62 protein-coding genes and 1 riboswitch are annotated in these 57,062 nt (G+C 51.0%); of the genes, 53 read left to right on the plus strand and 9 right to left on the minus strand.

The window, feature by feature from the left end:
• Positions 1-59: 59 nt before the first annotated feature.
• The 3 genes from NST96_RS03080 to NST96_RS03090 are packed head-to-tail and all read left to right on the plus strand — an operon-like array spanning position 60 to position 804.
• The gene (locus NST96_RS03080) at positions 60-395 is read left to right on the plus strand and encodes a sigma factor-like helix-turn-helix DNA-binding protein (RefSeq protein ID WP_024983800.1); all 336 of its coding nucleotides are present in this window, start codon (positions 60-62) and stop codon (positions 393-395) included.
• Between the two features lie 12 nt (positions 396-407).
• Positions 408-593, plus strand: a complete 186-nt coding sequence (locus NST96_RS03085) for a hypothetical protein (protein WP_024983799.1) — start codon at positions 408-410, stop codon at positions 591-593.
• Between the two features lie 22 nt (positions 594-615).
• Positions 616-804 (plus strand): hypothetical protein, encoded by a 189-nt coding sequence (locus tag NST96_RS03090; protein ID WP_024983798.1) that lies wholly within the window; start codon positions 616-618, stop codon positions 802-804.
• A gap of 661 nt (positions 805-1,465) precedes the next feature.
• On the opposite strand, the gene NST96_RS03095 is transcribed toward NST96_RS03090, so the two are convergent.
• A complete protein-coding gene (locus tag NST96_RS03095) occupies positions 1,466-2,221 on the minus strand; it encodes a class I SAM-dependent methyltransferase (RefSeq protein WP_122958059.1) in 756 nt (251 codons plus the stop codon).
• 375 nt (positions 2,222-2,596) lie between these two features.
• On the opposite strand from NST96_RS03095, the gene NST96_RS03100 reads away from it, so the two are divergent.
• The 4 genes from NST96_RS03100 (at position 2,597) to NST96_RS03115 (ending at position 6,006) form a co-directional block, all read left to right on the plus strand.
• On the plus strand, positions 2,597-3,910 hold the full coding sequence (locus NST96_RS03100) for a cytochrome ubiquinol oxidase subunit I (protein ID WP_342405543.1): 1,314 nt from the start codon (positions 2,597-2,599) through the stop codon (positions 3,908-3,910).
• Positions 3,911-3,931: 21 nt separating this feature from the next.
• Entirely contained in the window at positions 3,932-4,957 is a 1,026-nt protein-coding gene (locus NST96_RS03105; protein ID WP_003389836.1) for a cytochrome d ubiquinol oxidase subunit II, read from the plus strand.
• Between the two features lie 72 nt (positions 4,958-5,029).
• Complete coding sequence (locus NST96_RS03110) at positions 5,030-5,344, plus strand: rhodanese-like domain-containing protein (protein WP_003389835.1); 315 nt, start codon at positions 5,030-5,032, stop codon at positions 5,342-5,344.
• Between the two features lie 38 nt (positions 5,345-5,382).
• On the plus strand, positions 5,383-6,006 hold the full coding sequence (locus NST96_RS03115) for an SCO family protein (protein ID WP_024983795.1): 624 nt from the start codon (positions 5,383-5,385) through the stop codon (positions 6,004-6,006).
• A 274-nt stretch (positions 6,007-6,280) separates the two neighbouring features.
• Here the strand turns inward: NST96_RS03115 and NST96_RS03120 are convergent, their stop codons facing one another.
• Complete coding sequence (locus NST96_RS03120; RefSeq protein ID WP_003389833.1) at positions 6,281-6,724, minus strand: hypothetical protein; 444 nt, start codon at positions 6,722-6,724, stop codon at positions 6,281-6,283.
• Between the two features lie 341 nt (positions 6,725-7,065).
• Here NST96_RS03120 and NST96_RS03125 point away from each other — a divergent pair, with 341 nt between their 5' ends.
• The 4 genes from NST96_RS03125 to NST96_RS03140 all read left to right on the plus strand — a co-directional run bounded on the left by NST96_RS03125 (position 7,066) and on the right by NST96_RS03140 (position 11,447).
• Positions 7,066-8,745, plus strand: a complete 1,680-nt coding sequence (locus NST96_RS03125; RefSeq protein ID WP_031932584.1) for a ribonuclease J — start codon at positions 7,066-7,068, stop codon at positions 8,743-8,745.
• A gap of 239 nt (positions 8,746-8,984) precedes the next feature.
• Positions 8,985-9,938: a bile acid:sodium symporter family protein gene (locus NST96_RS03130; RefSeq protein WP_024984011.1), complete on the plus strand. Its 954-nt coding sequence runs from the start codon at positions 8,985-8,987 to the stop codon at positions 9,936-9,938.
• Positions 9,939-10,041: 103 nt separating this feature from the next.
• Positions 10,042-10,473: a BrxA/BrxB family bacilliredoxin gene (locus tag NST96_RS03135; protein WP_003389830.1), complete on the plus strand. Its 432-nt coding sequence runs from the start codon at positions 10,042-10,044 to the stop codon at positions 10,471-10,473.
• 95 nt (positions 10,474-10,568) lie between these two features.
• Entirely contained in the window at positions 10,569-11,447 is an 879-nt protein-coding gene (locus NST96_RS03140) for an aldo/keto reductase (protein WP_122958055.1), read from the plus strand.
• 125 nt (positions 11,448-11,572) lie between these two features.
• On the opposite strand, the gene NST96_RS03145 is transcribed toward NST96_RS03140, so the two are convergent.
• Positions 11,573-12,814, minus strand: a complete 1,242-nt coding sequence (locus NST96_RS03145) for an MFS transporter (RefSeq protein ID WP_122958054.1) — start codon at positions 12,812-12,814, stop codon at positions 11,573-11,575.
• A gap of 191 nt (positions 12,815-13,005) precedes the next feature.
• On the opposite strand from NST96_RS03145, the gene NST96_RS03150 reads away from it, so the two are divergent.
• The 10 genes from NST96_RS03150 to NST96_RS03195 all read left to right on the plus strand — a co-directional run bounded on the left by NST96_RS03150 (position 13,006) and on the right by NST96_RS03195 (position 23,751).
• A complete protein-coding gene (locus NST96_RS03150) occupies positions 13,006-14,007 on the plus strand; it encodes an LCP family protein (RefSeq protein ID WP_051925506.1) in 1,002 nt (333 codons plus the stop codon).
• Positions 14,008-14,084: 77 nt separating this feature from the next.
• Complete coding sequence (locus tag NST96_RS03155) at positions 14,085-14,477, plus strand: hypothetical protein (RefSeq protein ID WP_340701613.1); 393 nt, start codon at positions 14,085-14,087, stop codon at positions 14,475-14,477.
• On the plus strand, positions 14,359-15,543 hold the full coding sequence (locus tag NST96_RS03160) for a spore germination protein (RefSeq protein ID WP_340701599.1): 1,185 nt from the start codon (positions 14,359-14,361) through the stop codon (positions 15,541-15,543). The genes NST96_RS03155 and NST96_RS03160 overlap by 119 nt, the downstream gene beginning before the upstream one ends.
• Before the next feature lie 9 nt (positions 15,544-15,552).
• A complete protein-coding gene (locus tag NST96_RS03165) occupies positions 15,553-16,689 on the plus strand; it encodes a GerAB/ArcD/ProY family transporter (protein WP_003389824.1) in 1,137 nt (378 codons plus the stop codon).
• Entirely contained in the window at positions 16,659-17,810 is a 1,152-nt protein-coding gene (locus tag NST96_RS03170; RefSeq protein WP_003389823.1) for a Ger(x)C family spore germination protein, read from the plus strand. Before NST96_RS03165 ends, NST96_RS03170 begins: the two co-directional genes overlap by 31 nt.
• A gap of 93 nt (positions 17,811-17,903) precedes the next feature.
• Positions 17,904-18,020: riboswitch (SAM riboswitch) on the plus strand.
• Positions 18,021-18,105: 85 nt separating this feature from the next.
• Entirely contained in the window at positions 18,106-19,119 is a 1,014-nt protein-coding gene (locus NST96_RS03175) for a methionine ABC transporter ATP-binding protein (protein ID WP_003389822.1), read from the plus strand.
• Position 19,120: 1 nt separating this feature from the next.
• A complete protein-coding gene (locus NST96_RS03180) occupies positions 19,121-19,786 on the plus strand; it encodes a methionine ABC transporter permease (protein ID WP_003389821.1) in 666 nt (221 codons plus the stop codon).
• Between the two features lie 46 nt (positions 19,787-19,832).
• Complete coding sequence (locus NST96_RS03185; RefSeq protein WP_003389820.1) at positions 19,833-20,672, plus strand: MetQ/NlpA family ABC transporter substrate-binding protein; 840 nt, start codon at positions 19,833-19,835, stop codon at positions 20,670-20,672.
• A 271-nt stretch (positions 20,673-20,943) separates the two neighbouring features.
• The gene (locus NST96_RS03190) at positions 20,944-21,822 is read left to right on the plus strand and encodes a pentapeptide repeat-containing protein (protein WP_003389819.1); all 879 of its coding nucleotides are present in this window, start codon (positions 20,944-20,946) and stop codon (positions 21,820-21,822) included.
• A 273-nt stretch (positions 21,823-22,095) separates the two neighbouring features.
• Positions 22,096-23,751, plus strand: coding sequence for a peptide ABC transporter substrate-binding protein (locus NST96_RS03195; RefSeq protein WP_342405544.1), 1,656 nt, complete (start codon positions 22,096-22,098; stop codon positions 23,749-23,751).
• A gap of 12 nt (positions 23,752-23,763) precedes the next feature.
• Here the strand turns inward: NST96_RS03195 and NST96_RS03200 are convergent, their stop codons facing one another.
• Together NST96_RS03200 and NST96_RS03205 are read right to left on the minus strand one after the other, a co-directional pair.
• On the minus strand, positions 23,764-23,910 hold the full coding sequence (locus tag NST96_RS03200) for a hypothetical protein (RefSeq protein ID WP_227277992.1): 147 nt from the start codon (positions 23,908-23,910) through the stop codon (positions 23,764-23,766).
• Between the two features lie 40 nt (positions 23,911-23,950).
• On the minus strand, positions 23,951-24,478 hold the full coding sequence (locus NST96_RS03205) for a DinB family protein (RefSeq protein WP_024984015.1): 528 nt from the start codon (positions 24,476-24,478) through the stop codon (positions 23,951-23,953).
• 156 nt (positions 24,479-24,634) lie between these two features.
• Here NST96_RS03205 and NST96_RS03210 point away from each other — a divergent pair, with 156 nt between their 5' ends.
• From NST96_RS03210 to NST96_RS03265, 12 genes are all read left to right on the plus strand, one after another.
• Entirely contained in the window at positions 24,635-26,296 is a 1,662-nt protein-coding gene (locus tag NST96_RS03210) for a peptide ABC transporter substrate-binding protein (protein ID WP_340700951.1), read from the plus strand.
• Between the two features lie 163 nt (positions 26,297-26,459).
• The gene (locus NST96_RS03215; RefSeq protein ID WP_003389813.1) at positions 26,460-28,091 is read left to right on the plus strand and encodes a peptide ABC transporter substrate-binding protein; all 1,632 of its coding nucleotides are present in this window, start codon (positions 26,460-26,462) and stop codon (positions 28,089-28,091) included.
• Between the two features lie 218 nt (positions 28,092-28,309).
• Complete coding sequence (locus tag NST96_RS03220) at positions 28,310-29,044, plus strand: NPCBM/NEW2 domain-containing protein (RefSeq protein ID WP_003389812.1); 735 nt, start codon at positions 28,310-28,312, stop codon at positions 29,042-29,044.
• 325 nt (positions 29,045-29,369) lie between these two features.
• Positions 29,370-31,016, plus strand: a complete 1,647-nt coding sequence (locus NST96_RS03225) for a peptide ABC transporter substrate-binding protein (RefSeq protein ID WP_003389811.1) — start codon at positions 29,370-29,372, stop codon at positions 31,014-31,016.
• 134 nt (positions 31,017-31,150) lie between these two features.
• Complete coding sequence (locus tag NST96_RS03230; RefSeq protein ID WP_003389810.1) at positions 31,151-31,411, plus strand: hypothetical protein; 261 nt, start codon at positions 31,151-31,153, stop codon at positions 31,409-31,411.
• A gap of 24 nt (positions 31,412-31,435) precedes the next feature.
• Positions 31,436-31,921 (plus strand): hypothetical protein, encoded by a 486-nt coding sequence (locus NST96_RS03235; protein ID WP_342405545.1) that lies wholly within the window; start codon positions 31,436-31,438, stop codon positions 31,919-31,921.
• A gap of 164 nt (positions 31,922-32,085) precedes the next feature.
• Positions 32,086-33,456: a M28 family peptidase gene (locus NST96_RS03240; protein WP_342405546.1), complete on the plus strand. Its 1,371-nt coding sequence runs from the start codon at positions 32,086-32,088 to the stop codon at positions 33,454-33,456.
• A gap of 248 nt (positions 33,457-33,704) precedes the next feature.
• Positions 33,705-34,481 (plus strand): arylamine N-acetyltransferase, encoded by a 777-nt coding sequence (locus NST96_RS03245; protein WP_172920681.1) that lies wholly within the window; start codon positions 33,705-33,707, stop codon positions 34,479-34,481.
• Positions 34,482-34,920: 439 nt separating this feature from the next.
• Complete coding sequence (locus NST96_RS03250) at positions 34,921-35,184, plus strand: hypothetical protein (RefSeq protein ID WP_024985097.1); 264 nt, start codon at positions 34,921-34,923, stop codon at positions 35,182-35,184.
• A gap of 28 nt (positions 35,185-35,212) precedes the next feature.
• Complete coding sequence (locus NST96_RS03255; protein WP_238986217.1) at positions 35,213-35,887, plus strand: hypothetical protein; 675 nt, start codon at positions 35,213-35,215, stop codon at positions 35,885-35,887.
• A 347-nt stretch (positions 35,888-36,234) separates the two neighbouring features.
• The gene (locus NST96_RS03260) at positions 36,235-37,974 is read left to right on the plus strand and encodes an N-acetylmuramoyl-L-alanine amidase (RefSeq protein WP_039070421.1); all 1,740 of its coding nucleotides are present in this window, start codon (positions 36,235-36,237) and stop codon (positions 37,972-37,974) included.
• A 39-nt stretch (positions 37,975-38,013) separates the two neighbouring features.
• The gene (locus NST96_RS03265) at positions 38,014-38,556 is read left to right on the plus strand and encodes a GerMN domain-containing protein (protein WP_024985096.1); all 543 of its coding nucleotides are present in this window, start codon (positions 38,014-38,016) and stop codon (positions 38,554-38,556) included.
• Positions 38,557-38,633: 77 nt separating this feature from the next.
• On the opposite strand, the gene NST96_RS03270 is transcribed toward NST96_RS03265, so the two are convergent.
• Complete coding sequence (locus NST96_RS03270) at positions 38,634-38,828, minus strand: DUF378 domain-containing protein (RefSeq protein WP_003389804.1); 195 nt, start codon at positions 38,826-38,828, stop codon at positions 38,634-38,636.
• A 180-nt stretch (positions 38,829-39,008) separates the two neighbouring features.
• On the opposite strand from NST96_RS03270, the gene NST96_RS03275 reads away from it, so the two are divergent.
• From NST96_RS03275 to NST96_RS03300, 6 genes are all read left to right on the plus strand, one after another.
• Complete coding sequence (locus NST96_RS03275; protein WP_172920114.1) at positions 39,009-40,010, plus strand: PstS family phosphate ABC transporter substrate-binding protein; 1,002 nt, start codon at positions 39,009-39,011, stop codon at positions 40,008-40,010.
• Positions 40,011-40,100: 90 nt separating this feature from the next.
• Positions 40,101-41,048, plus strand: coding sequence for a phosphate ABC transporter permease subunit PstC (gene pstC / locus NST96_RS03280; RefSeq protein ID WP_227277995.1), 948 nt, complete (start codon positions 40,101-40,103; stop codon positions 41,046-41,048).
• A complete protein-coding gene (pstA, locus tag NST96_RS03285; protein WP_003389799.1) occupies positions 41,048-41,905 on the plus strand; it encodes a phosphate ABC transporter permease PstA in 858 nt (285 codons plus the stop codon). The genes pstC and pstA overlap by 1 nt, the downstream gene beginning before the upstream one ends.
• A 36-nt stretch (positions 41,906-41,941) precedes the next feature.
• Positions 41,942-42,694, plus strand: coding sequence for a phosphate ABC transporter ATP-binding protein PstB (gene pstB, locus NST96_RS03290; RefSeq protein ID WP_024985095.1), 753 nt, complete (start codon positions 41,942-41,944; stop codon positions 42,692-42,694).
• A 181-nt stretch (positions 42,695-42,875) separates the two neighbouring features.
• Entirely contained in the window at positions 42,876-44,168 is a 1,293-nt protein-coding gene (locus NST96_RS03295; protein ID WP_039070425.1) for an arsenic transporter, read from the plus strand.
• A 252-nt stretch (positions 44,169-44,420) separates the two neighbouring features.
• Positions 44,421-44,756 (plus strand): metalloregulator ArsR/SmtB family transcription factor, encoded by a 336-nt coding sequence (locus tag NST96_RS03300; RefSeq protein ID WP_003389796.1) that lies wholly within the window; start codon positions 44,421-44,423, stop codon positions 44,754-44,756.
• Between the two features lie 22 nt (positions 44,757-44,778).
• Here the strand turns inward: NST96_RS03300 and NST96_RS03305 are convergent, their stop codons facing one another.
• A complete protein-coding gene (locus NST96_RS03305; RefSeq protein WP_024985093.1) occupies positions 44,779-45,030 on the minus strand; it encodes a glutaredoxin family protein in 252 nt (83 codons plus the stop codon).
• A 214-nt stretch (positions 45,031-45,244) separates the two neighbouring features.
• Here NST96_RS03305 and NST96_RS03310 point away from each other — a divergent pair, with 214 nt between their 5' ends.
• The 13 genes from NST96_RS03310 to NST96_RS03370 all read left to right on the plus strand — a co-directional run bounded on the left by NST96_RS03310 (position 45,245) and on the right by NST96_RS03370 (position 55,678).
• On the plus strand, positions 45,245-45,412 hold the full coding sequence (locus NST96_RS03310) for a gamma-type small acid-soluble spore protein (protein WP_003389794.1): 168 nt from the start codon (positions 45,245-45,247) through the stop codon (positions 45,410-45,412).
• Between the two features lie 126 nt (positions 45,413-45,538).
• Positions 45,539-45,928, plus strand: a complete 390-nt coding sequence (gene acpS / locus NST96_RS03315) for a holo-ACP synthase (RefSeq protein ID WP_003389793.1) — start codon at positions 45,539-45,541, stop codon at positions 45,926-45,928.
• A 249-nt stretch (positions 45,929-46,177) separates the two neighbouring features.
• Entirely contained in the window at positions 46,178-47,212 is a 1,035-nt protein-coding gene (locus tag NST96_RS03320; RefSeq protein WP_003389792.1) for a DUF4367 domain-containing protein, read from the plus strand.
• 396 nt (positions 47,213-47,608) lie between these two features.
• Positions 47,609-48,049 (plus strand): hypothetical protein, encoded by a 441-nt coding sequence (locus NST96_RS03325; protein WP_003389791.1) that lies wholly within the window; start codon positions 47,609-47,611, stop codon positions 48,047-48,049.
• A gap of 3 nt (positions 48,050-48,052) precedes the next feature.
• Positions 48,053-49,255 carry an alanine racemase gene (gene alr / locus NST96_RS03330; protein ID WP_024985092.1) on the plus strand — a complete coding sequence of 401 codons (1,203 nt, stop codon included), beginning with the start codon at positions 48,053-48,055 and terminating at the stop codon, positions 49,253-49,255.
• 165 nt (positions 49,256-49,420) lie between these two features.
• Complete coding sequence (locus NST96_RS03335) at positions 49,421-49,720, plus strand: CopG family ribbon-helix-helix protein (RefSeq protein ID WP_024985091.1); 300 nt, start codon at positions 49,421-49,423, stop codon at positions 49,718-49,720.
• 3 nt (positions 49,721-49,723) lie between these two features.
• Entirely contained in the window at positions 49,724-50,074 is a 351-nt protein-coding gene (locus tag NST96_RS03340; protein ID WP_003389786.1) for a type II toxin-antitoxin system PemK/MazF family toxin, read from the plus strand.
• 210 nt (positions 50,075-50,284) lie between these two features.
• Positions 50,285-50,665, plus strand: coding sequence for an anti-sigma regulatory factor (locus NST96_RS03345; RefSeq protein WP_327926871.1), 381 nt, complete (start codon positions 50,285-50,287; stop codon positions 50,663-50,665).
• A gap of 27 nt (positions 50,666-50,692) precedes the next feature.
• Complete coding sequence (locus NST96_RS03350) at positions 50,693-51,691, plus strand: PP2C family protein-serine/threonine phosphatase (protein WP_003389783.1); 999 nt, start codon at positions 50,693-50,695, stop codon at positions 51,689-51,691.
• A 24-nt stretch (positions 51,692-51,715) separates the two neighbouring features.
• Positions 51,716-52,042 (plus strand): STAS domain-containing protein, encoded by a 327-nt coding sequence (locus tag NST96_RS03355; RefSeq protein WP_003389782.1) that lies wholly within the window; start codon positions 51,716-51,718, stop codon positions 52,040-52,042.
• Positions 52,042-52,527: an anti-sigma B factor RsbW gene (gene rsbW, locus NST96_RS03360; RefSeq protein ID WP_024985090.1), complete on the plus strand. Its 486-nt coding sequence runs from the start codon at positions 52,042-52,044 to the stop codon at positions 52,525-52,527. Before NST96_RS03355 ends, rsbW begins: the two co-directional genes overlap by 1 nt.
• Positions 52,502-53,290, plus strand: coding sequence for an RNA polymerase sigma factor SigB (gene sigB, locus NST96_RS03365; protein ID WP_003389779.1), 789 nt, complete (start codon positions 52,502-52,504; stop codon positions 53,288-53,290). The genes rsbW and sigB overlap by 26 nt, the downstream gene beginning before the upstream one ends.
• Positions 53,291-53,515: 225 nt before the next feature.
• On the plus strand, positions 53,516-55,678 hold the full coding sequence (locus NST96_RS03370) for a Tex family protein (RefSeq protein ID WP_342405547.1): 2,163 nt from the start codon (positions 53,516-53,518) through the stop codon (positions 55,676-55,678).
• 35 nt (positions 55,679-55,713) lie between these two features.
• On the opposite strand, the gene cmpA is transcribed toward NST96_RS03370, so the two are convergent.
• Together cmpA and NST96_RS03380 are read right to left on the minus strand one after the other, a co-directional pair.
• Positions 55,714-55,836 (minus strand): cortex morphogenetic protein CmpA, encoded by a 123-nt coding sequence (cmpA, locus tag NST96_RS03375; RefSeq protein ID WP_122958045.1) that lies wholly within the window; start codon positions 55,834-55,836, stop codon positions 55,714-55,716.
• A 201-nt stretch (positions 55,837-56,037) separates the two neighbouring features.
• Positions 56,038-56,373, minus strand: a complete 336-nt coding sequence (locus NST96_RS03380) for a hypothetical protein (protein ID WP_003389776.1) — start codon at positions 56,371-56,373, stop codon at positions 56,038-56,040.
• A gap of 115 nt (positions 56,374-56,488) precedes the next feature.
• Between NST96_RS03380 and NST96_RS03385 the strand changes: the two genes are divergently transcribed.
• Complete coding sequence (locus tag NST96_RS03385; protein WP_024985088.1) at positions 56,489-56,968, plus strand: SprT family protein; 480 nt, start codon at positions 56,489-56,491, stop codon at positions 56,966-56,968.
• Positions 56,969-57,062: the final 94 nt, after the last annotated feature.

Genomic DNA, 57,062 nt, shown 5'->3' on the forward strand with positions numbered 1-57,062 from the left:
TTATAGAGAGAAGGTGAGCAAAAACCCCCCTTTTTGTACCTAGTAGGTGGGGGGATTCTATGCCAAAACAGACATGGACAAAAGTTCAATTTCTTCAGCAGATCAAACGGACGGCTTGGAAGTTACAATACCAAGCCAAAAAGCAGTATCGGCGGGAAATGTTCCTTGACGATCACAAGGAAGTTCCGTACCACGACTCGATTGATTCCCAGTTATTTGTCGAAGAACTGCTCAACAGCTTACCTGAACGTGAGAGGTTCATCATTCAACGAGTGGTGATTGAAGGGAGAACGGAACGTGAAGTAGCGCAAGAACTCCGTATCTCCCGTTCTCGACTCCACGCCTGCAAAGTACAAGGATTACAAAGACTTCATAAAAAAATTGTCTTTGCCTAAAGGAGGAACGTAATGCTGGAAGATGATGTCTTTTGCAAATTGGTGCATGATGCGCAACGAGGAAATCGGGAAGCGCAGGAAGCCTTACTAAAATACTTACAACCCGAACTAGAAAAAATGACGTGGTTTATACGTATGCCACTCGAAGATAGTCTGCAAAGTTTACATTTAGCAGTTTTGGAACTGATCTCATCATGATCAGAGAAAAGGAGGAGGAAGGATGAATGAAACAACGATCACCATAATTGCTGGACTTGTTGCAGTTTTAGCCATCTGCATTATTTACCGACATGTAAGTTTAACCATTCAAATACGGGACATAGTAAACGTGTCCTTACAAGCTAACAAAGAGCAAGAAAGTCAAAAAAAAGAAGAATCCGAAGTATCCGATCCTTCCCTGGAAAAATAAATAGCAGAAAGAAAATGGCGATTTCTTTCTGCTCACAATTATATCAAATGATAAGGAGGAAATGAACATGGCCACAATCATAACAGTTTTACTTCTTCTGTCAGGAGCTACACTGTTTGGAGTATTGATGAGTCAGCAGCGTTTGTGTAAAGAACTGAAAACCATGAAGAAATGACTAATCCCCCCTTTTTGAACTGTGACCCGCAAGAGGGTCACTTTTTTAAAGTGTCCATCTTACGGGTCACAGTTCAATCTCTATTGACAAAGGGGTTTTTTCAAAAGCTTCGCTATGCTGGATCTTCTTACATAAATTTGTGTCAGTTACGCTAGGGTGCTGAATAAATATCGGTATTATGTCACCTTGTGTTCGAATCTCCATTTTCGGCCGTTTTTTGCCGTTTTCGGCAATTAACGCCCTGGCGATCGATAAGAATTGTCCGCCAGGCGTGAACAAAATGGGTTTTTGTCAAAAAAGTGCGATCTCGCTCTAGCTCCGTTTTTCTTCGTTTTTTGTGGCGTAGAAATTGCCAAGCGCTTGGCAATTTGGGCGCTTTTTTTGGAACCGATCGCCACGCTAAACATCGTCATCTGGGACAAGTTGCCTGAGAAAAAAGAGGAGAGCTAGAGGCTTTCCCTTTGTCTGTTACAAACAGCGATCATCTCAGTCGATTGAATCGCTCTTTTGCATCACGTAAAACACGTAGCCGTAATAGCTGGAATACTTTCGGTACAGCTCAACTTCCCGGCTGGCTTCTTTCAGCGTCGCGAGCGCGTCCCGGTCGTTCTTGTACCGATCCTGCAGATGACTGATCCGCTCACGCATCGGTTCATAGTAGTCATCCCACCAGGCCGAATCCGGCAGAACAAAATGCTCCTGCAAGGTGTAGCCTGCCTCAGCGATTATCCGCAGGTTTTGTTCAACCGTTTTCATGCTCGGGTAAGCCTCAGCCCAAAACCGCTCCACTTCGTCAGGACGTTCATCCCGAAGCCAGCAAAGCTCTGTTGCAGCCAGGTATCCTCCTGATTTCAGCAGAGGACGCCATGCCCGCAGCCCTTCGCCAAAGCCCATGATGTAGATCGCTCCCTCCGACCAGATCACGTCAAAGGAAAGAGGCTCAAAGGGCAACGCAAACATCGAGGCATTTACAGGCGTTATCCGATGGGAAACCCCTGCTTCCGCAGCTCGCCGGGCCAGTTCGTCCAGAAACGGCTGATGCGTATCGACTGCCGTTATCGGGCCGTCCGAAAGCTTTGCCAGCTCCATGGTCTGCATGCCCGGACCGCAGCCAACATCGAGAATGCGAGCATCGCCCGGAATGTTTTTGACATACGAAAAAGCTTTTCGGGTCGAATCATTGTTTCCGGGGCCTTCCCGGGGCAGATTGCTGTGAATGTCAAAGAAAATCTCCATGCTCATGATCAAATTCCCCCTGTTTGTCCTGCTTTCTGTTCATTCAGATGAAGAGGGGACAGGGAAACAATTTTCTGAATGAAGACAAGAAGTTATGATCCCCATCCCTCTTGAATACGAGTAAAAGAGCACGTGCAAAATGCGGACATCCCAACCACTCCTTTTCCGTTTCGTTGCTTCAAATCATACCACAGCAGAGGCGCTTTGGCCGATGACCGAGCATCGCCTTATTTTCGTAACCAATTCGCCGTTTTTCCGTAACCAATTCGTCCTTCGTTGTTCACAGCATAATGCATGCACAAGCCATATGATAAAGAGGATTGTGATCACATTCACATATAACCACTGTGAAAATGTTGTTTTCGGGAGGGGAGACAACGTATGGAACTGGACAACACGATGCTGGCTCGTATCTTGACCTCGTTGACGCTTGGGTTTCACATCATTTTTGCCGCTATGGGCGTAGGCATTCCCGTAATCATTTCGATTGCCGAATGGCTGGGCATCCGGCGCAAAGATCCAATGTACACGCTGATGGCCCGCCGCTGGGTAAAGGGCTTTACCGTGACCGTTGCGGTCGGTGTCGTGACAGGCACCTGTATCGGGCTTCAGCTCAGCCTGCTTTGGCCAAGCTTCATGAAGGTGGCCGGCGAGGCGATTGCGCTGCCGCTGTTTTTGGAGACGTTTGCCTTTTTCTTTGAAGCGATTTTCCTGGGGATCTATTTGTATACCTGGGACCGCTTTAAAAATCCGTATATCCACTGGTTGTTCTCGATCCCGGTCGTGATTGGCTCGACGGCCTCTGCCTTCTTCATCATGACGGTGAACGCGTTTATGAATGCGCCGCAGGGCTTTACGCTCGCAAATGGCGCTATCGTCGACGTGCAGCCGCTCACGGCCATGTTCAACCCGGCTACGCCGACAAAGGCGGGGCACATGATTCTGTCCTCGTATGCAACTTCTGCTTTTATCCTTGCCGCCATCGCTGCATGGAAGCTGCTCAAAGGCAACCGTCACGAGTACTACCGCAAAGCGCTTCACTTCACGGTGGCCCTGGCGCTGCTTTTTTCCTTCGGGACGGCCCTGTACGGCGATTTTGCCGGAAAGTACCTGGCCAAATACCAGCCGGCCAAGCTGGCAGCAGCAGAATGGCACTTTGAGACGAAGCCGCAGGCCGAGCTGATCTTTGGCGGCGTTCTGGACCGGGAGACGCTTGAAGTGAAGGGAGCCGTGAAGCTGCCCTATGCGCTCAGCATTCTCGCGACCGGTTCGCCAAACGGCGAAGTGATGGGGCTGGATCTAATTCCTCGCGAGCTTTGGCCGCCTCTGGTTATCCACTACTTCTTTGACGGCATGGTGGCGATCGGGATGTACATGCTGGTTGTGCCGCTTCTCTATTTTGCTGTTCGCCGCTGGAAAAAGGGGAACGTCCCGAGGCCGCTGTTGCATGCGATTTTCTGGGGAGCGCCGCTTTCAATTCTCGCCATCGAGCTGGGCTGGATTTTTTCGGAGATCGGGCGGCAGCCGTGGATTCTCGTCGGCTACATGAAAACGCAGCACGCGGCTACGACGGCGGACAACGTCGGTGAGATGCTGGTGATGTTCAGTCTTCTGTACGCATTTTTGGCCATCGTTTGCTCGCTTGTGTTGAAGCGGATGTTCAAGAACAAGCCGATTGAAGCCGAGCTGAAGTAGCGGGAAGGGAGGGTATGCGACATGGCTCTGGAAACATTGGCCATTACGGTGCTGTGGATCTTTTTGTACGGCTATATCATTATTGCGTCGATTGACTTCGGAGCGGGGTTCTTCTCGTTTTTCTGCAAAGTCACGCGGCGGGATCATATCGTCAACGCGATCATTGAACGGTATTTGTCGCCTGTGTGGGAAGTCACGAACGTCTTTTTGATTTTCTTCATGGTCGGGCTCATCGGGTTTTTCCCGGATACGGCGTATTACTACGGAACAGCCTTGCTTGTACCGGGCAGCATCTTTCTCGTCCTGCAGTCGCTCCGGGGGTCGTTCTACGCCTTTGCCCATTACGGAGCGCGCAACAGCACGGCCTACTTGTTCGTCTACGGCGTGACCGGGCTGTTTATCCCGGCTTCCCTGTCCACGGTCCTGACAATTTCCGAAGGGGGCTATATCGAGCAGATGGCTGGCGGAGAAATCGTCCTGAATATGGGCAAGCTTTTGACCAGCTCGTATTCGTGGTCGGTCGTAGCCCTTGCGCTGGTGAGCGTGCTGTACATCAGCGCGAGCTTCCTGACCTTTTATGCGGACCGGGCAAAAGACACAGCCGCGGTCAAGCTGCTTCGTTCCTTTGCGATTGCCTGGAGCCTGCCGACGATCTTCGCCAGCTTCCTGGTGTTCCTTTCCATTCACCGGCACAACCCGGAGCATTTTGACAAGATGATGGACATCAGCTGGCTGTTCCTTTTGTCCTTTGCCTGCTTTTGCGGTGCGCTTGCCCTGCAGTTGCAAAAGCGCAGCTACGGCTGGGCGTTCATTCTCGTGATGCTGCAGTTTGCCTTCGCGTTCTTTGGCTATGGAATGGCCCATTTGCCGTACCTGCTCTACCCGTACATTACGATCACGGACAGCATCAACAGCCCCGCGATGGGCAAGGCTCTGGTGATCGGACTGATCGCCGGTCTTTTCCTGCTGATTCCGTCGCTTTTGCTGCTGCTCAAGCTGTTCCTTTTTGACGCCAAGTACGTGCAGGGTCGTCCGATTCAAAAATAGCGTCCGCATATGGTATGATGGGAGACAGTGAAAGCAAGGTGAAAACCTGAGCATACAGGAGGCTGTTTGCAGATGAGCGATCAAGGCGTAAAGGAAATGACCCCGCAGGAGCTGATGGAGAAGCTGGCGGCGAAAGAAGAGCTGCAAGTCGTAGATGTGCGTGAAGTAGAAGAATGGAATGCCGGCCATATCAAGGAGGCCAGGCTGATTCCGCTCGGCTTTTTGCCGCACCGCGTAGACGAGCTGGACAAGGACGTGCCCGTTGTGCTCGTCTGCCGGAGCGGAGCACGCAGCCACATGGCGACCGAGTACTTGACCAATCTCGGGTTTGACGCGGCCAATATGGTAGGCGGAATGCTGGCTTGGCCGGGAGAGACAGAGCAATAGAGAACAGGTAAGCAACAATTGATAGGGAGAGGATTGTCGTGAGTGAAGGAAAACGGGAGCAGGCGACCTTTTTGCAGCGGCACTGGTTTACGCTGGTAGCTGCAGTGCTGATCCTGCTGATCGCCGCCGTGTTTGGCTACCAATACTGGCAAAAGAACCAGCTGCCTGTATTGAAGCAAGTGAATGACTTTTCGCTGGACAACATCGACGGCACGAAGTACACGCTGTCGGAGCACAACGGCAAGGTACGGCTGGTGGAATTCATGTTTACCCACTGCCCGGATATTTGCCCTGCGACCACGTTCAATATGTCCAAGCTGCAGGAGCAGCTGAAGGAAAAGAGAAGCTTCGGGAACAAGGTGGAATTCGTCACCATTACGTTTGACCCCGAGCGCGATACGGCGGACGTGCTGAAAAAATACGCCGAGCAATTCAACGTCGATTTCAGCGGCTGGCAATTCCTCAGAGGAGAGCAGGCCGACATCGACAAGGTGACAAAAGACTTCGGGATGGCGACCCTGAAACAGCCGGACGGCTCCTACGTCCACACCGCCCGCATCTTCCTCCTCGATCAGGACGGAAAAATGCGCCGCGCTTACGGAATGGCGTCCGATATGGACATGGACCAAATCCTGAACGAAATGATTCAACTGGCTGACTGATAAAAATCTAAGGGCGAGCATCAATATCGTCCCGACATGAACAATCCCTCCCGTGCAGTGCGTGGCTTGCAGCCGTGCCCTTGCAGGGGAGGGATTGTTATTTATGAAAAGACGATTTTGTTCAGGAGCGGAGCAGCTCTAGTATTCTTTTCTTCTCCTGCCCCCCAAAGCCCGACCCAGCAGGCCTTTCAAATTCATGTCTCCAATAGTCAGTCACCTTCCCCCCAAAATAAAAGAGCCCATCCGCATACGCAAACAGGCTCACCGACTATCGCTATTCTCCGCGCTTCTTTTTCTTCCACTCCAGCTTTTCCACCCTGGCGACCGCCCAGTCTCCGCCGTTCTTTTCCAGAACATGCACATAGGAAATGCCGTCCTCCGTCGTCTCCAGCACATACCCCTCATCTTCATCGTCGCTTACGTAGAGCGAGGTAATTACGCTGTTCTTTTGTTTGCTTGCAACGACTGAACGAACAGCGTCTTCATACGCTTCCGTTTTGTCATTGCCCATGATGATCCGCACGGGAATGGCATTGTAGTTCAGGAAATTGGGGCTGATCGGCCGGGAGTCAGAATCCTTGCTTTTGTCATATGCAAATCGTTCCAACGGCAGTTCTCCGGTAAATTCTTCTTCTGCAGCACTGGTTGTCGAGTGATTCCAGCCGAGTGTCCCGGCTACCAACAGGGTACATGCTCCTGCCACAGCAATCCTTTTCATCACGCTACCACCCGCTTTTTTTGACCGGATATGTGGGACTTGCATCTTTCGCTGATCCATGGAAAAAGTAAGCAAGCACCCTAAATAGGATATCATGAAAACGGACATTTGTAAATTTATTCCAGCGCCCCGTTGTTGGATCAAAGCTTATGTCTTGCTTGGGTTACTTATAATACTTATGTAGGATGTGCAGGTGGTATGCTTAAAGCGTGTATGCAAACGTAGAATCCAGACGGACCGACTTTCCTTTCGGATGCATTTTGGCTAGACTGAATGAAAAGAACGTGCTGGGTTGTGATACAATAAATATGGCATGCATTGGTTCGGGTTTCCAACAAAACATGCACGTTGAGGTAGGAGGAAAGAAGTTGAGCGAAGTTAAGATTTTCGCGATGGGCGGTCTCGGCGAAATCGGAAAAAATATGTACTGTGTCGAGTATGAAGACGAGATCGTGATCATCGACTGTGGGGTGAAATTCCCCGAAAATGAGATGTTTGGGATCGACCTGGTCATTCCGGACGTTTCTTACCTGATCAGCAATCAGCACAAAATCAAGGCGCTCTTGTTGACACACGGCCATGAGGATCACATCGGCGCCATTCCGTACATTCTGAAGCAGATCAAGATGCCGATCTACGGCGGACGCCTTACCCTGGGCTTGGTCAAGGCAAAGCTGGAAGAGCACCGCATGCAAAACGAGGTCCAATTGATCCCGATCTCGGAGGAAACGGAGATTCCGTTCCAAAACATGAAGGCCACATTCTTCAGAACCAATCACAGCATTCCGGATTCGCTCGGAATCGTGCTGGAGACGCCGGAGGGCTTGGTCGTTCACACGGGTGACTTCAAGTTCGACATGACCCCTGTCGGAAAAACAACCGAGTACGGGAAGATTGCCAAGATCGGCAGCTCGGGAAATGTGCTGGCGCTGCTCTCCGACAGCACGAACAGTGAGCGCTACGGCTTTACAATGTCCGAGCGCACTGTAGGCGAAGGCATTCTGGACGTGGTGAGAAAGGCGCGGGGCCGTATTATTTTGGCTACGTTCGCGTCTAATGTGCATCGTCTGCAGCAAGTGGTCGATGCCGCCGCCGAGTGCAACCGCAAAGTGGCGGTAATCGGGCGCAGCATGGAAAAGGTGTTTTTGATCGGACAAGAGCTGGGCTACATCACTATGCCGGAGGGCATGCTGATCGACATCAAGCACATCGACAACTACGCGGACAACCAGGTGCTGATTATTTGTACAGGCAGCCAGGGTGAGCCGATGGCAGCCCTAACCCGGATCGCGTCCGGCTCTCATCGCAGTGTTTCGATTTACCCGGAGGACACGGTGATCATTTCCGCGTCGCCGATTCCCGGCAATACGGTCAACGTGAGCCGCACGATAGACAAGCTGTACCGGGCAGGAGCCAATGTCGTTCTCAACTCGGCCTTTGACATTCACGCGTCGGGCCACGGAAGCAGCGAAGAGCTGAAGCTGATGCTCAACTTTATCCGGCCGAAGTACTTCATCCCGATTCACGGGGAGTACAGGATGCTGAAGACTCATTCCAAGCTTGCCCAGCAGGTCGGCATCGAGGAAAGCAACATCTTTATCATGGACAACGGCGATGTGCTGAACTGCACCCGCGAGAAGGCGTGGTTGAGCAAGGTTCCGGCCGGCATCGTCCTGATCGATGGCAGCGGAGTGGGCGACGTGGGCAACATCGTGCTCAGGGACCGCAAGCATTTGGCCGAGGATGGCTTGATGGTCGTCGTAGTCAGCCTGGATATGAAAAACTTCAAGATTCTCACCGGCCCCGACATCGTCAGCCGCGGCTTCGTCTACGTGCGCGGATCCGAGTCGTTGATCCAGGAGGCGACCGTTCTCGTCCGCCAGCGCCTGCAGGAAGCGCTGGACAAGAAAATCAAGGAATGGTCCGAGCTGAAATCCCAGATCAACGAAGTGATCAAGCCGTTCATTTACGAAAAAACGGGCCGCAACCCGATGATCCTGACGATCCTCATGGAAGTGTAGGAAAGAACATTCTAGCGCCAAAAGGTTGTTCAATAGGAAAGGCCATTGTCATTACACTAACTTGACGATGGCCTTTTCAACATGCGGTCCGACGATGGCAGTCTTTCATACGTTGTTTTCATCAACACGTACTCTCGAAAAAAAGCCCGTAAACTGCATTTCATGATGGCAATTTCAAATTCAGTCAATTATAATAACTATAAATTTTTTTATTATACATAAACTAAGGAGTGCTACAAGTGGAATCGTTAGAAAAGTTAAGCAATTTCGTCGGCAAAACATTTGCCATCTGGGTGCTGTTGTTTGCGGCCCTTGCCTTCTTTTCCCCCGACGCATTCAAATGGATCGGAAAGTACATTACGCCGTTGCTCGGCATTATCATGTTCGGTATGGGGTTAACCGTATCGCCGTCCGACTTCCGGGAAGTGTTCCGCCGTCCCAAGGACGTAGCGGTCGGCGTACTCGGACAGTTCCTGATCATGCCGCTGCTCGCTTTCGGCTTGGCGAAGGGATTGCAGCTTCCTCCTGAGATCGCTGTCGGCGTCATCCTCGTCGGCTGCTGCCCGGGCGGTACTGCCTCCAACGTCATGACGTATCTGGCAAAAGGGGATGTCCCGTTGTCTGTAGCGGTTACTTCTGTCACCACGCTGCTGGCGCCAATCGTAACGCCTGCGCTCATCCTGCTGTTTGCAAGCCAATGGGTACCGGTGGATGCGCTGGCCCTGCTCTGGTCCATTCTGCAAATTGTCATCATTCCGATCGTTCTTGGATTTATCGTCAAAACGTTGTTCAAAAAACCGGCGGAAGCGGGAGCAAAGGCACTGCCGCTGGTCTCCACCATCGCCATCGTTGCGATCGTAGCAGCTGTCGTAGCCGGAAGCCAGCAAAAAATCGCGACGACCGGTCTTGCTATTTTCGGCGTCGTCATGCTGCACAATGGTCTCGGACTTTTGCTCGGCTACTTGTTTGGAAAACTGTTCGGCATGAACAGAGCGAAACAAAAAGCGATCTCCATCGAGGTCGGCATGCAAAACTCCGGCTTGGGCGTAGCAATCGCCACGGCCCATTTCTCCCCATTGGCTGCAGTTCCGAGCGCGATCTTCAGCGTTTGGCACAACATCTCCGGCCCAATCGTGGCGACGATCTTCAGCCGGATGAAAAACGAACAGCAAAGCCTGGACAAAAACACCTGATCAAGGTGTTTTTGTGTTTTTGCACTTCCGACATTCTCCTTGGGCACAAGAGAGGGTATAATAGGGATAAGTGAATCGTGATCCACAAAGGAGAGAATGCCAAATGATGTCCTATGAGGCATATATGAGCCAAGTCATTCAACCGATGCGTGACGAGCTGACACGTGTAGGTTTTACCGAATTGAAAACGGCGGAAGAAGTTGAAAAAGCCTTTTCAGAAATGAAGGGGACGGCTCTTGTCGTCGTCAACTCCGTATGCGGCTGCGCGGCTGGTCTTGCCCGTCCGGCTGTCGCTTATTCGATCAACCACGAGAAAAAGCCGGACCATCTGTACACGGTCTTCGCGGGCCAAGATAAAGAAGCGACGGCAAAAGCGCGCGAGTACTTCGAAGGCTACCCGCCATCCTCTCCGTCCTTTGCTTTGATGAAAGACGGCAAAATCATGACCATGATTGAGCGCCATCAGATCGAAAACAACGATTTGCCGACCATCGCCAAGCTGCTGACCGACGCATACGACAAATACTGCGGATAACGTGCAGCACATCATAACAGACTGTCAACAAGACGCTCCGAAGGGGGCGTCTTGTTAAATCGTAGCCCCTTTTTCACTTGGAAAGGATGAGAACAATGCTTACCCGTTCGTTTGGACGAGACTCCCACCAGGTTTCCTTGCTTGGCTTTGGCGCCCAGCGGATTGTAGACGAGCATGATTGCACGGAGGAACAGGCGATTGCGATCATCAGGCGCGCTGTAGAGCTCGGAGTCAATTACTTTGATACAGCACCCAGCTACAGCGACGGACAGTCCGAATCGCGGGTCGGGCTGGGCTTGCGCGGATTGCGGGACAAGGTGTGGATCGCCACAAAAACCGGAGGCCGTACGAGGGATCTGGCTTTGCGAGACTTGGAGGGCAGTCTGAAGCGGCTCGGGACAGACTACGTGGATGAATGGCGGGTGCATAACGTCATGCAGCCGCATGATCTGGAAGCCGTTTTTGCCAAAGGCGGGGCGCTGGAAGCGCTGATCGAGGCGCGGGAACAGGGAATGGTCAGAAAGCTCAGCATCAGCGGACATACCGACCCCCGGCTGCTCGCCGAAGCGATCCGCCGTTTTCCGTTTGACAGCGCTTTGGTCGCTCTATCCGCACTTGATCATTTCATCTACAGCTTTGCCCATGAGTTCGTGCCGCTGGCGGTGGAAAAAGGGGTCGCTGTGATCGGCATGAAAGTAATGGCGCTGGGACAGTTGGCCCCCTGGACCGAGCAGGCGCTGCGCTATACGTGGAGCTTGCCTGTATCGACTGCCGTCTTGGGCGTCAGCAAAATGAACGAGCTGGAAGCCGATGTAGCCGCAGCGAATCGTTTTGTTCCGATGACGGACATCGAACGGGTCAGCTTCTTTCAACAGATCATGCCGCTGGTCCGTGCGGATGTGCTGCGCTGGAAAGCAGGCGAATGGATGTCCGGAGAGTGGTACCGGCAGCCGAAGCTGGCGTGGGAAGAGTAGAAGAGAAGCAAGCTTGACTATAAATACACAAAAAAGAACGCGGGATTGTCATTGAACTACTCCTCATTTGTTAGACATATCGAAACAAATGGAGAGGCAGTTTATGATGCCGCGTTCTTTTGCTTTCATGAATCAGTTTTGCCGGAAGCCTCCACACGTCCCTTTCGCTCCCGATGGAACGATGCATGGATCAGACACAGCACGACTGCAGCCGACGAGACTACTGTCGCCAGCGTAAGCGCAGGAACAATCCCGCCCGCGTCGTACATCTGCCCGAAAAAAAGCGGTCCAAGCAAGCGGCCTCCTGATGTAATGGCCCCTACGGCTCCGAGATAAAACGGGGCCGATTCCCCGGTTTTCTCGCTGATAAAAGTCGGGACAGTAGGAGCGATCAGCATTTCTCCAAAGGTCGTAATAATCATACCGATGATAAAAGCCGCATAATTGTCATGAAAGAACAGCATAAACCCGAATCCCCCGCCGTAAGCGATGGCACTGGCGACAAGCTGGGAGGACAGATTTTGCTTTACCAGCCTTTTCAACCAGGAGGTGACGGGCTGTCCGGCAAATATGACGATGCCGTTGATCGTCCACAGCCAGCTGTAGGCAGCCAGCGGCATGCCTGACGAGGTGAGGTGGGGAGCGACGCCCGTGTTCCAAACGGTCGTGGAGAAGAAAATGAAGGTAGAACCAAGCGCCATAAACAGGTATATTTGATAACGCAGAAGCAGCCGCATCGAGCCTTGGCTCCGTTTTTCCGTTTTTTCGCTCATCGAGCCGACCAGTTCATCGTGAGACATGTTCCGCATGAAGAAAAAGAAAAAGCCGGCAAAAAGAAACGTGCTCACACTGTTGAACAAAAACGTAAAGTGAAAGGAAATGGCCGCAATCACGCCAGCCAGCGCGGTACCTACGGCCATGCCGAGGTTGTTGCCCACATACACGATGTTGAACAGTTCACGCCGCTGCTCCTTCCAGCGAAAGCCGATAAACGCCTGGATAGCGGGATTCGACACGTTAAACAAAAAGCCAAGACCGATCATAAATCCGATGTATAGATACCAGTTGCCCAAAAGCAGGATTCCGAGCATACAGCAAGCCTGCAGCAGGAGTGAGCCTACGATCAGCCGCTTGGCTCCGACCCGATGAAACAAGGATCCTCCGGTAAATTGACCGACGATGCCTGCCAGCGATTGCAGCATGAGCACAAAACCGGCCTCGGTCATGGAGCGGTGCAGCTGGGTATGGACATATAAGGTCGTCAAGGGCCACATAAAGGCACTGCCGGAAGAGTTGAGAAAGCTGGCGGCAAGAAACAGCCAGGCTTCCCGGGGATAGCGGTGGAGCCATGCCCTTGGTGAAATCATGCTGGGCCTCCCCCTTTGCGGTACGTTTTGGAAGTAGTATAGCTGAATTATTAAATATTGTAAATCAAAAAGTTTATAAAGTAGCTGCCATCAGGCAAATAAAGGCTGCCCCATCTCGACGTGATTCGAGTATACTAGACAAAGTGGGAGTTGACCGCATTCAGACAGAAACAAAGGTGGAGTTATGCTTGATTCGTACATTAAAACGACTGTTGTTTATGCTTCTCCTCGTCGTCATTGTGGCAGGAGGTTATTACGGATACGCATTTTATCAGTTTGCTGAAGACATACAAGCGCCCAACGTCATCGAACATCGGCAGGAGCCGGGGGAGACGACCAAGGCAGCGGAGATGCCTGTATGGGATGGAAAGGACCGGGTCAATATTCTCCTCATGGGGGTAGACCGGCGCGGCATGAAGAACAATGGGCTTCCCCGTTCAGACTCCATGATGCTTGTGAGCGTTGACCCGGTGACCAAAAGATACGATTTGTTTTCCATTTTGCGCGATACGTATGTAGAGATACCCGGTCACGGCAGTTCACGCATCAATGCTGCTATCGTAGAGGGCGGACCGGAATTGGCGATGGAAACGGTCAGCCAACTGACGGGTCTTTCCGTTGACAGATATGTCATTACTGATTTTGAAGGCTTCAGGCACCTGATCGATGCTGTCGGCGGTGTGGAGATCGATGTGGAAAAAAACATGCGCTACCGCGACCCGACAGACAAAGGCATGTATGACATCGATCTGAAAAAAGGACTGCAACGGCTTGATGGAACCAAAGCGCTGCAATACGTTCGTTTCCGCCATGACGCTACTTCCGACTACACCCGGACAGAGCGGCAGCGCAAGCTGATGGCTGCTCTTGCCAGCCAGATGAAAAACGGAACGACCCTGATTCAGCTTCCTTCCATTTTAAAACAGATCACTCCATACGTGCAGACGAACATCAGCTCTATGGATATGTTGAAGCTGGCCGGATTGGGGCTTTCGCTGGACACGCAGCAGCCGGGGCAGTATCAGCTGCCGCCGATGGGAACTTTCCGTGAATCTCATCGGGCCGGCTCGGTATTGATTCCCGACGTGGACAAGGTGCAAGCGTTTATTCAGGAAGCGCTGCAGCCTCCGCTCAAAGAAGAAAAAGAGACGTCTTCCATTCCGCAGCAAACAAGCAGCGACACGCAAAGATAAGCGTGTCGTTTTTTTTTGCCATCAATCGGAGAGATTGGGGAAAACTAGCCGTATCCCATGTGTTAGGAGGGGAAGTGGTGGCTTCCGATGTCATCCGTGACTGGTTTTCCCATACAGCAGACCTGATTGTCGAGCATGTTGACGAACAAGAAGGCCGTGTACGGATTTATTTTCTGTCCAGCATGGCTGACAACAAGGTTGTCTACACAAAGGTTTTGCCGGAGCTGAGGCAGCTCGATCTCCAGAACGCAACGATCAGCGAGGTGGAAAATCGGCTCGGTGTCCCGGCCTCTCAGCGGATAATCCCGGCAGGAGCAGGTCATCAACCAGTTGCTCAAGGGTGCCATTTACATTCATGTAAGCGGAGCTCCCTATGGATTGGCGATACCTGCCAGCGGGGTGGCAACACGCAATTTGCAAAGGCCGGAAATCGAGACCAACGTACTTGGCCCGCAAGTAGCGTTCGTTGAAGATCTTGATATGAATCTGTCGATCATTCGCAAATACCTTGCCTCCCCTCAGCTATTTCACGAGCAGCTATGGGTTGGGAAAAGCGTGCCGCAGGAAGTCGCCATCCTGTACATGGAGGGAACGGCGAATCCGGAGCATGTTCAAACCATCCGTCAACGGATACAAGATTTGGAGGTGGATGGACTTGTTGAAGTCAACATTTTGGCTCAGTACATAGCGGACAATGAAATTACCGTTTTTCCCACATTGCTGCAAACGGAGCGGCCGGATCGCGTCTCAAGCGCTTTGCGGAAGGGTCAGGTGGCCATATTGATGCAGGGAAGTCCGTTTGTGCTGCTTGGGCCAACTGCGTTAATCCACTTTTTTGAGTCGCCGGATGACTATTACTTCCGTTGGAGCATTGCCACGTTTAACCGGGTTCTCCGTGTCTCCGCGATGATCGCTTCCCTGCTATTTACACCGCTTTACGTGGCGGCACTCACTTTTCACTACGAAATGATTCCGGCTGATCTCCTTTTGTCACTCGCACAGTCCCGGGCCAGAGTCCCATTTCCGCCTCTGTTTGAAGCTTTGATGATGGAGATTATTATTGAACTCTTGAGAGAAGCAGGGGCAAGGCTTCCTACCAAAGTAGGACAGACGATTGGCATCGTTGGCGGTATCGTGATTGGGCAAGCATCCGTGCAGGCGGGCTTTACCAGCAACATCTTGATTATCATTGTTGCGCTCGGAGCCTTGTCATCCTTTATCGCTCCCAGCTACGTGATCGGCTCTACGATCCGCGTGATTCGCTTTCCCATCATTTTGATGGCGGGGCTGCTTGGTCTGATCGGAATCATGATGGCGGTCAGCTTCCTCATCAGCCATCTCTTGCGGCTGACGAGCTTGGGAAGACCGTACCTCTCCCCGCTTTATCCGGTTCGCCTCATCGACTGGAAAAACAGCTTCATCCGGGCTCCCTTTGCGTTCCTTGCCAAACGTCTCGAGTTTTTTCAAAACGGCAAGCCTTATCGCTACAACAAGCAACGAGCACGCCAAATCCATAATTTTGATGAAGATGAGTAGGGAGGAGCCATGAAGATCAATGTTCAGCCCAAACCAACGACGACCATAGCTCCTTACATGACCGGCTTCGTTGTCATGTCGACGCAAATAGGGGTAGGAATATTAGGCTATCAGCGGGTGGTCGCAGCCGAATCCGGCCATGACGCATGGATTTCCGTAGCCATCGCGGGACTGCTGTCGCATCTTACGATTTGGATCATATGCCGGACACTGAGGCACTACCCGTCCGCAGATTTATTCGGGATACATCGGGATGTGTACGGGAAAATCATCGGCAACCTATTCAGCCTTCTGTACATCCTCTACTTCATCGCAATGGCGATGGTCATCCTGCGGGGGTACATAGAAGTCGTACAATCATGGATTTTTCCAGGGATTCCGATCTGGATACTTGGCTCGATATTGTTATTTCTTGCGATGTACACTGTCCTCGGTGGTATTCGGGTGATTACCGGCTACGCGATCATTTCGGTGTTTATCACGATCTGGCTTTTTTTTGATCTCTACTTCACGTTGGAATACGCCCGCTGGCACTATCTTTTGCCGGTTATGGAGGCAGATTTCAAGCAGCTTCTAAAGGGGGCACTGATCATGGCCTTTACCTCCGTCGGGTATGAAGTGTTGTATTCGATTTACCCCTACGTCGGAGATAAAACGCGTTTGCATCGGCATGCCCAGTGGGGAGCGTTCATTACCAATTTCATCTACGTCGTCCTGATGATCATCTCGCTCATATTCTTCAGCGAAGGCCAGCTCATACGAACGATATGGCCAACGCTGCAGATCAAGACCGTCGTGTATTTCCCGTTTCTGGAGCGGTTCGAGTACCTTGCCATCTCCCTGTGGATGCTGATCATCCTGCCCAACGTCATGCTGTATATGTGGTCCGCCTCCAGGGGGTGCAAAAGAATGTTTGGCTGGAACCAGAAGCGGGTTTTGTACATCATCGGCGCGGTCATCTTTATTGCGATGCAATTTTTTGTCTCGAGACATGCAGCCAATTACATCATCGATCGCATGTCGTACGTTAGCTTGTACATGGCTGTGATTTACCCTTATGTCCTATTGTTGGGAGTTCTGATCAAACGGCGGTGGAACAGGAGGGAGGATTCATCGTGCCGAGATCCGGAAATAAGCGGCTCCTGAGAGCGGGAGCCGTGCTCCTTCTATGTTCTGTTCTGCTCAGCGGCTGTATCAGGACGCAAATTTTTGATGAGCTTGGAATGATTACGGTGGCGGGATATGACCTGTTAAAGGACGGGAACATACGCGGAACGGTGGTGATGCCCTCCATCAATCCCGAGGCTGAAGAAAAAGTGCAGGTGATGTCCGGCATCAGTCTGACGAGCAAGGGCATTCGCGACAAGGCCAACCTGCAGTCAGACAAAGAAGTGCTGGGCGGGCAGCTTCGGGTCGCGATGTACAGCGAGGAGCTGGCCAGAAAAGGGATAGGCAGCATTGTGGACACTCTGTACCGCGACCCCTCGATTGGAAGCCGGGTTTATTTAAGTGTCATTGAGGGCCAAACCTACGATTTGCTGACGTACAAATTCAAAGAGGAAGGCAATATTGGCATTTACCTCTACCAATTGATCCGGCACAACGTAGAGGATGACAAAATTCCGTCTCCTACTCTCCATGAGTTTTACCGCTCCTACTTCAGCGAGGGAATCGACCCTTACGTCCCTTTTCTTGAGAGGAAAGGGGATGAGGTGAGGATCAAAGGCGTGGCTCTGTTTCACAAGGACAAATATGTCGGCTGGATTCCTCCAAAGGAAGCCTTTCACATCAAGCTAGTTCATGATGCTTATCGAGCGGGAACGTACGAAACGTCGGTAGATCCGGAGAGGATGGGGGTAAAGCCGAAAAAGAAGAACACAACCGGCCCTGACATCCAAATGGTATTTGATACGCTGAGCAGCAAGGCCCACGTCGATATTGTCAGTACGAATCCACTGACCTACAAGGTCGATGTGAAAGTACGGACACGCATTCTGGAAATGTCAATACCGTTAAAAATAGAACAACCGGAGGTACTCAGAAAAATGGAGCAGGCCTTGTCTGAAAACATGAAGCAGGATTTGGCCAAGGTCGTCGCCAAAATGCAAAAATGGGAGGTAGACCCCTTTGGGTTCGGGGAATTATACCGGGCAAAATTCCGCGGGGCGCGGAAGCTGTCTCACGATCAGTGGCATGAGATGTACAGGAAGTCCCGCTTCGATTACAACATCGATGTAGAAATTGTCCGCAACGGCGTGTTGGATTAATTGCCCATTGACTTTCTATTTTGGTATAGCATATAATCCGTTTTGTATCATAAAAAGAAATAAAGTTCTTCAAACTAAATATACGTAGAATTCTTCTTATCCAGAGCGGCGGAGGGACAGGCCCTATGAAGCCCGGCAACCGGCTCATCGATTCTGATGGGTGGCGCGGTGCCAATTCCTACAAGATTGTAGAATCTTGACAGATGAGAAGGGTGAATGCGATCGTATAATGCGGTGCAGCCCCTTTTTCGCCTGATGAAAAAGGGGCTGTTGATTGTAATGGGAGGTGAACCGGATGATTCGGTTGCAGAATCTGAAAAAAGACTACATTGTAAAAGGCCATAAAACACCTGCGCTGCGCGGAATTGACCTCTCGATCGAGAAGGGGGAAATTTTCGGCATCATCGGACATTCCGGTGCCGGCAAAAGTACGCTGATTCGCTGCATCAACCTGTTGGAACGTCCGACAGCAGGCAGCGTCATTGTAGACGGGGTTGATCTGACCAAGCTGGATGAAGGCAAGCTCCAGGAACAGCGGCGGCATATCGGAATGATTTTTCAACACTTCAACCTGCTCTCGTCGGCTACAGTCGGGGAGAACGTCGCGTTTCCGCTCAAGCTGGCCAAGCGGCCCAAGGCGGAGATCGACAAAAAGGTGAAGGAAATGCTGGCGTTGGTAGGGCTGGAACAGCACCGCGACAAGTATCCAGCACAATTGTCAGGCGGACAAAAGCAGCGTGTCGGCATTGCCCGGGCGCTGGCGAGCGACCCCAAGGTGCTGCTGTGCGACGAAGCGACATCCGCTTTGGACCCGCAGACGACCAACTCCATTCTGGCGCTTCTTTTGGACATCAACCGGAAGCTGGGCTTGACGATCGTCCTCATTACGCACGAAATGCACGTCATCCGCTCCATTTGCGACCGGGTCGGTGTCATTGACGGAGGGCACATCGTAGAAATGGGCAATGTTCTGGATGTGTTCTTGAAGCCGCAGCATCCGACGACACAGGAGTTCGTGGAGCAAGTAGCAGACTCCAGCGAGCTGCGGGCTGCCGTTGCTCATGAAAAGGCGTCAGGCGAACGGACGATCCTGCGGGTCACGTTCCTCGGAGAACAAACCTACCAGCCGATTCTGTTCCAAACGATGCAGGAAACAGGTACGGTGTTCAGTATCCTGCAAGGAACCATTTCGCGTATGAAAGACACCCCATATGGCCAGCTCGTGATCGAGTTGGGCGGGGATGCGCAGCAGAACAGGAAAGCTGTCGATACGCTTCGTCAGCGCGGCCTGGAAGTGGAGGTGATTTAAAATGGGATTCACGCTTAAAAATATAGACTGGGCGGAAATTTGGAAGGGAACGCAGGATACGTTGACGATGCTTGGCTTTTCCACCTTGTTTACCGTCGTTATCGGGCTGCCGCTGGGCATTTTGCTGTTTCTCACATCCAGAGGCCAGCTTTTGGAGAATCGCGCGTTTTATTCGATCTCATCCTTTGTCGTAAACGTTTTGCGTTCGGTGCCATTCATCATCCTGATGATCCTGCTGATTCCTGTTACCAAAATGCTCGTCGGCACCTCACTCGGGGTAAAGGGCTCGATTCCTCCGTTGGTGATCGGGGCGGCTCCCTTTTTCGCCAGACTGGTGGAGACCTCCCTGCGCGAGGTTGATCGCGGCGTGATTGAAGCGGCGCAATCGATGGGTGCTTCCAACTGGCAAATTATCCGCAGCGTGCTCTTGCCGGAATCCCGTTCGGGGCTGATCGCCGGGATTACGATTACCACGGTGTCGCTCGTGTCCTACACGGCGATGTCCGGGGTCATCGGCGGCGGAGGCTTGGGAGACCTGGCGATCCGCTACGGGTATCAGCGCTTCCAGACAGACGTCATGGTCGTGACGGTATGTATTTTGCTTGTGTTGGTTCAGATCCTGCAGATGGTGGGCGACAGGCTCGTCATCAAGTTCAGCCGGAAGTAGGATCTTGTCCATAGAGAATGTTCAAAATAGAAAGGGGAAATCATCTGTGAAGAAATTGGTCGTATCTGTACTGTCCACTGTACTGGCACTGTCTCTGGCTGCTTGCGGCAGCCAAAATGAATCGGCTCCCGCGCCGTCTGCCGGCGGTTCCCAAGGCGAGCAGAAAGAAGTAACGCTGAAAGTGGGCGCAACGCCGGTCCCGCAGGCTGAGATTTTGAAGTTCGTCGCGCCGAAGCTGAAAGAGCAGGGCGTAATTCTGGAAGTCAAAGAATTTACCGACTACGTTCAACCTAACGTGCAAGTAAATGAAAAGCAGCTGGACGCCAATTTCTTCCAGCACAAGCCGTACCTCGATGATTTCAACAAAGGACAAAACATGAACCTGGTAGAAGTAGTACCTGTTCATATCGAGCCGTTTGGCGCATATTCCAAAAAAGTAAAAAGCGTGGATGAACTCGCTGACGGTGCAACCGTTGCTCTGCCAAACGATGCAACGAACAACGGCCGCGCACTTGCTCTGCTCGAAAAGCAAGGCCTGATCAAGCTGAAAGACGGCGCAGGCATCAGCGGTACTGTAAAAGACATCGTAGAAAACAAGAAAAACCTGCAGTTCAAAGAGGTAGAAGCTGCGATGCTGCCACGCGTCCTGGATGAAGTAGACCTGGCTCTGATCAACACCAACTATGCGCTGGAAGCGAAGCTGGTACCGACCAAAGACGCCCTGTTCATCGAAGACAAGGATTCTCCATATGCAAACTACCTGGTAGCTCGTCCGGACAACAAGGATTCCGAAGCGATCCAGAAGCTGGCGAAAGAGCTGAATACGCCAGAAGTGAAAAAGTTCATCGAAGATACGTATAAAGGAGCAATTGTGCCTGCATTCTAATGCCAGGCTTCAAGCTCTACGATAGGCTTCTTGCTCAAGATATCGAGAGGGTGCCCCACAGTCATTTAGACGTGGGGCACCTTCCTTTTTTAGGAGAAAACAAGCGGAAAATACGGAACGTGAACACCGTACCTGCTCATCCCCCTGGCTCTCCTCCTGTCCGAACCAGGATTGACGGAGAGGATCGTTCAGTACTATCATAACCACAGCCTTGTCTTCAGGCAGGACGATGCAAGCATGGACATACAAAGAAGCGGAAGGAGACAACGCAATGTCCGAGGATCTCGAATATGCAAAAGCGCCCCACGGCAGTAGTCGCCTCAGTCTGCAAGCTGACTGCGAGAACTGCTTCGGCTTGTGCTGTGTCGCGCTGCCCTTCGCTGCTTCGGCAGATTTTGCGATTGACAAACATGCCGGACAGCCCTGTCAAAACCTGCAGGCGGACTTCCGCTGCGGCGTTCACAACAGCCTCAGACAGATGGGCTTTCGAGGCTGCACGGTTTATGACTGCTTTGGCGCGGGACAAAAGGTCTCCCAGGTCACTTACGGAGGACTCGACTGGCGCAAGTCCCCTAAGTCCGCGAAGGAAATGTTTGAAGTGTTTCCGATCATGTGGCAGCTCCATGAGCTGCTCTGGTATTTGTCCGAGGCGCTGACGCTTCGGCCAGCCCGTCCCATCCGGGATGAGCTGAGCCAGGCTCTCGACAAGACAGAGCGCCTCACGAACCTCGATCCAGACTCGATCTTGAAGCTGGACGTGGCAGCACACCGTGCCGATGTCAACAAGCTGCTCTTGCGGACCAGCGAACTTGTGCGAGCCGATTTTTTGCGCTCGCAGAGGGGATCCGCAGGCAAGCGCAAGACGTACAGCCGGGGAGCCGATCTGATCGGAGCCAAACTGAGAGGAGCCGATCTGAGAGCCGCCAATTTGAGAGGAGCCTACCTGATTGCCGCCGATCTCAGAGGAGCTGACCTGAGAGGAGCCGATCTGATCGGGGCTGACTTTCGGGACGCTGACATCAGGGGAGCCGATCTGACGGAAAGCATCTTTCTGACGCAGCCTCAGATCAATGCGGCAAAGGGTGATGCCAGTACAAAGCTGCCGCCGTCCCTTTCCCATCCGATGCACTGGTCCTCACCTGAGGCGTGAAGCGGGAGGGCGACGTTCATTTAAGTGCTGTGGCAAAGGTTCGCAATGCGAAGTATATGAACCCGTTTTATTCCGTGCAAACAAGAATACCGGGAATCTGGCATACAGAATTACCGGTATTTTTTCTTTTTCATATCTATCTTTATATTTTTTTACTAATAGATAAAATATTCGTAAAATTTAATTAAATCTAAACAAAACCCATTCCCAACACGGTATTTTGCAGGTATATTTTGGTTGCATTGCCATTGATAGACAAGGGGGAATTTTCAGATGAAGAAGCAAATCTCAGTACTGGCACTGGGGTTGTCGCTTGTAGTCGGCGCGGCTCTCGCCGGGTGTTCGGCAGGCGGCGGCCAGTCAGCATCCGGGAACAAGTCGGCCCCGAATGCTTCCCAGGAACCGGCACCGGCGGCCAAATCAGGACCGCAAGTGTTTCGGGCCAATTTGACCAGCGAGCCGTCCACAGCGGACCCGGGCCTGGCCAAGGATGCAACCTCCGGGGCGATCGTTCGCGCCACCTTTGACGGCTTGACCCGCCTGGACAAAGACTCCAAGCCGATGAATTCGATCGCAGAGGATGTAAAAATATCCGATGACAGGCTGACGTATACGTTTACCCTGCGAGATGCGAAATGGAGCAATGGCGACCCTGTCACCGCACACGACTTCGAATTCGCCTGGAAGCGCGTGCTCGACCCTAAGCTGGCAGCGGAGTATGCCTACCAGCTCTACTACATCAAAAATGCGGAAAAGGTGCACGCCAACAAACTTGGTCCTGAGGAATTGGGCGTAAAAGCCTTGGACGACAAAACGCTGCAGGTCACATTGGAGAATCCGACTCCGTACTTCCTGGAGCTGACCGCTTTTTATACCTACTATCCGGTCAATAAAAAGGTCGTGGAAGCCAATCCGAAGTGGGCCATGGAAGCGGCGACGCATGTGGGGAACGGACCGTTCAAAATGACCGCTTGGGAGCACAAGGACAAAATTGTGCTGGAGAAAAACGAAAACTACTGGGAGAAGGACGTCGTCAAGCTGGATAAAATCGAGTTCTTCATGATCGAAGACGACAATACGGCGCTCTCCATGTTCGAAAATGATGAACTGGATTGGGCGGGTCAGCCGTTCAACGGACTGCCGACGGACGCCATTCCGGCACTGAAGGAATCGGGCCAACTGGTCGTCCATCCGAAAGCGACCATGTACTGGTACAAGATCAACACCACGAAACCTCCGCTTAACAACGTGAAGATCCGCAAAGCCTTGGCGCTCGCAGTGAATCGGCAGGCCATCGTGGACAACGTGACACAGGTTGGCCAGGTCCCGACGATGGGTCTGTTGCCGCAATCGATGATTCTGAAGCCGGATGGCTATTTCAAAGACAATGATGTTGAAACCGCGAAGAAACTGCTGGAAGAAGGCATGAAGGAGCTGGGCGTGACAAAGCTCCCGCCGATCACCCTTTCCTACAACACGTCTGACCGCCATAAAAAAATCGCCGAGGCCGTTCAGGATCAGTGGAAACAGGCGCTGGGCATCGATGTGAAGCTGTTGAACAAGGAATTCAAGGTCTATCTGCAAGACCTGCACGAGCTCAATTACGACATTGGCCGCCTCGGCTGGAATGCCGACTTCAACGATCCGATCAACTACCTGGAGATGTTCCGCGAAAAGGATACCGGAAACAACGATACAGGCTGGGAAAATAGCCGCTACAAGGAGCTGTTGATCCAATCTTCTTCAGCGAAGGACGCCGAGACCCGCAAGCAAATGTTTGCGGAAGCGGAGCAAATCTTTATGGATGAAATGCCGATCATTCCGCTGTTCACTGACGTAGACGTCTGGGTGCAAAAAGAAAAGGTGAAGGGCGTGCAGGTGGACGGTCTCGGATTTGTCGACCTGAAATGGGCGGAGATTAGCGAATAAAGAAAAAGGGCCTTACTGCCAGATCAGCGTCCCGGTCAGAAAACTAAGAATGGCAGTCCAGAACAGGGAAAGCGGGTTCCAGACTGCCATTCTGCCCACCTTCTGCCCACCTTCTGCCCAGCATTCCGCCCACCATTCTGTCTGCCATTCTGCTGCCATTTTGTCCGCCCATCACAGACTTTCCAGATATGATCTCACCCTATTGATGCCTGGCATCCTCCTCGGCTTCCCCGTACCGGCGGCTTTCGTCCTTCGGGATTTGCTCAATCTTCAAGCCGAAAATTTGCGGAGGGTCAATGTGGTTGGCTTGCATATAGGCAGAGAGTTGACCCCGGTGATGAATCTCGTGTTCTGTCATGGCCATGATCATTCTCCATGCACTGACTTCGTAGCCGAGGACATTTTTCACTTTTCCCTTCAGCATCTCTGGCTCCAACTGGCGAAGACCGGCAAGTACAGTAGCATGACACTGCTCCAAATAGTGAATTGCTTCCGCTAACGTTTTGCCTTTCTCAGGCCCATGCCCATCGTACTTCCATTCATTTTGCGTGATTGCATGGAAAAACATGAGCTCGGCTGAGCCCAGATGCCGAATGATATCGCCGATCGAAAACTTGCCCTCGTCGGGACGCCAGTCGATTACCCCTTCAGGCAACTGTCCCAGATACTTCAAAGTTCGCTTCCGAACGCCTTCAAAATGGGAGATCAGTTCTTCTTTCTCCAGCATGTAATTCATCCTCCAAACGGCAGAGTAACATCCTTTGCACTTCCATTTTATATAAAATATTCTAAAAATTCATTAAATAAACGCGATACCGGTCTCGAATTTACTATCGCTTGCGTATCGTTTAAGCAAAAGATAACGATTAGGGGGAAGTCCATCATGAAAAAAAGGATAGGCGCTCTTGTGGCCGGCATGGCCCTCGTTTTGACGACAGTGCTCGCAGGCTGTACTGGCGGAGGGGGACAATCCGCTGACACCGGGCAGCCGCAGCCATCTGCAGGTCAGACCAACCAGAATACACCTGCTCCATCAACTGAACCTAGCGTTTTTCGTGCGAACCTGCACAGCGAACCGTCGACAGCCGATCCGGGGCTGGCAAAGGATACGACATCGGGTACCGTGGTACGGGCGACATTTGACGGGTTGACTCGTCTGGATCAAAATGCCAAGCCGATGAACTCCATGGCCGAAGAGGTGAAAATCTCGGAGGATGGCCTGACGTACACCTTTACGCTGCGCGATGCCCTCTGGAGCAACGGCGATCCAGTCAAGGCAAGCGACTTTGCTTTCGCCTGGAAGCGGGCGCTCGATCCGAAGCTGGCTTCCGAGTACGCCTATCAGCTCTACTACATCAAAAATGCGCAAAAGATAAATGCAGGGCAGGCTTCGCCGGATGAGCTGGGCGCAAAAGCTTTGGACGACAAGACACTGCAGGTCACGCTGGAAAATCCGACTCCTTTTTTTCTGGAGCTGACAGCCTTTTACACCTATTATCCAGTCAATCAAAAGGTGGTGGAGGCAAATCCGGATTGGGCGCTGGAAGCAGCCACGCACGTTGGAAACGGCCCTTTTAAAATGACAGCCTGGGAGCACAAGAGCAAAATGGTGCTCGAAAAGAACGAAAACTACTGGGACAAAGAAGCGGTGAAGCTGGACCGCATCGAATTTGCCATGATCGAGGATGACAACACGGAGCTGGCAATGTTTGAAAAGGGCGAGCTTGACTGGGCAGGGCAGCCACTCGGCGGACTCCCGACCGATGCGATTCCCTCGTTGAAAGAATCGGGCAAACTGGTCATCCATCCGCAGGCATCGATGTACTGGTACAAACTGAATACGACCAAGCCGCCGCTCAATAACGCCAAAATCCGCAAAGCGCTCGCCTATGCGATCAATCGGCAGGATATCGTGGATAACGTCACCCAGGTAGGACAGGTGCCGACGATGGGAATACTGCCACAGACCATGATCTTGAAGCCGGATGGGTACTTCAAGGACAATGATGTAGAAACGGCCAAAAAGCTGTTGGCAGAAGGACTGCAAGAACTGGGGCTAAGCAAGCTTCCTGTTCTGACACTTTCCTACAATACGACCGATCGTCACAAGAAAATCGCCGAGGCCCTTCAGGATCAATGGAAGAAAGGGCTGGGGATCGAGGTCAGGCTGCAAAACAAGGAGTTTAAGGTCCACCAGCAGGACTTGCACGAGCTCAATTTTGAAATCGGGCGAATTGGCTGGAGCGCCGACTTCAATGACCCGATCAACTACATGGAAATGTATCGCGACAAAGACGGCGGGAACAACGACACCGGGTGGGAGAATGCCAGATACAAACAGCTGATCAAGCAGGCTGCAGCGGAGCTGGACCCGGAGAAGCGGAAGCAAATGTTTGCTGAGGCTGAACAAATTATTATGGATGAGATGCCGGTCATACCGATGTTCACGGATGTGGATGTCTGGGTGCAAAACGACAAGGTAAAAGGCGTCCAGGTTGATCCGCTTGGTTTTATCGACCTGAAATGGGCTGAAATCGTGAAGTGAAATGTCAGAACCGTTCCAAAAATGGGACGGTTTTTATTTTCTTTTACGTAAATAAATGTTTAAATAAAGTAAAATTAAACTTAGTTAAAATCGCTTCAATATTACTAAAAGTACGGTATATTAAATGAGGTGAGTTATAGGTTATAAGGGGGTAACAAATCGTATGAAGAAAAGTGTATTTGCAGCAATGAGTTCTATTCTCGTACTGAGTGCGGCGCTGGCCGGTTGCGGCGGCGGCGACAAGGCAGCTGACAATGCCCAAGGAAATACAACAACGAAAGAAGAGAGCACAGGTCCAAAGGTTCTGCGCTTGAACCTCCACTCTGAGCCGCCTACAGCAGATCCTGCATTGGCTGAAGATTCTACCTCTGGTGCACTGCTGCGCGCTACCTTCGACGGTCTGACCCGTATCGGCGAAGACGGAAAGCCGCATGAATCCGTAGCAGAAAAAATCGACATTTCCGAAGATGGACTTACCTATACATTCCACCTGCGCGACTCCAAGTGGAGCAATGGCGACCCGGTTACCGCGCACGACTTCGAATACGCTTGGAAGCACGCGCTGGAGCCTTCCGTAGCAGCCAACTACGCCTACCAACTGTACTACATCAAAAATGCTCAAGCATTTAACACCAATAAAGCAAAAGCGGAAGATGTCGGCGTAAAAGCGCTCGATGACAAAACGCTGGAAGTGAAGCTGGAGAACCCGACTCCGTTCTTCCTGGAGCTGACCGCTTTCTACACATACTACCCGGTTAACAAGAAAGTAGCCGAGGCAGATCCGAAATGGGCGACCGAAGCGAAGACTCACGTGGGCAACGGTCCGTTCAAAATGGAAACGTGGGAGCACAAGAGCAAGCTGGTTCTCGTGAAAAACGAAAACTACTGGGATAAAGATGCAGTAAAGCTGGACAAGATCGACTTCTCCATGGTTGAGGACGAAAATACCGAGCTGTCCATGTTTGACAACGGCGATCTCGACTGGGCCGGCGCACCGCTGAGCGCGCTTCCGACAGACGCGATCCCTGCGCTGAAAGAATCCGGCAAGATGCAAGTGCATGCCATCGCCGGTACCTATTTGTACAAATTCAATACGGAGCAAGCGCCATTTAACAATGCAAAAATCCGTAAAGCGTTTGCCTATGCGATCGATCGTCAATCCATCGTTGACAACGTGACTCAGGCAAACCAACAACCGGCTATGGGTCTCGTGCCGCCGACAATGGCTGTAGCGTCTGAGCCTTACTTCAAGGACAACGACATCGAAACTGCGAAAAAGCTGCTGGAAGAAGGCATGAAAGAAGAAGGCCTGACCAAGCTGCCGACTATCACGCTCTCTTACAACACCTCCGAAGGTCACAAAAAGATCGCGGAAGCTGTTCAAGACCAGTGGAAAAAAGCGTTTGGCATCGATGTCAAACTGGAAAACAAAGAGTGGAAAGTATACCTGGACGACCTGCACCAAGGAAAGTTCATGATCGGACGTTCCAGCTGGAGCGGAGACTTCAACGACCCGATCAACTTCCTGGAGCTGTTCAAGTTCAAAAACGGCGGAAACAACGATACGAAATGGGAAAATCCGAAGTTCCAAGAGCTGCTGAACCAATCCGCACTGGAGAAGGACGAAGCGAAACGCAAGCAAATCCTTGCAGATGCCGAGAAAATCTTCATGGACGAAATGCCGGCAGCACCGATTTACTACTACACACACTCCTACGTGAAAAACGACAAGGTAAAAGGTGTCGTACTCGACGGTCTCGGCTTTGTCGACTACAAGTGGGCAACAATCGAATAATCGCTCCGACTGGATCTGTCTGGTCTGAGATCAAAAAAGAAGGGCCGAGCGTCCTTCTTTTTTATTGTCCAAAGCGGCAATTTGTCGTTTTAGGAGGATAGTCTCGGGAAAGCATTGAAAAAATGTCGAAAAAATCCACCCTTTGACTCACCGCCAAATACAGCAAGTAGTGTTATGATCTGGGTAGATTTGGCAAGATATAGGGGGAGAAAGTAATCGTGAAGAAAAAGTCGAAATTGGGATTTTTGTCAGGATTTCTGTTGGGGTCCATCTTCTTTTCCAGCCTGACCTATGCAGCTACGCAATCTATTCCGGTCGATTTCAAGCCGATCAAGTTCATGGTAGACGGCAAGCTGCGTGAGACCAACGACGCGTTTTTATATAAGGGAGTACCTTATGCGCCGGTCGCATTTGTAGGTACAGCCGCAGGCAAAAATGTCTCATGGGATGCAAATGCAAGTACGGTGACGATCGGCGGCCCCGCGGCATCAGTCGGAAGCGAGACGAGATTGTCCTCACTGAAGTATTCCATGCCGTATGGACTGATTAACACAAAATCCTATGTCGACAACTGGGATAAGGGCTCTTTTTCAGCAGGGGGAACGGTTTACGATCACGGATTGGGTTATACGAATGTCGATAAGATCGCAAATGACAAGCTGCCCAACACGACCAGACAAGTGTTTAAAATCGAGCTGAATGGAAAATACAAAGCGCTGTCCGGTGTTGTAGCAGCAGATGACAATTCGCCGAATAAAACGGATTTGATCATCTGGAGGATCAAGGGAGACGGAAAAGTTCTTTTCGACAGCGAAAGAATGAAGGCTGGACAGAGCCAGTTAATCAATGTAAATGTAGCGGGCGTCAAAACCTTGGAGTTGGAAATTCGCAAGGTAGCCGGCAATGATAAAAAAGAAATTCACGCCTTTATCGGCAACGCGCTGTTAAAGTAGAGGGGTTACGACAACACAGCAATTGCTGCTAAAAAGCAGACTCTTTTGTTGCGTGCAAATCGCAGCGAAAGCGGTCTGCTTTTTTCTGTATCTTAAGCTTTTTCTCAATAGATTTGCCAATTCATTGGCTGTTTTCACGGAAATATTCCCAGCCGATACCGTTGCTGCTTCGGATCGTTCATTTTTGATCAATAAATATTTTTTTATTAATTTATAAATTTCTTTATAAACAAATAAAATTTTATTAAATCAATCTAAAACTTATTTAAAAAGAATATAAAAGGATGTATATTGATTAAAGATTTAGACAAGGGGGACAAGTGGCATGAAAAAGAATATTTTTGTAGCAATGAGTTCCATTCTCGTGCTTGGCGCTGCACTTGCAGGCTGCGGCGGCGGAAATACCGCTCAACCGGCTGACGGACAAAAGCCAGCAGAAAACCCGCAAGCGGCTGCTCCGGAAAAAACCGGTCCGAAAGTTCTGAAATTGAACCTTCATTCCGAACCGCCTACGGCTGACCCTGGCCTCTCTGAGGATACGACTTCCGCAGCGATCATCCGTGCGACCTTTGACGGTCTGACTCGTGTTGGTGCAGACGGACAACCTCATGAATCAGTGGCAGAAAAGATTGAAATATCTGAGGATGGCTTGACCTATACATTTAAACTTCGCGATTCCAAGTGGAGCAATGGCGATCCATTGACCGCAAAGGATTTTGAATACGCGTGGAAACGAGCGCTCGATCCGAAGACTGCTTCCAACTACGCATACCAGCTCTACTATGTGAAAAACGGGGAAGCGTTCAACAAAGGAAAAGTTGGCGCCGATGAAGTAGGCGTAAAAGCGCTCGACGAAAAAACACTGGAAGTAAAGCTGGAGAACCCGACTCCGTTCTTCCTGGAGCTGACGGCATTCCCGACCTACTTCCCGGTTAACCAGAAAGTAGTCGAAGCGGATGCAAAATGGGCTGGAGAAGCAAAAACCCACGTGGGTAACGGTCCGTACAAAATGGAATCCTGGGAGCACAAGAACAAGCTGGTTCTCGTGAAAAACGAAAACTACTGGGATAAAGACAGCGTAAAACTGGACAAAATCGAGTTTGCGATGGTAGAGGACGAGAATACCGAGTTGTCCATGTTTGACAACGGTGAAATTGACTGGGCAGGTTCTCCGACCAGCGCTCTGCCTACCGATGCGATTCCTGCATTGAAAGAGTCTGGCAAAATGAAAACCCAGCCGATCGCGGGTACGTACTGGTACAAGTTCAACACGGAAAAGCCGCCGTTTAACAACGTAAAAATCCGTAAAGCGTTTGCTTACGCGATCGACCGTCAATCACTGATCGATAACATCCTGCAAACCGGTCAGCTTCCGGCGATGGGCGCTCTGCCAATGTCGATGGCTGTCAACAAAGACGGCTACTTCAAAGACAACGATGTAGAGACAGCGAAAAAGCTGCTCGAAGAAGGTCTGAAAGAGCTCGGCATGAGCAAGCTGCCACCGATCACCCTGTCCTACAATACGTCCGAAGGTCACAAGAAGATTGCAGAGGCAATCCAGGACCAATGGAAAAAGAATCTCGGCGTAGATGTCAAACTGGAAAACAAAGAGTGGAAAGTATATATCGAAGACTTGCATCAAGGAAACTACCAGGTAGGCCGCATGGGCTGGCTGGGTGACTTCAACGATCCGATCAACTTCCTGGAGCTGTACAAGGAAAAAGACGGCGGCAACAACGATACTCGTTGGGAAAATGCGCAGTACAAGGAACTGCTGAACAAATCCGCAACCATCCAAAATCACGAGGAACGTTTGAAGGTTCTCGGCGAAGCTGAAAAAATCCTGATGGACGAAATGCCGATCATGCCGATCTACTTCTATACCCAATCCTGGGTACAAAAGGACAACGTCAAAGGCGTAGTTATTTCCGGTCTCGGCGACGTCGACTGGAAATGGGCAGATGTCGAATAAAAGATTTCCAAATAAAAAGAGGGCACAGGCGTGCTCTCTTCTTTTTTTTGCAACCATGGACAAATGACCAAACCCCCAGCCCTCCGCAAACATAGAGTAAAAAGGAGTACCACCACTTTGGGAGGGAAAAGCGCGTGGATATTGGAAAACTGCTCGGCATTGTCAAATCGATTCCAAAAGATAAGCTCAAGACAGACGCAGGTCTGAAGGAGGTCATCCGTGAACTCGGCAAAAAGTCGGGCAAGAAATTTTCCGACCAGGAGCTGAACAGCTACGTGTCCCAGTTCCGGAAAATGGCCAAAACGGAGAACGTCGGCAGCCTGATGAACAAGCTGGCGCAAAAAGGCGTCAATCCCAACGATCTCGGTGCCTTAAAGAAGAAATTCAAGAAATAACGACGGTGCAAAAGGAAGGGGGAGGTGGGTACGATCGCTGCAAAAACAAAGGCAAAGCAAAAACCAAAGAACAGCTTTTCACAAGCGAAAATGGCAGAAGCGATCCATCGAATCGCTGAAGCTCATACGACAAGCAACGAGCAAGTGATGCGCGAGATGCATCAGGTACGCCAGGAAATCCAGGAAATGAAAGCTACGCTGGACCGTTTGAAAGTGAGGCAGCCCTCACAGAGGCGAAGAGGGGGACTGTTTGGCAGGAGGCGTTCCATTCCCATTGAACTGGAACCGCCAAAGTCAAAGCCCGCACTGCCTTTGGAGGACCTGCTGCCGCTCTTGCCCCAATTGGGAAATGTTATTCCCCAGTTGAAGAATCCCAAGGTGGCCGAATCGGTGAAGGTGTTGTCCAACCCGGCTGTAATCGCCATGATTCAACAATTTCTGGCAAACGGCGGTTTAAAAGGCAGGACTGTCACACCCGTAAGTCGCAGGGAAAGAAGAATTTGGGGATAGCGAAAGAGACGTTCGAACTAAGAACGTCTCTTTTTTTTGCAAAAAGCGGCTATTTTTATGTCGGATGTTGCGTGAAATTGTCTGACGATTCAGTCTACACATTTTGCGCAATAGCCAAGATAATGGACATAGTTCGTGAATTCATTACCACAAGGAGGAGAATTATGCTGAAACACAAGGTCATTCCGATTGCTTTACTGGCAAGTTTGGCATGCAGTCTCCCTGTTTATGCGGCACCGCATCCGTCTGATGGCGCTTTTGACAACAAAATTGTAAAGCGAATCAAGGTTGACAACATTTATGAGACAATCGACTACCTTTCCAAGCAGCCCCGGGTAGCCGGGACAAAAGCGGAGCATGATGCTGCCAAATACATCGAGAAACAGTTCAAATCTTATGGGTATGATACCGAACTGCAGCCATTTGAGTTTTCCAGCTACAAGGAGCCGGACCGGGTATCCTTGTCTGTCAGCGGCTATGAAGATACCGAATGGGAATTGGGCAACTTTACATACGGAGTGAGCGGACAAGCCTCCGGGGAATTGGTGTATGCAGGCTTGGGCCGCGAGAGCGATCTGGAAGGCGTGGACTTGACCGGGAAAATCGCTCTCATCCAGCGCGGCGAAATCAGCTTCGGTGACAAGGTGTTGAATGCCGCTCGGGCAGGAGCTGAGGCCGTACTCCTGTTTAACAACAGCTCAGGGGTGATCAACGGCACGCTTGGAGGTCCAAACGACGACTTCGTTCCTGTGTTGGCCCTGACCAAGGCACAGGGGGAGGAGCTGCTTGCAAAATTGGAAGCGGGCGAGTCCTTGACCGCTGCTGTCGAGGTAGAGGGAGCAAGGATCGAGGACAGCACCTCCTACAATGTAATCGCCACGAAAAAGCCGGACAAGAAGAAAAGCACGGGTCAGATCATTGTGGTGGGAGCCCATCACGATTCTGTTGAGGGTGCCCCTGGAGCCAATGACGATGCCTCCGGTACGGCGACTACACTGGAGCTCGCCAGAGTGATGGCCAACATGCCGATCGATACGGAACTCCGTTTTGTTACGTTTGGAGCGGAGGAGAATGGGCTGCTCGGGTCTTACGCCTACGTGGAGTCTCTGTCAGAAGAAGAGATCGAAAGCACGGTCAGCATGTTCCAGATGGACATGGTCGGCAGCCGCGATGCAGGCAAGCTGATCATGTACACAGTGGATGGCGAGAAAAACATCGTCACCGACCTGGGTGCAGCGGCCGGATCACGCCTGTCGGAAACCGTTAACTATGGACGGGAAGGCCGCAGCGACCACGTTCCGTTTGCTGAGGTAGGCATCCCGGCAGCGCTCTTCATCCACGCTCCGGTTGAGCCATGGTATCATACGCCAGAGGACAGCATTGACAAGATCAGCAAGGACAAGCTCCAGGAGGTAGCGGAAATCGTGGGAGCAGCCGTTTACCAGATTGCCCGCCCAGATACGCCTGCCCTGGAAAACGCCCGGGTCGCTCCGAAAAAGGTTGAGTATGATTTCGAGGAAAGAGAGCTCGAATAGGTAGATGACTCGTCGCATCAGGCTGCCGGAATCTTTCGGCAGCCTTGTTTCGTCTAATCGATGACTGCTTTTGCCGTTCAGCAGTCGAATTGACGATGGAGAGGATTTGTTCGTCTCTTTCCGAAAAGGGATCTGTTCCCGTTTCGGGAATATGAATAGAAGAAAAACACGTTTTTGGCTTCAAATATTTGCGGGACAACCAGGTCGAAAAATAATCAAGGAACAACTACTATTTGGAGGAATACACAATGAGTGGGCTAAATGCTTTGTTTCGCAAAAGAATCGGTATTCCGGAGGACGAACAGATTATATTTGAACACTTGGACACCGTTCTCGAAAAAACGGCAAAAAACATCCCCTTTGAAAACTTTTGCATCATTGGAAATAAAACGAGCGAGATTACGAGAGAAAGCCTGGTAAACAAAATGCTCGTAAAAAAAGAAGGCGGCCTTTGTTACGAGCTCAATTCGATTCTGTACTTCTTTTTGCTTGAAAATGGCTTTGATGCAGTCCTGGCCCGCGGAGTTGTTTACAAAAACGAGACGCGAGAGTACCAGACGATTGGAAGAACGCATGTAACCATCCTGGTCGTTCACGAGGAACAGACGTATCTGGTGGATACGGGCTTTGGAGCGAATTTGCCGTTAACACCGGTTCCTTTGACCGGAGAGACTGTAGCCTCCGACAATGGAGAGTTTCGGATCAGACAAGTAGATAGCGAACACGGAGACTACGTTCTTGAGATGAAATTGAAGCATAAGGATGCCGACTGGAGGATCGGATACGCTTTCGATTCCAAGCATCCTGTCACCGACGTATCGGAATGGAATGAGATTCAAAGGATCATCGCCGAGCACGAGGATTCCCCGTTTAACAAATCTCCGTTGATCACAAAGATTACAGATCAAGGAAATATAACCTTAACCAATACCTCATTTACACAATGGCGGGATGGAGTCGTGACGAAGGAGAAGATTGACGATGCGAGATTCAAAGAGCTGTTGAAACAGTATTTTGGACTATAACGAACGAATCACGTATTCGTCCAAAACATCACTCGGGACCACGAAAATACTTAGTTTGCACTCTTTTAAAAGTAGCCATCGGAAAACGCTCTGCTGTTAAAAAACGATGAATACTTTAAAGAGTGTTTTTTTGTGAAAAAAGGACAAAAGTTTGAAGCGCGTAGTTTTTTAGATGAAAAGAGGCGATTGAGATGCATCGTCAAGAATAAACAAGCTGACCGCTAAAAAAGATTTCAAGGGTAAACGAAAAAAGCCCAGCCCTGCACAATGGTGGCGGGGAAAGGCTTTCTTTTTGAGTGACACCAGCCCTGCGTAATGGTGGCGGAGAAAGTGAACACTCATCCGTATTTTAAGCTTAAATCAATTATAATATCCTTGAGGAATAACGTCAAGTTGACATTTCCAAATAGATGAAATGTATCAGTAGGGGGGAGAAGAAATGGGATACTATATTTTTTTTGACGAATCTAACAAGCTCGATCAACCTAATGGTGCTTACTCTTATTACGGGGCATTTGGGACTAATGAAGCGACAATGAATGAGGTTGTTGAGCAGATCGAACGAATAAAAACACAACTTGGAACTACCAGAGAAATGCATTTTGCAGAGTATACAAACGATAAGGACTTTGGAAAATACTTTGAATCGATGAACTGTGTCATAAACTATGATATCCATATAAACATTTTTATTGTAAATTAATGAAGATGCAAAACGTATTGGTAGCCAAATGGCTCTGACCATTACAGAACTGCGAAAGTTATTTTACGTAAAGATACCTGAGCGCCTCTTTTATGGTATGACACGTTATTTGAATAATGGCGAGACAGTAAAGATTTTCGTGGACAATAACCAAGAATATAGTGATTTGGAGGTATACAATAGGTTAGAGGAACAAATGAATGCTCACTCTGCTTACAGAAACAAAGGCTATCGAGTGGATACTGTTATTCCTCAAACATCAGATGACTCAATACCATTACAAATCATCGATGTGTTTATGGGGATAATTGTTTTTTTAATGGAGAAACGTTATAAAAACGTGAATGAAAAAGAAGATGATGTTACTCTTAAAGTAAAGAGTGATTTAATTTATCGTTTTCTTATTCAAGACGATAACATAAACAAAATTCAACGCAAGGTCAATCTTTACAAATGGGAAGGAAACGAAGAACACGTTTCAGAAGTGAACTTAGGTGACTACATATCAGAATTTATGGCTTATAAAACACAGTTTGATATTAAAGAAATGATTCGTCTTGAAAAATTCAGAAACGAATATCCAAGGCAGACCACTAAGTTATATCGAGAAGCCATGGGGTATAAGAATAGCCAGTTAAAAATGATACAAGGCTATATAGATGAACTAGACGGTAAAGGTAGGAACAGCTATTTCTTAAGTTGAAACGAGTATGAAACGAAAGTCTGTAAAAGGCAAGATGGTAGGGTTTCAAGTACTGAGGAGCTGGTAGTTGACAATATTCGGATAGGAAATGTGGAAACAAATCGAATCGTTTTATTGACAAGGTCAAATCCCCCTGTTAAAAAAGCTGACATTTATTACTTGGAAACATCATGCGAAGACTATTTGTGTATTTAAGTGCCGAATTTCGGCACTTTTTTTCAGTATTCGACCGAATTTAGTACCAAAAGACTACAAACTTTGCAGGTGGTGCTGCGTCTAACTATACGGGGCAATTCATTCGCTCGGCTTCTTTTGCCAGAGGAAAACACAACATGAAGGAGGTCAGGATGAAAACACGTTTGTTACCGCTGTTTGTATTGTTGTTCCTGCTCATCATCCCCGGGTGGGCGTCAGCTGCAGGAAGCTCTGCGGCCCCATCGGTTCATCTGATGATTGGGGGACAAGCCGTACAGCCGGATGTACCGCCGATCATTGAAAAAGGCCGTACTCTGGTGCCAGTCAGAGTCATAGCGGAAGGTCTCGGAGCCAAGGTGGACTGGAATCAGGCCACGCGAACGGCCGTGATAACAAGAGGCCCGCAAACATTGCAGCTTACGGTCGGATCCAAAAATGCACTGGTGAACGGAAAAAAAGTGCAGCTGGATACTCCTCCTGTCATGCGGAATCAGCGAATGCTGCTGCCGCTGCGATTCGTCGGGGAATCGCTTGGAGTGACGGTAGGGTGGGACAACGCTTCGCGTACGGTCATTGCCAATGAAACGCCGGAAATGCGCTACAATGGCAATAAGCCAACACTGTCTCTCAAAGGCTTCCAGTACGGGGACAAGCTGTACATATCTGCCCAAGCCGCAGCCGAACAGGTAGGGAAAAAGGGACAGGTATGGAAGCATCCGGACCGCGGACTCACCATCGACGGCGAATTGGCTCTGCCATTGGAAGAGCTGGAGGCTGAGCTGGGTGGACGTTTCACCTGGGATCAGGGGAAAAACCGGGTGGAGATTGAACGGCTCGCTTACTTCACGGGAGTTACCCATGATGATGAGGTTGTGCGCATTGAAACAAGCCTTCCTGTGACGGCCAATGCGTTCGTCCTGCAAGGACCGCATCGGATTGTCCTGGACCTGCCCCAGACAGAGTTGGATCAGGATTTGTTGGACAAGCTGAAGAAAAGCAGCAACTCTGACGACTACGAGGGCGGGGAAACAAGTGTGGACGATGAAGATCAGGATGCTGACGCTGACGAGAAAAAGAAAGGCAGCGATCAGGATGACGACGACAAAGAAAATCGCCACACGGACGCTTCACGGGAGTCGGACGAAGCAGATGACCAATCCGCAGCTGCTGAGCACGAAGACGAAGAAAAAAGCAAAAAGGACACTCTGGTGCAAGACGTGCGCTACAGTCAGTACAGCGCATCGCCGCAAACTGTGCGTGTCGTCATTGAGCTCAACCAGAAGAGCAAGTATAATCTGGAGTATACGGAAGACGGCATTGAAGTAAAGCTTTCGCCTGTTCCGAAAAAGACGGGATTCCTCATCGTAGTGGATGCCGGTCACGGAGGCAAGGATCAAGGCGCCAAGGGCGTGAACGGAAATATCGAAAAAGACTTCACGCTGGCTGTCGCCAACAAGCTGGTACAGCTTTTGAAGCAGTATCCGGAGTTTCAGGTAGAAGCAACACGCTCTACAGATGTGTATTTGACACTTGACGAGCGCGTTGTTTTTGCCAATGAGCGGCACGCCGATCTGTTCCTGTCGGTCCACGCCAATTCATTTACGAAGCCGACCACCGGCGGGACGGAAACCTTTTACTATAACGCCAACAGCAAGAATCTGGCCGAGGTCGTTCACCGTCACCTGCAAGGGGCGACACAGTTCCCGAATCGCGGGGTGAAACAGACAGGCTTCTATGTCATCAAGCATACGACGATGCCTGCCGTTTTGACGGAGACAGGGTTCCTCTCAAATCCGGGGGAGAATGCCAAATTGACGTCCCCGGCGTTCCAGCAAAAGGTGGCGGAAGCACTCGCGGCAGCCATCCGTGAATACTATCAGTCCTACCACTAAGAAATTGCGAAGGGCATGGATGAGAAAGGGAGGTTTCCGATGAAAAGACGCATGACGTTTTGGGTGACAGCAGCTGCAGCGATCCTTCTGGTCACAGGATGTGGTCAGGGAAAGGCGCCGCAAGCGCAGCCGCCCGCGGAACAAACGGAGACGCCCGGCTCCGCTGCTCAGCCGGAAACAGAGCAGCAGAAAACGAAGCAAACGATCGCTCTTTATTACACCGATGACAATCTGATGGAATTGAAGAAAGAAGAGCAGGAGATTGCTTACACAGATGATCTGGACAAGTACAAGCAGGCGATAGCCCTTTTGGAAAAGCCAAAGGATGAAGCTCATGCGCCGTTGTGGAAGGACTTTCACTACCACTCTGTCACATTCGACAAAGGCACGCTGACGATTGATGCAGACGGCAAAAACGTCTACAACCTTGGCTCCAGCGGGGAAGGAATGGCGATTGATGCGTTGAAGGATACGCTCTTCCAGTTTGACGAGGTACAGAAAATCGTTATCCTGGTCGATGGAAAACCGACTGAATCGCTGATGGGTCATGTAAGCATCGATGAGCCGTTAACCAGACAATAAACCGATAAATCGTAAAAAAGGCACGTCCTGGATGGTCAGGATGTGCCTTTTTTATTGTTCCGGAAAGCTTCACTCTGTCAAGCCCGTTCCCGGTCGCCTACCAAAAACTTGATCGAGTAGATGCCAGCAAGCCCAACCAGAGTATATACGATTCGGCTGACAAGCGAATTCTCTCCGCCAAACAGGGTAGCGACGAGGTCAAACTGGAACAAGCCGATCAATCCCCAGTTGAGAGCACCGATAATAACGAGAATCAATGCCAGTTTATCCATCGTATGTTTCACTCCTTGAAAAAAGTAGTAATAGTCTGCCCACTTTATCAAGCGATTACTCAACGAAATGGCCAATCTTTAAGAAAGCTTTACAAAGCCAAAACAATAGAACAACATTCCGCCTGTATCATCTGTAAGTGGAAAGAGGAAAACAAACCGATTTTAAGGAGGATTTTCATCGTGAAAAAACTCGGTAGTTTGATGCTGGCACTATCTCTCGCAGGTTCCATTCTCGCCGGATGCGGCAGCAACAGCGCAACATCTGCTCCAAGCTCCAATGGCGCTACAGGTTCTACCGGCGGCACGGAGGCAACGACTCCTGCAGCTGATAACAAAACAGCCAGCAATCTGTCGGGAACTGTTAAAGTAGATGGTTCTTCCACCGTATTCCCGATCACGGAAGCGGCTGCGGAGGAGTTCCAAATAGCAAACCCTGGCGTACAGGTAACGGTCGGGGTATCGGGTACAGGCGGCGGCTTCAAGAAGTTTGCAGCCGGCGAAACGGACATCAGCAATGCCTCCCGTCCCATTAAAGAAAAAGAAGCGGCAGCAGCGAAGGAAAAAGGAATTGATTTCGTTGAAATCCCGGTTGCCTATGACGGTATCTCCGTCGTCGTCAGCAAGGAAAACGGCTTTGTTGACAAGCTGACAGTCGATGAACTGAAAAAGATTTGGGAGCCGGACAGCAAGGTGAAAACATGGAAAGACGTTCGTCCGGAATGGCCAGCTGAAGAAATCAAGCTGTACGGGCCGGGAACGGATTCCGGAACATTCGAATACTTCACAGAAGCGATTGTAGGCGAGGCTAAAAAGAGCCGTCCTGACTACACCGCCAGTGAAGATGACAACGTGCTGGTACAAGGTATTGCCGGCGACAAAAACAGCTTGGGCTACTTCGGTTATGCGTACTTCGAAGAAAATGCAGACAAGCTGAAGCTGGTTCCGATCGACAACGGCGATGGCAATGCGGTAACGCCTACTTTTGACACGATCAAAGACGGTACCTACAAGCCTTTGGCTCGCCCGATCTTTATCTATGCAAACAAAAAGTCCCTGGAAAAACCGGAAGTAAAAGAGTTTGTGAAGTTCTATCTGGAAAACGCTCCTGAACTGGTCAAATCGGTATTCTACGTACCGCTGACCGATGACAAATACAAAGAATCGCTTGCCAAGATCCAGTAATCCTGACAGCGGGTGCACGAGGAATGTGGCGTTATGATCGAGATAACGCCACTTTTCCCTCTGTCCGCGAGAGGAAAGGGGATGTTCACGTTGGGTAGACAAGAAATACTAACATTAAATCAGGAAGTACGCTCGAAAAAAAGCCAGATTGTCGTCAAAAACGAGAAGAAAAATAGAGAATTCGGCATCCGCACGTTTTTGATCGCGTGTGCCTTCGTATCCGTTTTGACTACAGTCGGCATCGTCATGGTGCTTTTGTTTGAAACGATCAGCTTTTTCAAAGAAGTGTCGCTCTTTTCCTTTTTAACGGACACCAAGTGGACGCCGTTGTTTATACCGCAGCACTTTGGCATTTTGCCCCTCTTGTCCGGGTCTTTGCTGATTACGCTGGGGGCTTGTCTCGTTGCCCTGCCGTTTGGGCTGATGACAGCGATTTATTTAAGCGAATATGCGCATGAAAAAGTTCGTCGAACGATTAAACCGATTTTGGAGGTTCTCGCGGGTGTTCCGACAATCGTTTACGGCTACTTTGCCTTGACGTTTGTCACGCCGCTCATCCGCAGCATTTTTCCCGATACCGGGGTGTTCAACGCCCTTTCCGCCAGTATCGTGGTCGGTATCATGATTCTCCCCATGGTTGCTTCCTTGAGTGAGGACGCGATGGTGGCCGTTCCCCGTTCGCTTCGGGATGCCGCCTACGCGCTGGGAGCGACCAAGCTGGAGGTAGCGACCAAAGTCGTCGTGCCTGCAGGCCTGTCGGGGATTATTTCATCATTTGTACTTGCTTGCTCCCGCGCGATCGGAGAGACGATGATCGTGACGATTGCGGCCGGAGCTACGCCCAAGCTGACGCTCAATCCGCTGGAAAGCATCCAGACGATGACATCCTTTATCGTTCAGGTCAGCGGCGGAGACATCGAGCATGGCTCGATTGAGTACAGCACCATTTTTGCTGTTGGCATGACTCTGTTCCTTCTTACTCTTGGCATTAACATCATTGCGCAGTGGATTACGCGCCGCTACAAGGAGGAGTATTGATGTCGGCAGGAAATCTGACTCGTCGAAAAATCTATGACAGGGCCTCCCGCGTAGTGTTTTTGCTCGCTACGCTGCTAGGTGTAGCTGCCCTGGGCATATTGCTATATCGCATCCTTTCAGATGGTCTTGGCTGGCTGGACTGGCAGTTTATCTCCAGCTTTGCCTCCCGTTTTCCGGAAAAGGCGGGTATCTTGTCCGCGCTGTTCGGCAGCTTGTGGATTATTGGCATAACCGCGCCAGTCGCCTTTATTTTGGGGATTGGAACGGCGCTGTATTTGGAAGAGTACGCGAAAAAGGGCTGGTTCACCAACCTGATTCAGGTCAATATCAACAATTTGGCCGGCGTACCGTCGATTGTCTTCGGGATTTTGGGTCTCGGTTTGTTCGTGGAAGGCTTTCTGTTTGGCCGCACGATTCTGTCCGGTGCGCTGACGATGGCTCTCCTGGTCTTGCCGATCATCGTCGTCGCTTCCCAGGAAGCGATCAGGAGCGTGCCGCAGCATTTGCGAAATGCTTCTTATGCGCTGGGGGCGTCCAAATGGCAGACCATTCGGGGCGTCGTGATTCCCGCTGCATTTCCGAGCATTTTGACCGGCTTTATTCTGGCCCTGTCCCGTGCGATCGGAGAGACGGCGCCTTTGATCGTAGTCGGAGCGGTTACGTTTATCGCTTTTGTACCGAGCTCTCCGCTCGACCAGTTTACGGTCCTGCCGATCCAGATCTACAGCTGGACATCCAAGCCGCAGGATGAGTTTAGGGCGATTGCCGCCGCCGGTATTATCGTGCTGTTGATCGTGCTGTTTACACTGAATGCGACCGCGGTTTACCTTCGCAATAAATATCAGAAGCGCTATTAATAGAGGAACTTTTACAAAGAGAGGGGTCTGGCAACCGTGAGTATCATCGAGGTACGCGATCTGAACCTGTATTATGGACAACACCAAGCCCTGCACAATATCAATATGGAGATTGAAGCGAACAGCATCACTGCTTTTATCGGACCTTCCGGCTGCGGTAAATCGACGTTCCTGCGGACGTTGAACCGGATGAATGACATGATTCAGGGCGTGCGAATCGACGGCAGTGTGAAGGTCGTCGGCGAGGACATCTACGAGTCCAGGGTGGACGTAGAGATTTTGCGCAAAAATATCGGCATGGTTTTTCAGCAGCCCAATCCGTTCCCAAAAAGCATTTACGAAAATATTACCTTCGGCCCCAGATTGCACGGCATTACAGACCGCAACAAGCTTGACGAGATCGTGGAGAGCAGCTTGAAAGCAGCAGCCCTGTGGGGGGAAGTAAAGGATGTTTTGAAGAAACCGGCCTATGGCTTGTCCGGGGGCCAGCAGCAACGCCTCTGCATTGCTCGCGCTCTGGCCGTGAATCCGCAAATTTTGCTCATGGATGAACCGACATCGGCCCTGGACCCGATTTCTACGGCAAAGATCGAGGAACTGCTCGATGAGCTGAAAACGACCTACACCATCGTCATCGTTACGCACAACATGCAGCAGGCAGCCCGCATCTCCGACAAGACTGCCTTTTTCCTGAATGGAGAGCTGGTTGAATTCGATTCCACACCGGTCATTTTTCAAAATCCGTGTGACAAGAGAACCGAGGATTACATTACAGGACGTTTCGGTTAAAAAGAATTTGTAGTATCGTAGGAGAGCGGACACAAAAGTCCGCTCTTTTTGGTGTGTCCTGACAGGGAAGGTCTTTGGCGGCTGCTTCTGCCAGCTGTCTTCGCCAAAAAGAGGAGAGCTTTTCGTCATGTAATGAATACACGACTTTAGCATGTGCAGAACAGAGAGGAGAAACACAACCGTGGTCTGGCTTTCATTACTCATTTTTGCAGGGACACTCATCCTCGTGGTCTGGCAGCCCCGGGGATTGTCGATCGGTTACCCGGCAGTGGGAGGGGCGCTGCTCGCATTGGCGACAGGTATCGTCACGATGGCGGATGTCGGCGAGGTGACGGGAATTGTCTGGAACGCCACGATTTCCCTTGTTGGCATCATCGTTATTTCCCTGATTTTGGACGAAATCGGCTTTTTCGAGTGGTCAGCCCTGCACATGGCGAGGCTGGCCAAAGGAAATGGCCGTCTGATGTTTATGTATGTGATTTTGCTCGGCACGCTTGTCTCGGCGCTGTTTACCAATGACGGGACTGCGCTGATTTTGACCCCGATTGTGCTGGCGCAGGTGAGAGCGTTGAAGCTGCAGCCGCAAATGGTGCTTGCTTTTGTCATGGCGAGCGGCTTTATCGCCGATACGAGCTCTCTTCCTTTTGTGGTAAGCAATCTGGTCAATATCGTCTCCGCCGACTACTTCGGGATCGGCTTTGCCGAATACGCCGCCAGGATGCTGCTGCCCAATCTGTTTTCTGTTGCCGGCAGCTTGCTTGTTCTGTTTCTTTATTTCCGTAAAAGCATCCCGCGTCGCTATGAAACCAGTGTGCTAAGGGAGCCGCGAGAAGCGATCAGGGACGTGAGGATGTTTCGGCTGTCCTGGCTGATTTTGGCTGTGCTTCTGACCGGTTTCTTCGCGAGCGAGTGGCTGGATATTCCCGTATCGCTGATCATAACCGGTGCCGCCCTTGTCTTTTACCTGACGGCGAGGAGAAGTCCCGCCATCGAGACAGGACGTATCTTGAAAGGGGCTCCGTGGGTAGTGGTCATCTTCTCCATTGGCATGTATGTGGTCGTATGGGGGCTGCACAATGCGCAGCTGACTGAAGTCGTCAGAGGATGGCTGGAACTGTTTGCGGCCCACGGACTGTACGCCGCCACATTGGGCATGGGATTTGTCGCCGCGGCACTTTCTTCGCTCATGAACAATCTGCCGACAGTCATGTTCGACGCTCTGGCGATTCAAGGGTCAGGGGCCGAAGGAATCGTCCGGGAAGCGCTGATTTACGCCAATGTCATCGGCTGCGATCTGGGGCCAAAAATTACGCCGATCGGCTCGCTCGCGACGCTCTTGTGGCTGCACGTATTGAACAACAAAGGTGTCAGGATTACGTGGGGGCAATATTTTCGGACGGGCATCGTCCTGACTGTCCCTACGCTGTTCATCACATTGACCGGTCTGTATTTGACGTTGCGGATATTTGGATGAAAAAATGGACGTCGGGCAATGGAAAAAACTGCAAAAACCGCTTCCAAGAGAGCGCTTTTCTTTTTCACTGCGGTAAACAGTCGGATACATCCACGAATGGCGCTGATTTCAAGTGCTTGCTCCGATCACGGCCGGAGCGAATTGACCGGGAAAAAGACAAGCGTTCACCGATCTGTCGACATCATATCTTCCCTGCCTTATGTCCGTGTAGTATACTTGTAATCAGAAACGCAAGGCAAAGGGTGGGTTTTTATGGACACAGATTTGATGCAGGTGTTGTATTTGTCTGAGATTTACAAACTGCTCGGCGACAAAACACGCTTGACGATCATGGCTCTCTTGCAGGTACAATCCTTTTGTGTACGAGATCTCGTGGAGATTCTGCAAACGTCCCAACCATCTGTCTCTCAACACTTGGCCAAACTGAAGACACACGGTTTGGTTAAAGAAAAACGCAAGGGACCTTGGGTGTTTTATTCCCTTAACACGGAGTGTTCACCCGCCATTCGGCAGATTTTGCAGCATTTGCCGGATATGTCGCCAATCGTAAAGGACAAAAAGGCTACAGCAGCGCATTCGCTAGGTTGACGTATAGGAAAAAAGCGTTGGATCAGGAAAGATCCAACGCTTTTTTTAGTTGTTCCTTGTCAAATCCGTGGATGACAATACGGTCGCCGCTATCTTTTTCGATCAGAGTAACCGGTGTCATGCTGGCCCCAAGTCCAATCGCTTCCTGAAAATAAGCGTCATTTTCACGTATGTCGCGATCCTCAAAGGCAACGTTTTGTTGCGACAGCCACATTTTTTCTTCCTGGCAAGGGCCGCAGGTTTTTTGTGTATAAATAATAACGGTTTGAGCCATAGTCCATTTGCTCCTCTCATGCTTTTACATTGAACGTACATATTCGCGGCAGGCGGCAGCTCTTCCTGCTTCTCGTTATAGCATAACCAAACGCGGCTTGATTAGCGGCTGGGATTTAACCCCCTGTTGTCGAGGTGAGGAAAAAACAGGCGGGGATACGGGGGCATTGCTCAGCACACATTATATTCAGTGACGTCGAGGAGGTGAAAAGACCATGCCGAAACAAAACAAGCAAGCAGGTATGAACCAAGCGATGCGCAACCAAACCGCTACGAACGCAACTGAGTTTGCGAGCGAAACCAACGTGTCGGAAGTACGCCGCCAAAACCAGCAATCCGCTGCGAATGCGGCTCAACAAGCGCAGCAACAACCGACTGAATAACAAACCCTTTAAGAGCGCTTTCTCCCCCCCGCAGCGATTGCGGGGGGTGTTTTATTTGTGTGCTTGCCAATAATGGATCGTAAGTGTTATGTTGGCAGCAAAATAAGTCGGGGAGAAATGATTGGTATGATAGTTGGCATCGGCATTGACATCGTTGAAATTCATCGCATTCAAGCGATTTTAAAGCGCCAGCCGCAGCTGCTTCACCGGATTTTTTCGGAAGCGGAAAGGAAGCTGCTAGAGGGGAAACCAGAGGGAAGGCTGGCTGAGTACGTAGCAGGGCGCTTTGCAGCCAAAGAAGCAGGAGCCAAGGCGCTCGGGACCGGCATCGGTGGGGCTGTAGGTCTGCATGACCTTCAGATCGCCCCAGGGACGACAGGAAAACCGGAACTGACGATTACCGAGGCGGCATGCAACCGGATCGGACATGACCCCTCCAAGCTGCGAATCCATGTAAGCATTTCCCACAGCAAAGAGTACGCAGTAGCGCAGGTGGTCATCGAATCGAAAGAATAGAGGACAACTGCAACTTGTCTGCATATTGGGACGAGATGGGACATAGATTTATATCGCGTAGATTAGGAGGGACTACCTGCTCTAGCCAGAATGGGAAGTTTGCTGAAAATCAGCGATAGACTAACACCTGCGGCCCATCAGAGGATGACAAGATATGCGCTGATCGGATGAAAGAATGACAGATTTCCCAGGAAATAGACAGGGGAGCCCTTCTTCGTCGAAAAATGCAGACAAGGAGGAGTTCTTTGAATGAAACGGGCAGCACTTCCATTGGCGCTCTTGTTGGTCTTTTCTCTGCTGCTCGGCGGCTGCTTCGGTCAAAAGACACCGGAGGACATTGTCGATGATCTAGGCAGTACGCTGGACAAAATGGGGGGCTACAAATCACAAGCAGTTTTGACCATGCAAACCAGCTCGACTCCCATGGAGTACGATGTGGAGGTCTGGTACGAGAAGCCGACCAACTACCGGGTAGCCCTCACCTCCAAGCAGCGGGGAATCACACAGATCATCCTGCGAAATAACGAAGGTGTGTTTGTGCTTACGCCCCATTTGAAAAAAAGCTTCCGTTTCCAAAGCGGATGGCCGGAAAACAATGGGCCGCTGTATCTCTACGAAACGCTCGCCCGCAGCATTATCGACGATACCGAGCGTAAAATGAACATGGACAACAAAGACTACGTGTTTGAAGTAAAAGCGAATTACAGTGGAAACCGCTCGCTCACGAAACAAAAAATTTGGCTGACAGAAGACTTGAAACCAAAACGCGCAGAGATCATGGATTCCAATCTGGATACGCTGGTCAAGATCAACTTCACGGAATTTGTGTTTAATCCGACATTTGATCAAGATGCCTTTGACAAAGATCGCAACATGACAACCAGCTCGATGTCTGTCATCCCGACGATGGCACAGGCATCTCAGCCAAGCCAGCAGCCGAACAGCCAGTTCGGGGTCATCGTTCCAACGTACATGCCTGAAGGTGTGAAACAGGGAGACATTGAGCCGGTTACCCGGAATGGTCAAAAGACGATCGTCCTGCAGTACAACGGAGCGTATAACTACAAGCTGATCGAGTCCCGTCCGACCGAGGCCACCGTTTCATATGAACAGGGAATGCCTGTCGACCTCGGATTTACGATCGGGGTGCTGACCCAAACGGCAGATAATCAGCGTTATCTGACCTGGGAGCTGGACGGCGTCGAGTTTACGCTGACGGGAGACCTGCCGGAGGTTGAAATGGTTCAGGTAGCTCAATCCACATACGGTTTGGGCGGAAAATAAGGACGAATCCAAGCCGCCGCAGTTTCAGCTTTGAGCGCAAGAGAAATGTCCGCATCACACTGAGATTCCGTTTTCCTTTCTCGCAAATCAAAGATGTTGCAACAAACACGCCCGGTCCTATGCAGGATCAGGCGTGTTTTTGTTTAAATTCTTACGGTAGTGTTTTCCTAGGAAAGTCCCTGTATCCGATTGTGATCACAGCCTAGTTCTATGGATTTTCAGCGGGGCAGGGGAAGGGACAGGGGCCTCTTCGCCTGACGTTATTGGGCCCCTTTCCAAATCGCAAAGTGTCCGTATTATATGAAAAAAACCATACATTTGTGCTTAACGAATTGACACCTTCTGTCCAAAAGAGATAAAGTCAGAGTAACTATGCTATGAGGTGAAGCGGTATTCATGAAGAAACAGTCGAACGACATTTTGTATCAAGAGGAATCGGGGTATAAAGACCTTCTTTTGCGGAAAAGCATGAAGATGCGGATTATGGAAACGCTAGCCTTTGTCATCGGAATGCTTTTGTTGTCGCAGTTCTTTGACTCCAGAACGGACGCATTCAAGATCTTTGCTTTTGCCATCGCGATTGCGGTGGTTGGCTTGGCCCCGTTCCTGTACAAATTCACGCTGCGTCCCTCGTATACACTGACAAAGACTCACCTGATCATTCGGATGAGCGGACAGGAAACCAGTTATCCGCTTTCCGAGGTGGAACCGATTTTTGAAGGGCGCCATCTGTACAGAGTGGGCGGAAAGCGCCAGTCGCTGATGGTTTCCAGGCAGTTTCTCAATCACTTGAATGAACGCTTGTATCTATACCAAAAGGGCAAAAAGAGGAGATAGCAAATGAAACCGTTTTGTCGCGACACGTGGGTAGAGGTAGATCTGGACGCCATTTCGGCCAATGTAGCAAGCTTTCGTCGGCATATTCCTGAAACAACGGGGATTATGGCCGTAGTCAAAGCGGATGGATACGGGCACGGGGCCGTGCATGTAGGCCAGCAGGCATTGCGGAGCGGCGCCGATTCACTGGCGGTAGCCATGCTGGACGAGGCAGTCGTGTTGCGCGAGGCGGGAATTACTGCCCCTGTCCTTGTTCTCGGCTATACCCCGGTCGACTCTGTCGAAACTGCCAGCCGGCTCGGAATTGAACTGACCGCTTACCATGCCGACTGGATCATACAGGCGAACGAGCGGATCGAGCAAGCCGGTGCAAAGCCGATCGGGATCCATATCAAAACGGATACCGGCATGGGAAGACTCGGAGTGCGTACAGCCGAGGAGCTTCTTCACGTCGTGAGAGCCTTGGAGCAAAGTCCGTTCCTTGATTGGACAGGAATATTTACCCACTTCGCCTGTGCGGATGAAGAAGATACAACACATGTCAGACGTCAGCACCAGCAATTTCAGGAGCTGCTGGCCGCCCTTCGCGAGGCGGGAAAAACGCTTCCGCGCGTGCACTGCTGCAATACGGCCGCCGCGATTGTCTTTCCTGAATGGGGGTATGATACGATCCGTTTGGGCATAGGTTTATACGGGTTATATCCTTCTCCGTTTTTGAAGCAGCGGGCACAGGTGAAGCTGGTGCCGGCGTTGTCCCTGAAAACTCGCATTTCCCATGTGAAAACGGCAGCGGAAGCAATGACGGTAAGCTATGGAGCTACGTACACCGCCAAGCCAGGTGAAACAATCGCCACGCTCCCGATCGGCTATGCAGACGGCTTCTCCAGGTCGTTGTCCAATCGCGGCTTTGTTCTGCACGAGGGCAGACGTTCTCCCATTGTCGGCAGGGTGTGCATGGACCAGATCATGGTCAGGCTGAATGGCGCTTCCGCGAAGGTAGGCGACGAAGTAGTGCTCTACGGTCGCCTGGGAACGGAAGAAATTTCATTGGACGAAGTAGCTGAGCTCGTGGGGACCATCAATTATGAGATTCCGTGCATGCTGAATTACCGGCTTCCGCGTGTTTATCGCAAAGACGGGAAAGTGTCGGAGGTGTTTCATCCGTTGACGATGACACATGCGCCAGCACAAAGTGTCAATAACTAGCAGCAAAAAGCAGGCAGGAATTTTGGAGCAAAGCACGAATACTAGTAAAGCGCAAAATCGGGTTATTCCCGAAGCGACCGGACAGGTATATTTTTGCAAATGGTTCGACATAATGGTAGTGACCCATACTGGTAAGTGGTAACAAGCACTGCGGATGTTACGGTCATGGTTGGAGGTGGATTTGTCTTGTCCAAGTCAAACACGAAACGCATCATGATCAGCCTGCCACAACACTTGCTTCAGGAAGTGGACGGCGTAATTCAAAAAGAAAAATCCAATCGCAGCGAGTTTATTCGCCAAGCGATGCACCTGTATCTGAAGGAGCGCAAAAAGCGCGTCATTCGCGAAACCATGCAAAAAGGGTACATGGAAATGGCGAAAATCAACTTGAAAATGGCATCGGAGGCATTCGGCGCTGAAGAAGAGGCTGACCATACTCTTGTCCGCTTAGTTAGCGGGGTGTGACATGTGATTGTCAAACGGGGCGATGTATTTTTCGCTGACCTGTCACCGGTCGTCGGCTCCGAGCAGGGAGGCGTGCGACCCGTATTAGTCATCCAAAACGATATTGGCAATCGATTTAGTCCGACGGTCATCGTCGCTGCCATCACAGCGCAGATTCAAAAAGCAAAACTGCCGACGCATGTAGAGATTGACGCAAAAATGTATGGATTTGATCGTGACTCCGTCATCTTGTTAGAACAGATTAGAACCATTGACAAGCAAAGACTGACCGATAAGATCACTCATCTGGACGACGAGATGATGGATCGAGTCAATGAATCGCTGCAAATTAGCCTGGGAATCATTGACTTTTAAATAAGGAATGGTAATATTACGAGCAGGAAAGAAAAACCACTTGGATAGCCAGTGGTTTTTTTGCTGTGATTGCAGGGATTTTGCGCCCTGGCATCGAATGGTGTACAAGAAAAAAGACAAAAAGTGACACGTTTTGCATGTTTAACCGACTGCTGAAAAGCTCGTCGATGGAAGGAGTTTCTTGTTGTGACAGGGCTTCATTCATATAACATAACGATATATTCAGAGGCAGATATAGTCACAGCTAGACAAATAGGTCGAAACTTGTCGAAAAGCCTGGGGTTTGGGACGATCATGCAATCGCGGATTGCCACTACGATTTCCGAGCTGGCACGGAACATTTTCCTTTATGCCGGTCACGGAAACGTATTGATAGAGCCTCTCGAGGAGGGCGAACGTGTCGGACTTAGGATCATCGCATCTGACTCTGGACCTGGCATAGAAGACGTGCGAAAAGCGCTGGAGGACGGGTACTCCACTTCCGGGGCGCTCGGAGCAGGATTGCCAGGCGTGAAACGTATGATGGACGAGTTTTCTTTGGAGAGCAGTCCGGGAGAGGGGACACAGGTTGTCGTCATTAAATGGCGGTAAGGGAACGAGGGGAGATGACGCCTGTTCATGAGTCAGGAAAATGAGGACATATACACGCGGATCGTGCGCGATTATCTGAAAGGAAAGCGAGAAGACCAGCTATACCTGGCTCAACAACTGGGAAAGTGGCTGCTCTCACGGAATATTTCTCCTGAGGAAGTAACCGATATGCACGCAAACGTTCTGGAGCATTTGGGAGATGTACCGGAGTTTATACAAGATTCCTTTCAAATTCTCACCGAAATCATGATCGAGTACGGCAATGCCTACCGCTCCTTTGACAGCTGGCGAAGCCGCCATCAACAGCTGCAGGCTGAAATCGCCATCGCGACCGCAATGCAGCAGACGCTGCTGCCAGAAACGCTTCCGCAATATCCGAATGTAGACATTGGCATGATCAGTATTCCGGCCAAGGAAATGAGCGGAGATTTTTATCATTTCCTCTGTGAAAGCAAAAGTGAGTTCACTGTTGCCATTGCGGATATCACTGGAAAAGGCATCCCCGCTGCGATGTGTATGTCGATGCTCAGGTACGCGATGGACAGCCTGGGAGAGATGAAGCTTGCTCCGGGCAACATGCTGAGACATTTAAACAGCGTTGTTGAACGAAATATCGACCCATGCATGTTTGTAACCATGCAATTTGGCCGCTATAACACGGCTCAGCACGTGTTTCGCTACGCTACAGCGGGCCAGGAGCCCGGATTTTTGTATCGGGCTCGGGAGAACCGATTTTTCGATCTGGAGGGTTGCGGGACGGCTTTAGGCATTGCGGCGGGCAGCGAATACGAAGAACGTGAGATTTATTTGGAGCCCGGAGATTTTCTGATCCTTCTGACAGATGGTGTAACGGAACGAAAGATTGGCCGATATTACATACAAAGAGAAGAACTCGTCTCTCTCCTGGAGGAGGAAACGAGTGCGTCTGCACAGGAGATGGCTAACCATCTGTACCGCAGACTGTTGCTTCTCTCTCAATTTGAACTGCCGGATGATTACACCATGATTGTGCTTCGGAGAACGTAAGGCAAGCAAGGGAGGAGAAACAGAATGGAGCTTATGATCAGAGAGAACAGCCAGGACGGCCAACATTTGCTGTACCTGGAAGGGGAAATCGATGCGTATACCGTATCGAAGCTGAGGGACTTGCTGCTCTGTTTGGTAAATCGGCCAGAGGTAAAGCGGGTTGCTGTTGATCTGAGTGCGGTAGAGTATATCGACAGCACGGGAATCGGTACCTTTGTTGCTGCAATGAAGGCCTGCAAGCAGACAGGCTGTGAGCTTGCTGTGCAGAATCTGTCGCCTCGTGTGGAACGGCTTTTTCGTATAACCGGCTTGTATGAAAGAATGGTGCCTCACAAAGGAGAGAGCGAATAATGGGTCAGAGACCGGAGGCAGATGTGATTACATTGACGCTGCCAGCTCGAGCGGAGTATGTCAGCATTGCCCGCCTAACTGTTTCGGGGATTGCCAACCGGATGGGATTCCCGTATGAAGATATCGAAGACATCAAGCTCGCGGTGGCGGAAGCGTGCACCAATGTAGTCGAACACGCCTACGATTGCCCGCAAGGAAATGACCAACTGCGCCTTTCATGCTGGCTCCTTGCTGATCGGCTTGTGGTGGAAGTAAGGGATAAAGGAAAGGGCCTCCCGTTGGAGGATAGACAGGAAGCGCCGGCACCGATCCGTCCTGACGTGGATATTGACGAAGTGAGGGAGGGAGGCTTGGGACTGTATCTGATTCACTCCGTAATGGACGAAGTGCAAGTGAGCAGCAATGATGGAGTGACAGTGACAATGACCAAGTACTTGCAGCGGGATGAGGTGTCTTGCGATGACCGGGCAGTCTCGGAAGCCTAAGCATAGTCGAGATGAGTTGGTCAGGCTGGTCAATGAATATCGCGAGACGGGAGACAGTGTCCTTCAAGGAGAATTGGTCGAAGCCTATACGTCTTTGGTAGAGTCCCTTGCCAAAAAGTTTGTTCGGGGACAGATCCCTTATGAAGATCTGGTTCAGGTAGGGATGATCGGACTTTTAGCTTCTCTCAGGCGGTTTGATCCCGCATTTGGCCGCTCCTTTGAGAGCTTTGCTGTTCCGACTATTGTCGGAGAAATGAAACGATTCATACGGGACAAGACCTGGAGTGTCCATGTTCCCCGCAGGGTAAAAGAGCTGAGCCCGAAAATCAAGCGGGTGGTGGACGAATTGACCATCAAGCTCCAGCGCTCCCCGCAGATTGCAGATATTTCGGCGTATTTGGGCGTCAGCGAAGAAGAGGTTCTGGAAACGCTGGAGATGGGACGGAGCTATCATTCCCTTTCCATGGACAGCGAACTGGAGGCGGATAGCGACGGCAATACCATTACCCTGTTTGATTTGATCGGTTCGGAAGACAGCGGCTATGATCGCATCGATCAGCACATGCTGCTCGACCGGGCGCTTCATGCACTCGACCATCGGGAAAAAGAAATCATACATCTTACTTTTTATCAAAATTTGAGTCAAAAGCAGGCGGGAGAACTCCTCGGCATGTCCCAGATGCACGTCTCCAGGCTGCAGCGGAGGGCACTGGGCAAGCTGCGGGAAGTTCTTCGGACCGATCAGCAGGAATATACAACGTAAATGACAAGCGGGGGTGCATGCATCCTCCGCTTTTTTTGTCAGCTTCACATCCCGGGATTTTTTGCATTGCGCTGCCCGGAATAGCCGGTGAATGTCAAAGGGGCACCTGTCCTCCCGAGAGCCGGGAAGAGCGGAGATGCCCGCTTGGTTCCAGACATATTTTTGCCGGTGGCGAGATGGGTGTTGTGGTACAATAACCACGTAGATGAGCGCAGGAGGTAGAATATGGACCTAACGTTGATGATCCAGACGATCGCTCAGGAGACGGAAATCAAGAGGCATCAGGTAGAGCGGACCATCGCCCTTTTGGACGAAGGAAATACAGTGCCGTTTATTGCCCGTTACCGCAAGGAAATGACCGGACAATTGGATGAGACCCAGATACGGGCGATTGAGGAGCGCGTTCGCTACTTGCGCAACCTGTCAGTGCGAAAAGAAGAGGTAATCCGGCTGATCGAGGAGCAGGGCAAGCTGACCGAAGAGCTGAAGGCTTCGATCGAACGGGCGGCAAAGCTGCAGGAAGTGGAAGACCTGTACCGGCCATATCGCCAAAAGCGCAGGACCCGAGCGACGATGGCCAAGGAGAAGGGACTGGAGCCATTGGCTTCCTACCTATTGACCCTTCCGAAATCGGGAGATCCGGCGGCGGAAGCGGAAGCGTACATAAACGCGGAAAAAGGGGTGGAGTCGGCGGAGCAGGCGCTGCAAGGAGCGATGGACATCATCGCCGAGCAGGTGTCGGATGATCCCCAGATTCGCCAGTGGACCCGTGAGCGTACCTTTCAAAAGGGGACGATCATATCGGAGCAGAAGGCGGTCGAAGCAGACGAGAAGAACATTTACCAGATGTATTACGCATACAGTGAACCGTTGAAAAAGGCCGCGCCTCATCGCGTGTTGGCGATTAACCGCGGAGAAAACGAAGGTATCCTGAAGGTGTCGGTTGAGGCTCCTGTCGATGAGATTCTGCTCTTTCTGAAAAGGAAGCTGATTCCGCGGGAGACGGTAGCCCGGCCGTGGTTGGAGGCAGCGGCGGAGGATGCGTACAAGCGCTTGATCCAGCCTTCTGTCGAGCGGGAGGTAAGAAACGAGCTGACAGAAGTCGCCGAAGAGCGGGCGATCCACATCTTTGCGGAAAACCTGCGCAATCTGCTCCTGCAGCCGCCTGTGAAGGGCAAGGTTGTGCTTGGGGTAGACCCGGCCTATCGAACAGGCTGCAAGCTGGCTGTCGTCGATGAGACAGGCAAGCTTTTGGAGGTAGGCGTCATTTATCCGACTCCTCCGTTAAACAAGGTAGCCGAAGCTTCTGCCAAGGTAAAGGAACTGATCAATCGGTACGGGGTACAGATCATTACGATTGGAAATGGAACGGCGTCTCGCGAGACGGAACAGTTTATCGCCGGCGTGTTGAAGGAAGTGAAGGGCGAACTGTCCTATATCATCGTGAATGAGGCAGGGGCCTCCGTGTACTCCGCTTCTGCCCTTGCCAAGGAGGAGTTCCCCGATCTGGACGTCGCGGAACGAAGCGCGATTTCCATCGCCCGTAGACTGCAGGACCCGCTGGCCGAACTGGTCAAAATCGATCCCAAGTCGGTCGGCGTCGGACAGTACCAGCACGACGTTTCCCAGTCGCGCCTGGCGGAAAGCCTGCAATTCGTCGTCGAGTCGGCGGTCAACCACGTAGGCGTAGACGTCAATACGGCGTCGCCGCAGCTTCTGCAATACGTGTCCGGCATCAGCAAGCAGGTGGCGGCGAACATCGTCAAAAAGCGGGAAGAGACCGGAAAATTTACGAGCCGGGCCGGACTCAAGGAAGTTCCCAGACTGGGAGCGAAAACCTACGAGCAATGCGTAGGCTTCTTGCGGATTATGGACGGGGAAAATCCGCTGGACAAAACGCCGATTCACCCGGAATCATACCCGGCTACACACAAGCTGCTGGACCTGATCGGGCTGTCTGCCGAAGAGATTGGCAGCGAAGCCTGCCGAGAACGGCTGCAGGGACTCGATGTGCCGACGGTTGCCCGGCAGCTGGAAATCGGGGAACCGACGCTGCGAGATATCGTCGACAGTCTGCTGCGCCCGGGCCGTGACCCGCGCGACGAGCTGCCCAAGCCGCTTTTGCGCAGCGACGTGCTTCAGCTCTCTGACCTCAGCCCGGGGATGAAGCTGCAGGGAACGGTAAGAAACGTGGTCGATTTCGGGGCGTTTATCGATATCGGTTTGAAAAATGACGGCCTGGCCCACATTTCCCGCTTGCGGAAAGGGTTTGTCAAACACCCGTTGGACGTGGTGACCGTCGGAGACATTGTGGATGTATGGGTAGTCGATATCGATGAAAAACGGCAACGGGTCGGATTGACTTTAATCCCGCCACAGGATTTATAGAACAAGCTGTTGTAAGCATATAAAAGGCGGCCACCCTATTGAGGGCGGCCGCCGTGTTTTTCCCAGTATAAAAACCAACAGCTGTTGAGCAATCGAATTTGCCGGACGTCCTTCCCGAAGAAGGCACGCTGCAATTGCCTGCGCATCCATTGTGGCATGAAGGGTACCTCCTGGTGTCATTCCTATATTGGCAATGTATGCGGCAAACACACAGGAGGTACCTATTTTCTTTGCACGACTCGGAAAGGCAACTTGCAGTTGTTCGTATATGGCTACAAAGCAGAACTGTGAAAGCACGTGAGAAAGCGGAACTTTCGGCCTCTGGGTACTAGAGGCTTTGCAAAGCCCTCGAAAAGAGATTACTCATCTTCCAGCAGGAATTCAAGCTGTGCCTGCAAAGCGCGAATCTCCGTCAACAACGAGATCAGCGGATAAACCGTTTCCTGCAAAGAGGAGAAATGGCTCTCCAGCCGGCTGACGTACGCCAGACCATCTTCTGTTTGAAACGCATCGGAGAGAAGCTCTAGCTCGGCGCATTCCGCGATGACCGTCGGAAGCTGCGGACGCTCTGCAATGGTCAGCTTGTCGATCTCCTTTTGAAGCCGTTTCAGAAGAGCGACCAGTTGATACATATGGGATTCCGGCATGGCGACAAAGCGCAGCCCAGTTTGTTCCTGCAAGATTAAATAGCGCATCAGTTTCCCCACCAATCTCATGATCTCATCAAATAAGTGTACTGTATTGCTCTGGCACTTTTCAACCAAAACTGCTATCGTCGAGGTACAAGCTTCAGCTGGGGAGAGAAAAACAATGACAGATCAGGAGTTGCAAGCACTGGTCGAAGCGGTCTCTGCACAGTATTTTGCCAGGCCGTTCCGTCACCAGGCCAGGTTCAACAGCAGGCTGCGGACGACAGGGGGACGTTACCTGCTTCGTTCCCACGACATCGAGATCAACCCTCGCCATCTGGAGCAGCACGGAGAGGAAGAGCTGATCGGGATCGTAAAGCATGAGCTGTGCCACTATCATCTTCACCTGGAAAAGAAAGGGTACCAGCATAAAGATCGCGACTTTCAGGAGCTGCTCAAGCAAGTGGGGGGAAGTCGCTACTGCCAGGAGGTCGGCGGCGGAAGAACCCGGCTTCCGTATCGCTATGAGCTTGTGTGTGAAGCCTGCCAGATGCGGTACAAACGAAAGCGAAAAATCAATCCGGCCCGTTACCGCTGCGGCCGTTGTTCAGGAAAGCTGCGGCTGTATGAGCTGGAAACAGCGGCAAAGCAGCAGGGCTGATGGCAGCCGGAGAGCAGCGGCAGCACGGAAAAGCCTGTCCGGGCTGTGCGCCCGTTTCCTTGCGTGCTTTGAAAGCAGGGCGGTATAATGAAGG

Origin of the sequence: Brevibacillus sp. FSL K6-2834 (assembly GCF_038592925.1) — a bacterium.
GTDB classification, from domain to species: domain Bacteria; phylum Bacillota; class Bacilli; order Brevibacillales; family Brevibacillaceae; genus Brevibacillus; species Brevibacillus borstelensis.

Bases quoted from the DNA above. Each gene is read 5' to 3' on its own strand.
- NST96_RS03350 (WP_003389783.1), top strand. From the start codon at position 50,693: ATGAGTCAGGAAAATGAGGACATATACACGCGGATCGTGCGCGATTAT.
- NST96_RS03105 (WP_003389836.1), top strand. From the start codon at position 3,932: ATGGCTCTGGAAACATTGGCCATTACGGTGCTGTGGATCTTTTTGTAC.
- NST96_RS03240 (WP_342405546.1), top strand. From the start codon at position 32,086: ATGCTGAAACACAAGGTCATTCCGATTGCTTTACTGGCAAGTTTGGCA.
- NST96_RS03140 (WP_122958055.1), top strand. From the start codon at position 10,569: ATGCTTACCCGTTCGTTTGGACGAGACTCCCACCAGGTTTCCTTGCTT.
- NST96_RS03090 (WP_024983798.1), top strand. From the start codon at position 616: ATGAATGAAACAACGATCACCATAATTGCTGGACTTGTTGCAGTTTTA.
- NST96_RS03255 (WP_238986217.1), top strand. From the start codon at position 35,213: ATGGCTCTGACCATTACAGAACTGCGAAAGTTATTTTACGTAAAGATA.
- sigB (WP_003389779.1), top strand. From the start codon at position 52,502: ATGACCGGGCAGTCTCGGAAGCCTAAGCATAGTCGAGATGAGTTGGTC.
- NST96_RS03110 (WP_003389835.1), top strand. From the start codon at position 5,030: ATGAGCGATCAAGGCGTAAAGGAAATGACCCCGCAGGAGCTGATGGAG.
- NST96_RS03300 (WP_003389796.1), top strand. From the start codon at position 44,421: ATGGACACAGATTTGATGCAGGTGTTGTATTTGTCTGAGATTTACAAA.
- NST96_RS03190 (WP_003389819.1), top strand. From the start codon at position 20,944: ATGTCCGAGGATCTCGAATATGCAAAAGCGCCCCACGGCAGTAGTCGC.
- NST96_RS03080 (WP_024983800.1), top strand. From the start codon at position 60: ATGCCAAAACAGACATGGACAAAAGTTCAATTTCTTCAGCAGATCAAA.
- NST96_RS03325 (WP_003389791.1), top strand. From the start codon at position 47,609: ATGAAGAAACAGTCGAACGACATTTTGTATCAAGAGGAATCGGGGTAT.
- cmpA (WP_122958045.1), bottom strand. From the start codon at position 55,836: ATGCCACAATGGATGCGCAGGCAATTGCAGCGTGCCTTCTTCGGGAAG.
- NST96_RS03120 (WP_003389833.1), bottom strand. From the start codon at position 6,724: ATGAAAAGGATTGCTGTGGCAGGAGCATGTACCCTGTTGGTAGCCGGG.
- NST96_RS03320 (WP_003389792.1), top strand. From the start codon at position 46,178: ATGAAACGGGCAGCACTTCCATTGGCGCTCTTGTTGGTCTTTTCTCTG.
- NST96_RS03135 (WP_003389830.1), top strand. From the start codon at position 10,042: ATGATGTCCTATGAGGCATATATGAGCCAAGTCATTCAACCGATGCGT.
- NST96_RS03095 (WP_122958059.1), bottom strand. From the start codon at position 2,221: ATGAGCATGGAGATTTTCTTTGACATTCACAGCAATCTGCCCCGGGAA.
- NST96_RS03215 (WP_003389813.1), top strand. From the start codon at position 26,460: ATGAAGAAAAGTGTATTTGCAGCAATGAGTTCTATTCTCGTACTGAGT.
- NST96_RS03355 (WP_003389782.1), top strand. From the start codon at position 51,716: ATGGAGCTTATGATCAGAGAGAACAGCCAGGACGGCCAACATTTGCTG.
- NST96_RS03205 (WP_024984015.1), bottom strand. From the start codon at position 24,478: ATGCTGGAGAAAGAAGAACTGATCTCCCATTTTGAAGGCGTTCGGAAG.
- NST96_RS03265 (WP_024985096.1), top strand. From the start codon at position 38,014: ATGAAAAGACGCATGACGTTTTGGGTGACAGCAGCTGCAGCGATCCTT.
- NST96_RS03370 (WP_342405547.1), top strand. From the start codon at position 53,516: ATGGACCTAACGTTGATGATCCAGACGATCGCTCAGGAGACGGAAATC.
- NST96_RS03305 (WP_024985093.1), bottom strand. From the start codon at position 45,030: ATGGCTCAAACCGTTATTATTTATACACAAAAAACCTGCGGCCCTTGC.
- NST96_RS03380 (WP_003389776.1), bottom strand. From the start codon at position 56,373: ATGCGCTATTTAATCTTGCAGGAACAAACTGGGCTGCGCTTTGTCGCC.
- NST96_RS03125 (WP_031932584.1), top strand. From the start codon at position 7,066: ATGCACGTTGAGGTAGGAGGAAAGAAGTTGAGCGAAGTTAAGATTTTC.
- NST96_RS03250 (WP_024985097.1), top strand. From the start codon at position 34,921: ATGGGATACTATATTTTTTTTGACGAATCTAACAAGCTCGATCAACCT.
- alr (WP_024985092.1), top strand. From the start codon at position 48,053: ATGAAACCGTTTTGTCGCGACACGTGGGTAGAGGTAGATCTGGACGCC.
- NST96_RS03165 (WP_003389824.1), top strand. From the start codon at position 15,553: ATGAAGATCAATGTTCAGCCCAAACCAACGACGACCATAGCTCCTTAC.
- NST96_RS03175 (WP_003389822.1), top strand. From the start codon at position 18,106: ATGATTCGGTTGCAGAATCTGAAAAAAGACTACATTGTAAAAGGCCAT.
- acpS (WP_003389793.1), top strand. From the start codon at position 45,539: ATGATAGTTGGCATCGGCATTGACATCGTTGAAATTCATCGCATTCAA.
- NST96_RS03260 (WP_039070421.1), top strand. From the start codon at position 36,235: ATGAAAACACGTTTGTTACCGCTGTTTGTATTGTTGTTCCTGCTCATC.
- NST96_RS03100 (WP_342405543.1), top strand. From the start codon at position 2,597: ATGGAACTGGACAACACGATGCTGGCTCGTATCTTGACCTCGTTGACG.
- NST96_RS03245 (WP_172920681.1), top strand. From the start codon at position 33,705: ATGAGTGGGCTAAATGCTTTGTTTCGCAAAAGAATCGGTATTCCGGAG.
- NST96_RS03200 (WP_227277992.1), bottom strand. From the start codon at position 23,910: ATGGCAGCAGAATGGCAGACAGAATGGTGGGCGGAATGCTGGGCAGAA.
- NST96_RS03085 (WP_024983799.1), top strand. From the start codon at position 408: ATGCTGGAAGATGATGTCTTTTGCAAATTGGTGCATGATGCGCAACGA.
- NST96_RS03195 (WP_342405544.1), top strand. From the start codon at position 22,096: ATGAAGAAGCAAATCTCAGTACTGGCACTGGGGTTGTCGCTTGTAGTC.
- NST96_RS03385 (WP_024985088.1), top strand. From the start codon at position 56,489: ATGACAGATCAGGAGTTGCAAGCACTGGTCGAAGCGGTCTCTGCACAG.
- NST96_RS03210 (WP_340700951.1), top strand. From the start codon at position 24,635: ATGAAAAAAAGGATAGGCGCTCTTGTGGCCGGCATGGCCCTCGTTTTG.
- NST96_RS03335 (WP_024985091.1), top strand. From the start codon at position 49,421: ATGGTTGGAGGTGGATTTGTCTTGTCCAAGTCAAACACGAAACGCATC.
- NST96_RS03270 (WP_003389804.1), bottom strand. From the start codon at position 38,828: ATGGATAAACTGGCATTGATTCTCGTTATTATCGGTGCTCTCAACTGG.
- NST96_RS03180 (WP_003389821.1), top strand. From the start codon at position 19,121: ATGGGATTCACGCTTAAAAATATAGACTGGGCGGAAATTTGGAAGGGA.
- pstA (WP_003389799.1), top strand. From the start codon at position 41,048: ATGTCGGCAGGAAATCTGACTCGTCGAAAAATCTATGACAGGGCCTCC.
- NST96_RS03145 (WP_122958054.1), bottom strand. From the start codon at position 12,814: ATGATTTCACCAAGGGCATGGCTCCACCGCTATCCCCGGGAAGCCTGG.
- NST96_RS03225 (WP_003389811.1), top strand. From the start codon at position 29,370: ATGAAAAAGAATATTTTTGTAGCAATGAGTTCCATTCTCGTGCTTGGC.
- NST96_RS03310 (WP_003389794.1), top strand. From the start codon at position 45,245: ATGCCGAAACAAAACAAGCAAGCAGGTATGAACCAAGCGATGCGCAAC.
- rsbW (WP_024985090.1), top strand. From the start codon at position 52,042: ATGGGTCAGAGACCGGAGGCAGATGTGATTACATTGACGCTGCCAGCT.